44 protein-coding genes and 4 pseudogenes are annotated in these 57,671 nt (G+C 62.4%); 33 read left to right on the top strand and 15 right to left on the bottom strand.

The genetic code is table 11. The features are described from left to right. Window positions 1-170: 170 nt before the first annotated feature. From ribA to A3AC_RS0118585, 3 genes and pseudogenes are all read left to right on the top strand, one after another. Window positions 171-821, top strand: coding sequence for a GTP cyclohydrolase II (gene ribA / locus A3AC_RS0118600; protein WP_025600729.1), 651 nt, complete (start codon window positions 171-173; stop codon window positions 819-821). A 221-nt stretch (window positions 822-1,042) separates the two neighbouring features. Further along, window positions 1,043-1,916: pseudogene (locus A3AC_RS31315) on the top strand (tyrosine-type recombinase/integrase); the annotation flags it as partial. Between the two features lie 286 nt (window positions 1,917-2,202). Continuing rightward, a complete protein-coding gene (locus A3AC_RS0118585) occupies window positions 2,203-2,625 on the top strand; it encodes a nuclease-related domain-containing protein (RefSeq protein WP_025600725.1) in 423 nt (140 codons plus the stop codon). Window positions 2,626-4,220: 1,595 nt separating this feature from the next. On the opposite strand, the gene cysC is transcribed toward A3AC_RS0118585, so the two are convergent. Next, window positions 4,221-4,754 carry an adenylyl-sulfate kinase gene (gene cysC, locus A3AC_RS0118575; protein ID WP_232231963.1) on the bottom strand — a complete coding sequence of 178 codons (534 nt, stop codon included), beginning with the start codon at window positions 4,752-4,754 and terminating at the stop codon, window positions 4,221-4,223. On the opposite strand from cysC, the gene A3AC_RS31070 reads away from it, so the two are divergent. After that, on the top strand, window positions 4,662-4,922 hold the full coding sequence (locus A3AC_RS31070) for a hypothetical protein (RefSeq protein WP_232231966.1): 261 nt from the start codon (window positions 4,662-4,664) through the stop codon (window positions 4,920-4,922). The genes cysC and A3AC_RS31070 overlap by 93 nt on opposite strands. Window positions 4,923-5,142: 220 nt before the next feature. Here A3AC_RS31070 and A3AC_RS29325 read toward each other — a convergent pair. The 3 genes and pseudogenes from A3AC_RS29325 to A3AC_RS0118550 form a co-directional block, all read right to left on the bottom strand. Beyond that, window positions 5,143-6,569 (bottom strand): annotated as a pseudogene (locus tag A3AC_RS29325) (mannose-1-phosphate guanylyltransferase/mannose-6-phosphate isomerase). Window positions 6,570-6,769: 200 nt separating this feature from the next. Then, on the bottom strand, window positions 6,770-8,767 hold the full coding sequence (locus A3AC_RS0118555; RefSeq protein ID WP_025600717.1) for a capsular polysaccharide biosynthesis protein: 1,998 nt from the start codon (window positions 8,765-8,767) through the stop codon (window positions 6,770-6,772). Window position 8,768: 1 nt separating this feature from the next. Beyond that, window positions 8,769-9,920 carry a glycosyltransferase family 4 protein gene (locus tag A3AC_RS0118550; protein ID WP_025600716.1) on the bottom strand — a complete coding sequence of 384 codons (1,152 nt, stop codon included), beginning with the start codon at window positions 9,918-9,920 and terminating at the stop codon, window positions 8,769-8,771. 236 nt (window positions 9,921-10,156) lie between these two features. On the opposite strand from A3AC_RS0118550, the gene A3AC_RS0118545 reads away from it, so the two are divergent. From A3AC_RS0118545 to A3AC_RS0118500, 10 genes are all read left to right on the top strand, one after another. Next, window positions 10,157-11,314 (top strand): polysaccharide biosynthesis/export family protein, encoded by a 1,158-nt coding sequence (locus A3AC_RS0118545; RefSeq protein ID WP_025600715.1) that lies wholly within the window; start codon window positions 10,157-10,159, stop codon window positions 11,312-11,314. Between the two features lie 128 nt (window positions 11,315-11,442). Continuing rightward, the gene (locus tag A3AC_RS0118540; protein ID WP_025600714.1) at window positions 11,443-12,573 is read left to right on the top strand and encodes a capsule polysaccharide export protein; all 1,131 of its coding nucleotides are present in this window, start codon (window positions 11,443-11,445) and stop codon (window positions 12,571-12,573) included. Next, a complete protein-coding gene (locus tag A3AC_RS0118535) occupies window positions 12,566-13,369 on the top strand; it encodes an ABC transporter permease (RefSeq protein WP_025600712.1) in 804 nt (267 codons plus the stop codon). The genes A3AC_RS0118540 and A3AC_RS0118535 overlap by 8 nt, the downstream gene beginning before the upstream one ends. Then, window positions 13,366-14,010: an ABC transporter ATP-binding protein gene (locus A3AC_RS0118530; RefSeq protein WP_025600710.1), complete on the top strand. Its 645-nt coding sequence runs from the start codon at window positions 13,366-13,368 to the stop codon at window positions 14,008-14,010. Before A3AC_RS0118535 ends, A3AC_RS0118530 begins: the two co-directional genes overlap by 4 nt. Further along, window positions 14,007-15,092, top strand: coding sequence for a WavE lipopolysaccharide synthesis family protein (locus tag A3AC_RS0118525; protein ID WP_025600708.1), 1,086 nt, complete (start codon window positions 14,007-14,009; stop codon window positions 15,090-15,092). The genes A3AC_RS0118530 and A3AC_RS0118525 overlap by 4 nt, the downstream gene beginning before the upstream one ends. Next, window positions 15,085-15,843, top strand: coding sequence for a glycosyltransferase family 2 protein (locus tag A3AC_RS0118520; RefSeq protein WP_025600707.1), 759 nt, complete (start codon window positions 15,085-15,087; stop codon window positions 15,841-15,843). Before A3AC_RS0118525 ends, A3AC_RS0118520 begins: the two co-directional genes overlap by 8 nt. Next, the gene (locus A3AC_RS0118515; protein ID WP_025600705.1) at window positions 15,840-16,469 is read left to right on the top strand and encodes a hypothetical protein; all 630 of its coding nucleotides are present in this window, start codon (window positions 15,840-15,842) and stop codon (window positions 16,467-16,469) included. Before A3AC_RS0118520 ends, A3AC_RS0118515 begins: the two co-directional genes overlap by 4 nt. Before the next feature lie 14 nt (window positions 16,470-16,483). Then, a complete protein-coding gene (locus tag A3AC_RS0118510) occupies window positions 16,484-17,116 on the top strand; it encodes an HAD family hydrolase (protein ID WP_025600704.1) in 633 nt (210 codons plus the stop codon). After that, window positions 17,113-17,847 carry a glycosyltransferase family 2 protein gene (locus tag A3AC_RS0118505; RefSeq protein WP_025600703.1) on the top strand — a complete coding sequence of 245 codons (735 nt, stop codon included), beginning with the start codon at window positions 17,113-17,115 and terminating at the stop codon, window positions 17,845-17,847. The genes A3AC_RS0118510 and A3AC_RS0118505 overlap by 4 nt, the downstream gene beginning before the upstream one ends. After that, window positions 17,844-18,182, top strand: coding sequence for a cupin domain-containing protein (locus tag A3AC_RS0118500; RefSeq protein ID WP_025600702.1), 339 nt, complete (start codon window positions 17,844-17,846; stop codon window positions 18,180-18,182). The genes A3AC_RS0118505 and A3AC_RS0118500 overlap by 4 nt, the downstream gene beginning before the upstream one ends. A gap of 227 nt (window positions 18,183-18,409) precedes the next feature. Here A3AC_RS0118500 and A3AC_RS30460 read toward each other — a convergent pair whose 3' ends face one another. Next, the gene (locus A3AC_RS30460; protein ID WP_156924637.1) at window positions 18,410-18,865 is read right to left on the bottom strand and encodes a hypothetical protein; all 456 of its coding nucleotides are present in this window, start codon (window positions 18,863-18,865) and stop codon (window positions 18,410-18,412) included. A 6-nt stretch (window positions 18,866-18,871) separates the two neighbouring features. Here A3AC_RS30460 and A3AC_RS30455 point away from each other — a divergent pair, with 6 nt between their 5' ends. From A3AC_RS30455 to A3AC_RS0118445, 11 genes are all read left to right on the top strand, one after another. After that, window positions 18,872-19,954: a hypothetical protein gene (locus A3AC_RS30455; protein ID WP_156924636.1), complete on the top strand. Its 1,083-nt coding sequence runs from the start codon at window positions 18,872-18,874 to the stop codon at window positions 19,952-19,954. Between the two features lies 1 nt (window position 19,955). After that, window positions 19,956-20,591, top strand: coding sequence for a hypothetical protein (locus tag A3AC_RS0118490; RefSeq protein ID WP_025600700.1), 636 nt, complete (start codon window positions 19,956-19,958; stop codon window positions 20,589-20,591). A gap of 2 nt (window positions 20,592-20,593) precedes the next feature. Beyond that, window positions 20,594-21,811 carry a sulfotransferase family protein gene (locus A3AC_RS0118485; RefSeq protein ID WP_025600699.1) on the top strand — a complete coding sequence of 406 codons (1,218 nt, stop codon included), beginning with the start codon at window positions 20,594-20,596 and terminating at the stop codon, window positions 21,809-21,811. Next, window positions 21,811-23,109, top strand: coding sequence for a capsule biosynthesis protein (locus A3AC_RS0118480; RefSeq protein WP_232231960.1), 1,299 nt, complete (start codon window positions 21,811-21,813; stop codon window positions 23,107-23,109). Before A3AC_RS0118485 ends, A3AC_RS0118480 begins: the two co-directional genes overlap by 1 nt. After that, complete coding sequence (locus A3AC_RS0118475) at window positions 23,102-23,893, top strand: SDR family NAD(P)-dependent oxidoreductase (RefSeq protein WP_025600696.1); 792 nt, start codon at window positions 23,102-23,104, stop codon at window positions 23,891-23,893. Before A3AC_RS0118480 ends, A3AC_RS0118475 begins: the two co-directional genes overlap by 8 nt. Before the next feature lies 1 nt (window position 23,894). Then, window positions 23,895-25,433, top strand: a complete 1,539-nt coding sequence (locus A3AC_RS0118470) for an LTA synthase family protein (protein WP_035475389.1) — start codon at window positions 23,895-23,897, stop codon at window positions 25,431-25,433. After that, complete coding sequence (locus tag A3AC_RS0118465; protein WP_025600692.1) at window positions 25,430-33,109, top strand: type I polyketide synthase; 7,680 nt, start codon at window positions 25,430-25,432, stop codon at window positions 33,107-33,109. Before A3AC_RS0118470 ends, A3AC_RS0118465 begins: the two co-directional genes overlap by 4 nt. Then, window positions 33,106-34,068, top strand: coding sequence for a UDP-3-O-acyl N-acetylglycosamine deacetylase (locus A3AC_RS0118460; protein WP_025600691.1), 963 nt, complete (start codon window positions 33,106-33,108; stop codon window positions 34,066-34,068). Before A3AC_RS0118465 ends, A3AC_RS0118460 begins: the two co-directional genes overlap by 4 nt. A 36-nt stretch (window positions 34,069-34,104) precedes the next feature. After that, complete coding sequence (locus A3AC_RS0118455) at window positions 34,105-35,451, top strand: aminotransferase class I/II-fold pyridoxal phosphate-dependent enzyme (protein ID WP_025600689.1); 1,347 nt, start codon at window positions 34,105-34,107, stop codon at window positions 35,449-35,451. 6 nt (window positions 35,452-35,457) lie between these two features. Further along, window positions 35,458-36,174, top strand: a complete 717-nt coding sequence (locus A3AC_RS0118450; RefSeq protein ID WP_025600687.1) for a GNAT family N-acetyltransferase — start codon at window positions 35,458-35,460, stop codon at window positions 36,172-36,174. 785 nt (window positions 36,175-36,959) lie between these two features. Beyond that, a complete protein-coding gene (locus A3AC_RS0118445) occupies window positions 36,960-37,613 on the top strand; it encodes a hypothetical protein (protein WP_025600686.1) in 654 nt (217 codons plus the stop codon). 105 nt (window positions 37,614-37,718) lie between these two features. Here A3AC_RS0118445 and A3AC_RS31065 read toward each other — a convergent pair whose 3' ends face one another. The 3 genes and pseudogenes from A3AC_RS31065 to A3AC_RS29315 form a co-directional block, all read right to left on the bottom strand. Further along, entirely contained in the window at window positions 37,719-38,198 is a 480-nt protein-coding gene (locus tag A3AC_RS31065) for a tyrosine-type recombinase/integrase (protein ID WP_442856513.1), read from the bottom strand. Continuing rightward, window positions 38,180-38,449, bottom strand: coding sequence for an Arm DNA-binding domain-containing protein (locus A3AC_RS31060; RefSeq protein WP_025600684.1), 270 nt, complete (start codon window positions 38,447-38,449; stop codon window positions 38,180-38,182). Before A3AC_RS31060 ends, A3AC_RS31065 begins: the two co-directional genes overlap by 19 nt. Window positions 38,450-38,609: 160 nt before the next feature. Next, window positions 38,610-39,335, bottom strand: a pseudogene (locus A3AC_RS29315) (IS6 family transposase). A 42-nt stretch (window positions 39,336-39,377) separates the two neighbouring features. On the opposite strand from A3AC_RS29315, the pseudogene A3AC_RS0118425 reads away from it, so the two are divergent. Continuing rightward, window positions 39,378-40,193, top strand: a pseudogene (locus tag A3AC_RS0118425) (PDDEXK nuclease domain-containing protein); the annotation flags it as partial. A 492-nt stretch (window positions 40,194-40,685) separates the two neighbouring features. Here A3AC_RS0118425 and A3AC_RS0118420 read toward each other — a convergent pair. The 4 genes from A3AC_RS0118420 to A3AC_RS0118405 form a co-directional block, all read right to left on the bottom strand. Continuing rightward, a complete protein-coding gene (locus A3AC_RS0118420; RefSeq protein ID WP_025600681.1) occupies window positions 40,686-41,495 on the bottom strand; it encodes a DeoR/GlpR family DNA-binding transcription regulator in 810 nt (269 codons plus the stop codon). 77 nt (window positions 41,496-41,572) lie between these two features. After that, window positions 41,573-42,574: a 4-hydroxythreonine-4-phosphate dehydrogenase PdxA gene (pdxA, locus tag A3AC_RS0118415; protein WP_025600680.1), complete on the bottom strand. Its 1,002-nt coding sequence runs from the start codon at window positions 42,572-42,574 to the stop codon at window positions 41,573-41,575. Between the two features lie 68 nt (window positions 42,575-42,642). Continuing rightward, window positions 42,643-43,932 carry a four-carbon acid sugar kinase family protein gene (locus A3AC_RS0118410; protein WP_025600678.1) on the bottom strand — a complete coding sequence of 430 codons (1,290 nt, stop codon included), beginning with the start codon at window positions 43,930-43,932 and terminating at the stop codon, window positions 42,643-42,645. Next, entirely contained in the window at window positions 43,929-44,909 is a 981-nt protein-coding gene (locus tag A3AC_RS0118405) for a 2-keto-3-deoxygluconate permease (protein ID WP_025600676.1), read from the bottom strand. The genes A3AC_RS0118410 and A3AC_RS0118405 overlap by 4 nt, the downstream gene beginning before the upstream one ends. A gap of 283 nt (window positions 44,910-45,192) precedes the next feature. Here A3AC_RS0118405 and A3AC_RS0118400 point away from each other — a divergent pair, with 283 nt between their 5' ends. The 3 genes from A3AC_RS0118400 (at window position 45,193) to A3AC_RS0118390 (ending at window position 48,691) form a co-directional block, all read left to right on the top strand. Then, window positions 45,193-45,597, top strand: coding sequence for a nuclear transport factor 2 family protein (locus A3AC_RS0118400; RefSeq protein WP_025600675.1), 405 nt, complete (start codon window positions 45,193-45,195; stop codon window positions 45,595-45,597). Window positions 45,598-45,616: 19 nt separating this feature from the next. Further along, window positions 45,617-47,032 (top strand): NAD(P)/FAD-dependent oxidoreductase, encoded by a 1,416-nt coding sequence (locus tag A3AC_RS0118395; RefSeq protein WP_025600674.1) that lies wholly within the window; start codon window positions 45,617-45,619, stop codon window positions 47,030-47,032. A 228-nt stretch (window positions 47,033-47,260) separates the two neighbouring features. Then, window positions 47,261-48,691, top strand: coding sequence for an amino acid permease (locus A3AC_RS0118390; protein ID WP_025600673.1), 1,431 nt, complete (start codon window positions 47,261-47,263; stop codon window positions 48,689-48,691). Window positions 48,692-48,787: 96 nt separating this feature from the next. On the opposite strand, the gene A3AC_RS0118385 is transcribed toward A3AC_RS0118390, so the two are convergent. Next, the gene (locus A3AC_RS0118385) at window positions 48,788-49,612 is read right to left on the bottom strand and encodes an IclR family transcriptional regulator (RefSeq protein ID WP_025600672.1); all 825 of its coding nucleotides are present in this window, start codon (window positions 49,610-49,612) and stop codon (window positions 48,788-48,790) included. Between the two features lie 238 nt (window positions 49,613-49,850). Between A3AC_RS0118385 and A3AC_RS0118380 the strand changes: the two genes are divergently transcribed. The 4 genes from A3AC_RS0118380 (at window position 49,851) to A3AC_RS0118365 (ending at window position 55,757) form a co-directional block, all read left to right on the top strand. Continuing rightward, window positions 49,851-51,527: a GMC family oxidoreductase gene (locus A3AC_RS0118380; protein WP_025600670.1), complete on the top strand. Its 1,677-nt coding sequence runs from the start codon at window positions 49,851-49,853 to the stop codon at window positions 51,525-51,527. Window positions 51,528-51,692: 165 nt separating this feature from the next. Continuing rightward, the gene (locus tag A3AC_RS0118375) at window positions 51,693-52,997 is read left to right on the top strand and encodes an MFS transporter (RefSeq protein WP_025600668.1); all 1,305 of its coding nucleotides are present in this window, start codon (window positions 51,693-51,695) and stop codon (window positions 52,995-52,997) included. A 46-nt stretch (window positions 52,998-53,043) separates the two neighbouring features. After that, window positions 53,044-54,027 (top strand): AAA family ATPase, encoded by a 984-nt coding sequence (locus A3AC_RS0118370; RefSeq protein ID WP_198018011.1) that lies wholly within the window; start codon window positions 53,044-53,046, stop codon window positions 54,025-54,027. Further along, window positions 54,024-55,757: a cobaltochelatase CobT-related protein gene (locus tag A3AC_RS0118365; protein ID WP_025600666.1), complete on the top strand. Its 1,734-nt coding sequence runs from the start codon at window positions 54,024-54,026 to the stop codon at window positions 55,755-55,757. The genes A3AC_RS0118370 and A3AC_RS0118365 overlap by 4 nt, the downstream gene beginning before the upstream one ends. Window positions 55,758-55,773: 16 nt before the next feature. On the opposite strand, the gene A3AC_RS0118360 is transcribed toward A3AC_RS0118365, so the two are convergent. Together A3AC_RS0118360 and pta are read right to left on the bottom strand one after the other, a co-directional pair. Then, the gene (locus A3AC_RS0118360; protein ID WP_025600664.1) at window positions 55,774-56,535 is read right to left on the bottom strand and encodes a sulfite exporter TauE/SafE family protein; all 762 of its coding nucleotides are present in this window, start codon (window positions 56,533-56,535) and stop codon (window positions 55,774-55,776) included. Then, window positions 56,535-57,569 carry a phosphate acetyltransferase gene (gene pta, locus A3AC_RS0118355; RefSeq protein ID WP_025600663.1) on the bottom strand — a complete coding sequence of 345 codons (1,035 nt, stop codon included), beginning with the start codon at window positions 57,567-57,569 and terminating at the stop codon, window positions 56,535-56,537. Before pta ends, A3AC_RS0118360 begins: the two co-directional genes overlap by 1 nt. Window positions 57,570-57,671: the final 102 nt, after the last annotated feature.

Genomic DNA, 57,671 nt, shown 5'->3' with positions numbered 1-57,671 from the left:
GTAGCTCGCGCCTTCCGGTCTTTTTGCGGACGCGTCTCGCGCCCCGGCAGTGCATGATCCGGGCGCCACGCATGGGCATCCGGGTGTAGCGGGCCGATTAGCGGTAAACTCCTGTCCGTACCTTATCCCCGGTTTGATCGGGTTCATGTCCAGCACCACTGTCTAACGCCATGCTCACGTCTCACGATCCGTCGCCTGCGGCAGACGGCGCAATCAACGGCGAATGCGTCGTTCTCGACGCCACCGCCACGCTTCCCACGCGCTACGGCACGTTCACCTCTTACGTGTTTCGCGTGGTCGAAAGCGGCGCCGAACACCTCGCGCTCGTGATGGGCGATGTCGCCGACAAGTCCTCGGTATTGACGCGTTTGCACTCCGAATGCCTGACGGGCGACGTGCTCGGTTCTTATCGCTGCGATTGCGGCGAGCAACTCGATCTCGCGCTGCGCTATATCGCCGCCGAGGGCTGCGGCGTTCTGCTGTACCTGCGCGGCCATGAAGGCCGCGGTATAGGCCTGTCGAACAAGATTCGCGCGTATGCGCTGCAGGAGCAGGGGCGCGATACTGTCGAGGCAAATCTCGACCTCGGTCTACCGGACGATTCGCGCGAATACGACTCGGCGGCGGGCATTTTGCGCACGCTGAAAGTTACCTCGGTCCGCTTGATGAGCAACAATCCAGAGAAGTTCGACACGCTCTCGAAGCACGGCATTCCGGTGTGCGAGCGAGTGGCGCTCGCCATTCCGATGCGCGAGGAAAACGAGCGCTATATCCGCACGAAGCAGCTCAAGTTCGGGCATTACTTCGACGAAAACGAATAGCGGGAGTTCGGTACTTGTCCGCGGTGGCCTGCGGCGAGCCGAAATGATCCGCAAGTAGTTGAAAAGTAACGGTAAAACCGAGATATTCATCGCCAGAGTAGGCGCATCAACGCTTATCTCTGTGCGCTAATACTTGCGAGCTCGGCGTAGGTTTTTTGGCATTGCCAGCCAAACCTACGCCGCATATTCTTCCCTCAGAAAAAACCTACGCCGAGGGAAGAATGCGCTTTGATGCACGGGCCGCGGCCAAGCTGCCGAGCGGCGATCACATGACTTTCGAGGGGTTCCCGGGGCTGCGCCTGCAAGCCTCAACGAACCGTAAATCGTGGACGTATCGCTACAAGTCTCCCGTCGACAGCCGCATGCGACAGGTGAAGCTCGGTGAATGGCCGGCAATGTCGTTCGCCAATGCCATCGCTGCATGGGAAGAGCCGTGTCGAGCGAAACTCTGGAGCCGAGCTCTCGGCCCTGCGTCGACAGCCGAAGAAAGAGGCTACTCGCTCATCGCCGGACGATTACACCGTCAGACAGCTGTGCCGTGACTATCTGCAGGGGCATGTGGAAGTCAACCGGAAGACGAAGGGCGCAGTGGAGGTAGCACGCATGTTCAAGGCGATGCTAGGGCCTATCGCGGATATGCGTGCGGCTACCATCACGCGCGCCCAGGCTTTCGACCTGCTTGAATCCTATCGATCGACGCCGATGCTCGCGGCTCGCCTTCGCATGGAGCTTGGCGGCGCCTGGCATTACGCGCTCGATGCCGGTCGGCTTCCCGAAAACACCGCGAACTGGTGGAAGGAAGTTCTAAGAGGGCGACTGAAGAGTAAGGGGCGTAAGGTCGAAGGCCAATATATCGGGACACAAAAACGGGTGTTGTCCGTAGACGAACTTGGCATATTGATCCGGTGGTTGCCGAATTTCAGTTTGACTGTTGCTGATGCATTGACGCTCTATCTGTGGACGGGTACAAGGGGCGGCGAGATCGTCGCGATGGAGAGCACCGAGATCGCAGACGAAAGCGATGGTTTCTGGTGGACGATTCCCAAGCACAAGACCAAGGGGCTTCATAACGAGAAAGCAACGGATCTACGGGTGACCGGTAAGCGCGGACGCTCATGGTTCGACGCAATTTTGCAGTACGGTTGATGATAGTAGACGCCGTGCTGGATCACGGTCTGGTCCATCGCCGCCCCACGGGACGTGGGAAACAGGACAGTAACGACAGAGATCTGAAACGCCAGTTAGAGGGGTTGGGCGACGATGTGAAAATCTGGTTGGCACCGGCGCGTTCGATTGGGACGCCGATGGCCGCGTGGGCCAAGTTGACGTTCTCGGTCACGTAAGACGGGCCGACGCCGTTGCGTGTCTGCTGACGTTTCCTATGAACGAGAATTCAACGAACACCGAGATCTACGTTGGGGGGAAGATCGAGCATGCCTCAGAGCGCAAGTTCATTGCGTCCGCCCTGTCATGGTTGTGTGATCAGGGACTCCATGCGGTTGTTCTTGCCAATATCGAGATCGATGGTCGGCAAATAGATTGCATAGTCGCGACGAACAATTTTGTGTCCGTCGTGGAAATCAAGGCCAGTCAACTTCCCCTTCGCGGTGATCTGAATGGGGCTTGGTCGCGGTTGTCAGCTTCCGGCGAATGGACCGACTACACCAACGCTTACCAGCAGGCGGTTGGGGCAAAAAACCGCGTTCGCGACGCAATGCAGGCAATCAAGCCGGGGGGAGTTTTCACCCCGATCGACTCGTGGTGTTCACGGGTCACGTCGCATGTTTTCACGCGGTTCACGTGAGCTACGAGGCAAGCGGGTCACCTGTCTTCGGGCGAAAGCCGCGTGTATTGGTCTATCCCGCACTGGTGCTGCGTGGGGCGGACAACATGCTTCTGACGGTGCTCGAGGAATCTGAGGAGTCCTTGCTCGAATACACGAAGGACGAGACAACAGACGAAGTCTCTCTGGGTCCGCACGTCAACAAGCTTGCTGCCGGCGCCGCAGCGCTACTGGCGCGAACGGGAGAGCAGCTAGACCTTGAGCTTCGGCCCCGCCGATTGTCGATTTTCCTGGATTCCCGCGCGAGCCGATGCACAAACCGGCGGTCACACGGCCGCTGGCGCATTCGAATCCCAGAGAGCGCGATAACTGGGTCATTGTCACTGGCCAAGCGCCCCACTTTGTCAAAACTGGCCCGGACGTGGACTGCAGATTCCATAAATGGAGCGTCTGCAATGCCGCTCGCCTGGCGGCAGGACCATCTGCGATCTCTAGGCCTGTGTTGTCGGTACCGAGGGCTCTCTTCATCGACGAAACGTCTCACCACTGCGCACACCGTGACGTCATGGACCGCAGAGAGCCACGTTGTCAGATACACATGATCGATGCGAGCCTTTGTTGTCGCAGCTGCACCTTTGTCTCGGATTGTTGGCCCGGTAATATCCGCCCGCCGCTGCCGTGTGGCACATAACAGCCTGTTGAGATGGCGAGACTGCGGCCGCTCGTGAAGCGAGCAGGATGTGCGAGAAAGTCTCGCCTGCAAGTTCCGCGACATCCGGCGCACGTTCGACGTGTTGTTCGCGAATCTGCTGCGGACCTTCACGCGGCATGGGCGCTTTGCTGAGCGTCAATCACCGCGCCAGATAGAGGCCGAACGACTGGTACGCCCTCCCAGAGCGGACATCGCTTGGCGCCATCACGACGGCCACTTTTGGCCCGAACTCTGCCGGATATCTCTCGCCAATAGCGGTCTTACCTGCGTCAGCAAACGGCTCGCCTCCCTCAGCGTCGCGCAAAGCGACCAGCCAGACGCTCAACAATCTCGACCACCATCGTCCGGTCGTTACCGCTGAGCTTCGCCAGAAGCTGCTCCCTACGTGGCGGCCGAGTGTCGGTCGAGCCATCCGCCAAATCAACGTCCGCACGATTTCCCGCATCAAGGTCCGGCCCCGCATGCGTGGTAAGTATTTCGTCATGTAAATTTGGGATAGGAGAAGTATTGCGTGTCAACCGCAGGGCAACTTTTTCAAGGATGGCAGTGGCGGCGGGGGACGCTTACCACGTTGAAGGTATGCGGCGGATTGTTCGGACGTAGGCAGTTCACGGGAGATCAGCTTAAGAATCCACAACTGGTGGATCTTGAGCGCCTCGCAGGTCAGCCGGATTGTGATAAATCGGCCGGCCGCGTCAGGGACAAGAGCGTCGGCGAATGCGTCGACGTCGCGCGCTGGCCGATAATGCGCGCTCGGCTGAACACCATCACCGCCTCGGGGCGACTATTTCACGTTTGCCGTGCCGATCCCGGTCTGCGAGCCGGGCTCCGATATTCCGCTGACCGACGGCGATCTGGAGAGCTTTGGTGCGGGAGTTCGCGGGCGCGACAATCCGGCTGCGCGTTAAACCTGTTCGATCGGCAGCTTTTGCAGGATCGCGTCGACGCAGTCCTGCTTGCTCATTCGAGCGGTCTGCACATGAACTTCATGGAAGGCGGGCGGCTCGTAAGCGGAGCCAATCCCTGTGAACTGGCGGATCGTGCCCTGGCGGGCCAGCGCATAGAGGCCCTTAACGTCGCGTGCTTCTGCGACATCGAGCGGGGCATCGACGAACACTTCGATGAATTCGTTCTCGCCGAAGAGAGCCCGAGCGGATTCGCGGGCGGCACGGATCGGCGAAATCGTCGCTACGATCACCACGAGACCGGCATTGACCATCAGCTTCGCCACCTCGGCAGCGCGCCGGATGTTTTCGCCGCGGTCAGCATCCGAGAAACCGAGATCCTTGTTCAGTCCAAGACGCAGACTGTCGCCATCGAGCAGCGCGGTGTGCAGGCCGCGCGCGTGCAAGGTTTGTTCGAGCAAATTGGCGAGGGTGGACTTGCCGGCGCCGGATATTCCGGTCAACCAGATGGCGAACGCGCGTTGGCCCTTGATGCGCGCGCGGTCCGATGGCTGGATGCTCGTCAGGCTTTCAACGACGATTTGCGCTGGCTCTCGTTTCATATGGTCTTGTGGTTTGCGCGCTATAGCCGCCTGGCCGCGCGCGCAACTCGATATGCATTTTGTTGTGCTGGCAATGAACTCGAATCGATTCGAGAGTGACAGAGCCGGCGCTTACCCGTCTGGATTGGAAGCTTATTCCAGCGATGATTTTAGAGTCAGGTGTATGGTTTTGGAAACTATTCTTAAATAATTCCGGTATATGCGTTTACCGAGACGGCTTTGAAACGATAGCGGGGGTGAGGTGCTTTGGTTAGAAACAGACAGCCCGGTTACGCGTCGACGGAGAAAGGGGGGCGTCTATTAAACGCCCCGTTTGCGATTACGAGCCGGTGCGCCCGTAGTTGTCTTCGAAACGGACAATGTCGTCCTCGCCGAGATAAGCGCCGGATTGAACTTCAATCAGTTGGAGCGGAATCCTGCCGGGATTCGCGAGCCGGTGCGTCACACCTAGTGGAATATATGTGGATTGATTTTCGCTCAGCAAAATCTGTTGGTCGCCATTTGTCACAAGCGCGGTGCCCTTCACGACGATCCAGTGTTCGGCGCGGTGATGATGCATCTGCAGGCTCAATTGCGCGCCCGGATTCACGACGATGCGTTTGACCTGGAAACGCTCGCCCTGATCCACGCCTTCGTACGAACCCCAAGGGCGCACGACGCGCGGGTGCGTGACCGATTCGCCGCGCGTCGCCTTCGTCAGATGCTCGACGACCTTGCGCACATCCTGAGTGTGTCGCGATGAGCCACCAGTACCGCATCGGTAGTTTCGACGATGACGAGATCTTCCACGCCGATCGCAGCCACCAGACGATGCTCGGCGCGCACATAGCTGTTCGAGACTTCGTTGAGAAAGACGTCGCCCAGTGCCGCGTTGCCCGAGTCGTCCGCCTGTGCGAGTTCGGCCAGTGCGGACCATGAACCGATATCGCTCCGGCCTAGATCGTTTGCCGTAATCACCGCGGCGCGGTCGGTTTTTTCCATTACCGCATAGTCGACTGAAATGCTCGGGCAAGCCGTGAACGCAGCCTCATCGAGACGCAGGAAATCATGATCCGCGCGCGCGAGCTTCAGCGATTGCGCGGCCTGTTCCGCGACCCGCGGCTGATACCGGCGCAATTCCTCCATGAAGGTGGACGCCTTCAGCATGAACATGCCGCTGTTCCAGTGGTAGCCACCGTCAGCGAGAAAGGTCTGTGCCGTTTGCGCGTCGGGTTTCTCGACAAAAGCCTCGACGCGCCAGGCCGGCGCGTCCTAACCGAGCGATGCGCCGCGGCGGATATAGCCGTAACCGGTGTGCGGCACGGTTGGCGCGATGCCGAATGTGACGTGATACTGGTCGCTCGCGACATGCGCCGCGGCATGCACGGCCTGCGCAAAGGCCGCGTCATTGCGGATCGCGTGATCGGACGGCAACACGAGCAGCAGCGCCTCCGGCGACTGTTCGAGTGCAATCAGCGCCCCCACGGCGATGGCCGGCGCGGTATTGCGGCCGACCGGTTCGAGCACGATGGCGGCGGCCGTAACGTCGGCCTCGCGCAATTGCTCGGCGATCAGAAAGCGTTGATCGTTGTTCGCGATGACGATCGGCGCAGCCATGTGATCGACGTCGCGCGCGCGTAGCGCGGTTTGCTGAACGAGCGTGCGTTCGCCTGCAAGGCGCAGAAACTGTTTGGGATAGCCGCCGCGCGAGAGCGGCCATAGACGGGTACCGCTTCCGCCACAAAGAATTACCGGATGGATGGTCATTGTCGATTGAATCGCGGAGTGCGGCCGACGAAGTGGCGCCGTGGATATTCGTTCGTGGTGCGATGGATGAAGCTGCCGTCAGCACGAGTCCAGGTGACGGACAGCTTGTACTGCGCACGCCCGGAGCTCCCCGTTCCCAGCGTCGGACGTGTCGCCCCGCATTCTATCTGAACGGTTCGCGCGGCATTATACAGTCCGATTTAACCGTTGCGTCTTTGCCTGGCGCGCCAGGCCCAGTGCGTGAACGCGTTGCGGGACCAGCGTGCGGCTTTGAGCCAGACGCGCAAACGATCTCCTTGAACGCGCCGTAGCGCACGCGCGGCGCCAGGCGCGAGGCGGGCTGCAACAGCTTCCGGCGTCGTAAAGAGACCAAGTTGCCAATCCCAGTAGAGCGGGTAGCGCAACAAGGCGCCTGCCGTGAGCATATCCAGCGTGAGCGTGCGCTCGCGCCAAGGCAGCGGGGCCAGTGCATCGCGCGTGAGGCCCCAGCCGGCGTAGAAGGGCATCCCGTAGGCGTGCACTTCTTTGTCGCGCAGCAGTGCATCGAAACCGGCGAGCGAGGAAAGCGTGTGCACCTCGTCGCTCGCTTCGATCAGGGAGAGCACATCGGCTTCGGTATCGACGACGTCGGCGAGGCGCTGCGCATCGATCAGGCCGCTGCGGTTGCCCGACATCACGTCCGGATGTGGCTTGTAGACGATGAAGGCGTCCGGGCGGCGGGCGCGCACTTCCTTGAGCAGTTCGTCGGCCGTCGAAATGGCGCGTGTGCCGAGGCGGATCGACGCGTCGTCCGCGACCTGGCCGGGTACGAGGACGACGCGTTTGCCAGCAGGCGCGAGCCATGCCGGGCGGCGACGGCCGAGGTTGTATTTGGTGACGCCGCTGCGCACGATCTGCGCGCGCAGGCGCGCCGCGCGTTCGAGTTCTTGCTCGCTGAACAAAGTTTCGTTGAGGAGCACGGAAAGATCGCTCGGGCGGCTAGCGTCAAAATAGAGTCCGCGCGTGTCGATCACCTGGCTATGCGGCGCATTCATGTCCGAGCCGAGGCCGAGGGAATGAAGGAAGCCGTCTTCGATGCGGATGTGGCGCACGCCGTTGGGCAGACCGTCCGCGCTGCGGGCACCCCAGAGCGCAGCGCATTCGTGTGGATTCACGGCGGCGGTAGAGTCAGCCCAGCGTAGTGCATGGCCGCCCGCGCTCAGATAGGGCGTGGCGAACGGTCGCTTCCACCACTGGAATCGCACGCCGGCGACGTTGCCGAGTGCTTCGAAACGCGCGGCAATCTGGCGTTGTAATTCGAGGCTGTCAAGCAGTGCGTGAAGACTGCCCGGCGTGTGACTGGCGGGATCCAGATAGCGGCCGAAGCGCAGATACGCGATATCGAATAACGCCGCGAGCGATGGCCGAGTTTGTCGGGCGGGTTGTGCGCTCTCGTCGACCGTAATTCCCCAGCCAGCATACCAGGGCGTACCGAAGAGATGCAGCGGCACGTCGGCGAGTAATGCGTGCAGGCCTTCCGGCGCGCCTAGCGTATAAACGCAAGCGACATGGTCGATCGTTGCGCATGCCGAACTTCCGGCGTCCGCTACTTGTGTGTCTCGCGGCAACACGTGGCATGCCTCGGAAAGCCAGCGCCCTCTGCCGGCGGCGGACGACCGGACCATCCACAATTGCGCGTGGGGATGGGCGGCGCGCGCCGATTTCACCATCCGCCCGAACGCGGCGCGCCGCGAGTGCGCCCAGCGGGGGTCATGCGCGACCGATGCGCGCTCGTCTATGACAAGCACCCTATCGCTCGGCATCGAGGCGAGCATTGCTGGCGGGCAACGCGGCGTGCGATGCGCCGGGTCGAACGCATGGAGTGCGCGCACGCGCGCCATGAGCGCAGCAATGTCGGGCGCAATTCCGGCATTGGGATCGCGTGCGAGCGCGTCATCGATCAATTGGCCAAACGTCGCTGGCGACGCATTGGCATCGGGCACGCAAAACCAGGCGAGCGTCGTGCCGCTTCGACCCTGATGCACCCACAGGGGGCTCGGCCACGCCACTTCGCTGCGGCGGCCCATCAGTCGTGCGATTGCGAGTGCGATGCGTCCGGCAATGCTGTCGCGCCAGATAACGTTGGATCGCCCCGAAAGCCAGCCGAAAGTGCGCAGGCCGCGCTTGCTCATGACGGAAGCGGTTGCGGGGCTGCTCATGCTAGTTCAGCGAGGCGAGGAACGGGTCCAGCGCCTCGAAATGATCGGCCCATGTAGGCGCCCGAAACCGCTCGATACGCAGGAGTTGTGCTGCGCGCATGGCGCTGCCCGTGGCGGCGTAGGCTTCCACGCATGCCATCCAGCCTAGTCCGTCGAGCGGGTCGAGATAGTCGGGAATATCGTCAGCGATTTCGCGAAACACGCCGAGGTCGCTCGCGAGAACCGGCACATTTAGCGCGAGCGCTTCGACGAGCGGTATGCCGTAGCCTTCAACGAAAGACGGGAAGAGCAGTGCTTGCGAATGCTGTATCCAGGTGCGCAGATCTTCGTCGGAGCAGCCGTGCAGTTCTATAACGGCGTCTTCAAGCTGGCTGCAACGCTCAAGCATGTCGATTGCGTTTTCGCACTCCCAGCCGCGGCGGCCGATCACGACCAGTTTGGGCGCGGCGACACCATGCTTCTCCACGAGCCTGCGCCAGACCTGAAGCAGGAACCAGTGGTTCTTGCGCGGTTCAATCGTGCCCAGCACGACAAAATAAGGGCCGGCGATAGGCGGGGGATGCGCTGTGCGCTCAGTGATCGCTGGGGCGAGGCGCGCCACGACACTGGCAGGCATGGGCAACGCGGCGCGGTTGGCTTCCGCAGCGAGCATGTTCAGCGTGTCCTGCGAGTTGGCGATCAAGCCGTCGGCATGAGTGAGCGCAGTATGGATGCGCTTGCGATGCGCCACGTCCACACCGGGGCGGCAGAATTCAGCGTGAGTGAGCGGAATCAGGTCATGGACCATGCATACCGTGCGCAAACCGCGTTTTTTCATCGCGTTGTAATAACGATGAAACTCCATACCGTTATGGCTGGTGTGGAGGAGGACACCTTTGTCCCTGTTTTTTAACCGAGGGCCATTAATACAGGCGCGCGCAACGAGTTTGCGAATTGCAAAACGTTTGCGCGCGCCGGAAACAATCATTTCAAAGGCAAATTGTGAGTCTTTGCGCGAAAGGACTGTAGAGAAACCGCGCTCGCTTAGTACGGCGTCCGCATTCGCTCCGTAACGCTCGACATAGGCGATACCTACGCGGTCGACACCAGTGGGCAGCAAGCCGTCGTAGAGGCGCGTCAACAGCCGCGTGACGTCAATAGAAATCTTATGCACCGGGTAATCTTGGCTTCGTTTTAAGCTTTAAAGCACTACATCCTTCCTGACCCGGCTGGCTCTCGCACACCGCTCCTCAACGCTATTATCTTGCGCGATGCGAGTAACGAGCGTTGCTTACCAGAGTCAAGAACTTCTTTTCACGCGTAAGGCATTTTCCGCATAATTGTTACTATCTGCAACATCTTTTTACAAAAACATGCGAGAATGCCGCAAACTTTTTTACGAGAAGTCGGATGCGGGCGGTTAGACATCAATTGTTTTCAGCTGCAGTGTTGTTGCTGTGTGGTTGTTCAGCCATTCCGGCATCAGGGCCTAGCGGATCCCAGGTTGAGAAGGCGGCCGAGGTCTCAAATCCGGGGCGCATAGAATTGGTCGACGTCACTGACGACGTGGCGCGTCGACTATTCGCCAATCGCAGTCATACGGATTTCGCCTCGACGCTGGGTGGCGACAAGCCCTATCAACTCAAGCTAGGTAGCGGCGACGCTGTGGAAGTGTCGATCTGGGAAGCGCCGCCAGCCATGCTCTTTTCGAGCACCGGCACGGACTCGCTAAATTCGTCGTTGAGCGGTTCGCGTGTCACTACGCTCCCGGTGCAGGTGATCGACGCCAGTGGCGATATTCACGTGCCATTCGCAGGGACTATCCCCGCTTCGGGCAAATCGTTGCACGAACTGGAGCGCTCGATCGCCGCTGCGCTCAGCGGCAAAGCTCATGATCCGCAGGTAATCGTACGGCTCTCGAAGAATGCCAACGCCTATGTGACGGTGGTTGGCGACGTGGCCTCCAGCACAAGAATGGCGCTTACGCCTCGCCGCGAGCGTCTGCTCGACGCGCTTGCCACGGCTGGCGGCGTAAAGCAGCCGATAGGCAAGACGACAATTCAGGTCACACGCGGCAACACGGTAGAAACACTGCCCCTGCAAAGCGTCATCAAAGATCCGCGCCAGAACATCGCCTTGATGCCGGGCGACGTGGTAACGGCGTTGTTCCAGTCTTTGAGCTTTACGGCGCTGGGCGCGTCAGGCAAGAACGAAGAGATCAATTTCGAAGCGCAAGGCATCACGCTGGCTCAGGCCTTGGCGCGTTCCGGGGGATTGAATGACTCGCGCGCAGACGCGAAGAGCGTTTTCGTTTTCCGCTTTGAGAAGCCCGATGCGCTGTCGTGGCCACAACAACCGGTCGTGCAAACCGCGGATGGCCGCGTTCCCGTCGTGTATCGAGTCGATCTGAAAGATCCGCGCAGCTTTTTCGTGGCGCAGACATTCATGATGGATGACAAGGATCTGCTCTACGTCTCCAACGCGCCGATCGCCGAAATCCAGAAGTTCCTGAATGTTGTTTTCTCAATCACTTATCCGTTTGTGAATTCAATTCAAACATTCAAGTAGTCCTTCATGACTTTGCATTCCCCTTTCAATTCGCGTTGCGCGGGCTGATGACGGCATTTGTTCTGTGCTTCGGACGCCCGCAACTGCTTGCTTAGCAAAGAACTAGGGATCTTCAGAATTTTTAGTCGATGAAACACAACAACATTGAACGCGATGCGTTTGTGACGCGCGTGCGGGGAGCTGTACGTAGCCGCTTTTTCTGGATCGTCGTCGTGCCGACGACTATCGTCGCGTTGTACTTTGGCATCTTTGCCTCCGATATCTATGTATCGGAGAGCCGCTTCGTGGTGCGTTCCCCCGACAAGCAATCGCAAACCGGTCTGGGTGCATTGCTCCAAAGCTCGGCGTTGGGGCAGACGCAGGAAAACGTGTATGTCGTTCACGATTTCATTCAGTCGCGGGATGCGCTCGCGGAGTTGCAAAAGCGCCAGGATCTGGTGGGTCTTTTTGGATCGCACGGCGTCGACTTCGTAAGCCGCTTTGGCGTGTTTGGATTTCAGCGCAATTTCGAAGGTCTCTATCGATACTATGACCGCCGCGTGGACGTGGATATCGACTCGACCTCGGGCATCACGACCCTGCGTGTGAACGCGTTCACAGCCGCTAGCGCGTGGTCTATCAACCAGTCGCTGCTCGAATTGGCGGAGCAGCTCGTCAACAAGATGAATGCGCGTTCACAGGCAGACCTCGTGGACTCGGCGCATAAGGAAGAAATTGCGGCGGAGGATCGTGCGCAGGCTGCTGCTGCAGCGCTTTCACGCTATCGCACTGCGGAGCAGATTTTCGACCCCGAGCGGCAGTCGACCCTGCAATTGCAGCAAATCGCGCGTTTGCAGGACAGCGTGGTCGCGACCCAAACGCAAATCGCGCAACTGAGTGCGTTCGCGCCGGACAACCCGCAGCTTCAGACGCTCAAACAGCAACTCAAGGATCTGAAAAAGGAGTCGGAGAGCCAGATGCAGGGCGTGGCCGGCGGCAGTCAATCCCTGACCAAAAAGGCGGTTGAATACGAACGACTCAAGCTAGAGCAGTCATTTGCCGATAAGCAGTTGAACCTTGCCATGGCGACGCTCGAATCAGCGCGCAACGAAGCACTACGCAAGCAACTCTATCTCGATGTTGTCTCGACCCCAAATCGGCCCGATGTCGCAACCCGGCCTCGCCGCATTAAATCCATCCTTGTCGCATTCGTCGCGAGTCTCGTGACGTGGGGCATCGTGAGTCTTTTGATGGCCGGTGTTAGAGAGCACCATGACTGATTTTTCCAATATGGGGAATAGCCCGTCCCATTCAGTCGCGCTGCAAATTCGTTCTATTCGCGCACTGCTCATGCGCGAAGTGCTTACGCGATACGGGCGCCACAACGTGGGATTTCTCTGGCTATTTCTCGAGCCGATGCTGCTGACGCTTGGCGTGACGCTGCTCTGGCATTTCACGTTCAAGGAGCATGCGCGCAACCTGTCGATCACGGCATTCGCCGTCACGGGTTACTCGTCGGTGCAACTTTGGCGAACCACGGCTGGGCGCTGCATTCATGCAATCCAGCCAAATTTGAGTTTGCTCTACCACCGTAACATTCGCGTTCTCGATATTTATTTCTCGCGCATTCTGCTGGAGCTTTGCGGCGCCACCGCGGCGCTGGTCGCGATGTTGTGCGTATTCTCGGCGGTCAATTTGATCGCGCCGCCGGACGACCTGTTTCTTATGCTTGTCGGCTGGCTGCTGCTCGGCTGGTTCGGTGCGGCGTTGTCACTGGTACTGGGTGCGGGCAGCGAACTGACGGAACTGGTCGAGCGCTTCTGGCATCCGGTGTCCTATGTTCTGTTTCCGCTCTCTGGCGCGATCTTTCTCGTGCAATGGTTGCCGAGCGCTTATCGAAACGCCGTGCTCTGGATTCCGATGGTCACGCCTCTCGAACTGATCCGTGGCGGCTACTTCGGAGGTTCTGTGACGCCCCATTACGACATCCCCTACGTCGTGAGCGTAAACATGCTGCTCACGCTGGTTGGGCTCTATCTGTGCCGCCTGGCCGAAGCGCGGATCGAACACGAATGATCGAGCTCGACAAAGTCACCAAGTATTACCCCACGCGCAGTGGTCGGCGGCTCATTCTCGACGATGTCAACATTCGATTGTCGAAGGGCGAGCGCATCGGCATCCTGGGGCGAAACGGTTCGGGGAAGTCCACGCTTTTGCGGCTTTTGAGTGGCGTGGAGAAGCCCAGTTCGGGGTCCGTCACGAGGCGCATGAATGTGTCGTGGCCGCTCGCTTTTGGCGGAGCATTCCAGAGCAGTTTGACCGGGCTGGATAACCTGCGATTCATCTGCCGGGTCTATGGCGTGGCGTTTGACGATAAGGTTGAATTTGTCGAGCAGTTCGCCGAGCTTGGCGCGTATCTGCGCGAACCGGTTAAACGCTACTCCGCGGGTATGCGGGCGCGCTTGTCATTCGCGCTGTCGCTTGCGATCGATTTCGATTGCTACCTGATAGATGAAATCATCTCCGTTGGAGATTCGCGCTTCCACGAAAAGTGCCACTACGAGCTTTTTGAGCGCCGCGGTGATCGCGCGTATGTGCTGGTGTCGCACGATCCGGCAATGGTCGAGCGCTTCTGTCGACGTGCGGCAGTATTGAAGAGTGGACAGCTGCGCGAGTTCGGCAGCATCGGCGAAGCCTACGGCTTCTATCAAGAATGAACGCCATGAGTGCCGACCGAGCGCACGCATTGACGCCGATTACAGATGAGGACATTACGCTCGTATTTCAGGGCGCGTGGACGGCGGATGCGCGTCGCCATATCGAACGCTCGCGCGAAGCGATGCCGGGTGCGCGTGTTGTGGTCAGCACGTTCACGGAGGACGATGCGAGCCGGGCGGCAATGCCGGACGTCGAGTGGGTGGTGTCGGAGGATCCGGGACCGCTGCCGGCCTACAAGCGCGGTGCGCGCGCGCCACTCAATAACGTGAATCGTCAAATCGTCTCGTCGCGCGCCGGACTTGCGAAGGTCAAATCGAAGTACGCGGTGAAGATCCGTACGGACTGCGCATTGTCGTCACGTGCGTTCGCCGACATTTACGCACGCGTGACGCGCGATGAAATCGCGCCGCGCCGCGTGCTGGCAAGCAGTATCTACACGCTCCATCCAGATGGAATCGACGCGCTTCACTTCCATCTTTCGGACTGGTTTTTTTTTGGACCGACTGAGCGATTAAGCGCTTACTACGATATTCCGTTGATGGAGAACGAGGACGCAAAGTGGTTCGCCGACGATCGCAGGCATAGGCGCGGTAGCCACTATTTCGCACGACGGTATCGCGCGCGCTTCGCGCCGGAGCAATACTTGACCGTGGAATATGCAAAGCGGCTCGGTTACTCAACGCCGTCGTTTCTAAACGACACGAGCGATGCAATCAAGGAGTCCTACCTGCGGTTCCTCGGAGAGGAGTGCATCGTGAGCGAGCCACAGGCTCTCGGCCTGGAGTTCGAGAAGTACGCGCACGTCTCGCGTTCCCATTACCAGCACTTCAATTGTGTCTGGGGGCGCGACTGGTCTGAACTCTTTGACGCAGCCAAAGAAGCGACAAGGTTCACCGCGTCCGGCCTCACGCGAGCACCCGCACGACAGATGTCCGTATCGGCTCATCGACGCACCGTTGTGCGGGCGATGCGACGCATCGACTTCCTTTTACCCGTAATCGCCATAACGGGCCTTATGCCTCTAGTGGGCGACATGCTTGGCTTTTATCGAAAACTAATAGGATTCAAACTAGATGCTTAACATTGTGGTTCCGATGGCAGGCGCCGGAAGCCGTTTTGCGAAAGCAGGTTACCTGGACCCCAAGCCCCTGATTCCGGTAAACGGCGTGCCGATGATCCAGCTAGTCGTGCGCAATCTCGCGCCCTCCACGCCGCATCGCTTCATCTTCGTGTGTCAGCGTGCGCATATCGAGCAATATGGTCTGGTCGAGAAGCTTGAGCGTTGGGCGCCGGGCGCGGCAATCGTTGCGCTCGACGGCCTGACGGAAGGCGCGGCCTGCACGGTGCTGGCCGCCAAAGTCTACATCGACAATGACGACGCTCTCATGATCGCGAACAGCGATCAATACGTCGATATCGGCATCGATGCTTATCTGGCAGAGCTCGATAGTCAAAAGCTGGACGGCCTCATCATGACGATGTGGGCAGACGATCCGAAGTGGTCGTTCGTCGGTATGTCCGATACCGATCTCGTTACCCGCGTCGTGGAGAAGGAAGTGATCTCCAATGAGGCGACGGTCGGAATCTACAATTTCCGCAAAGGGCGCGAATTCGTGCGCGCTGCCGAGCGCATGATCGAGCGCAATCTGCGCGTGAACAACGAATTCTATGTCGCGCCCGTCTATAACGAGCTGATCGAGCAGGGGCAGCGCATTGGTATTCGCAGCATCGGACGGGAAGCCGATGGCATGTATGGTCTCGGCACGCCCGCGGACCTCGATCTGTTCCTGAATCTGCCGGTCTGCAAAAGGGCAACGGAGCTGAGCCTGTGAAGATCCTTTCGCATCGCGGCTACTGGCTCCAGAAGAGCGAGAAAAACACCGATACGGCGTTCCATCGTTCATTCGATCTGGGCTTCGGCACAGAGACGGACCTGCGCGACCGTCTGGGCGAGATCGTCATCTCTCACGATCCGGCGAATTCCGAATCGAAAGCATTCGACGATTACGTGTCGTTGCTGGGCGATCGCAATTTGACTCAAGCGTTCAATATCAAGGCCGATGGCCTTGCCGAACCGCTGCACGCCGCACTCGCGGGCAAACAACTGGACTGGTTTGTATTCGACATGTCCATTCCCGACATGCGCATGCACATCAAAGCCGGCAATCCGGTCTTTGCGCGGATGAGTGAAGTCGAACGGGATATTCCGTGGTCCGACGCCGTGAGCGGTGTCTGGCTGGATGCGTTCGACGCGAACTGGTACAGCGCGTCGACGATCGCCAACCTGCTCGGGCGCGGTCTGCGCGTTTGCGTCGTATCGCCCGAACTGCATGGGCGCGAGCACCTTGGCCTTTGGGAGAGCTTGCGAGGCTTCGTCAACGATGACCGCGTCCTCATCTGCACCGACTTCCCTGAAGACTGCCGCCGCTTTTACAGCCAGGCGTTTCCTAACCAATAAGAAGAGTGAAGAACATGATCAAGGCAGTAATCTTCGACATGGACGGCGTACTCATCGAAGCCAAGGACTGGCACTACGATGCGCTTAATCGCGCGCTGGAGCTGTTCGGTTACGCGATCAACCGCCTCGAACATCTGACGATGTACGACGGTTTGCCGACCAAGAAGAAGCTTGAGATGCTGTCGATTCAGAATGACCTTCCGCAGAATCTGCACGGATTCATCAACGAGATGAAGCAGATTTACACCACGGAACTCGTTCACGCGCATTGCAGACCGCGCTTTAACCACGAATTCGCGCTCTCGACGCTGAAGGCCAGAGGTTACAAGGTGGGCGTCGCATCGAATTCGATCCGTCACACGATTGAGCTGATGATGCAGAAGGCCGGACTGGCGCGATACCTCGACGTCGTCCTGTCGAATGAAGATGTCGTGCAGGCCAAGCCGCATCCGGAAATTTATCTGAAGGCCATGCAGGCGCTCGGTTGCGAACCCCACGAGTGCGTGATCGTCGAGGACAACGAGAACGGCGTGAAGGCAGCGCGCGCTTCGGGTGCTCATGTGCTCGTCGTCAAGGACGTGGAAGAAACGAATCTGGAAAACATCCTGGCGCGCATCCGTCACGCCGATGAAGGAGTTGCAGCATGAACATACTCATCCTTGGAGCCGGCGTTGCTCCCATCGAGGCAGCCGACGGTGGATATCCGCTGCTGCTAGCAGAAATTGACGGTGTACCGCTGATCCAGCGCGTGCTGGAAACCACCCGGACATTGTCGAACGGTCGAGTCATCGTGGCTCTGCGCAAGGCCGATATCACGCGCTTCCATCTCGGCAACGTAGTCAACATTCTGAACGCCGACGCAAAGGTGATTCCGGTGAACGATGGCGTAAAGGGTGCGGCGTGCACGGCCCTGCTTGCCGCGCCGTACCTCGACGCAGAAGAGGAACTGCTGATCCTCAATGCGAATCAGTTGCTTGACGTGAATTTGTCGGAAACGATCGAGTCTTTTCGCTCGCGTGGCCTGGACGCGGGACTCATCACGTTCACGTCGGTTCATCCGCGCTACTCATATGTTCGGGTCGGTGACGATGGACTGGTCACCGAAGCGGCCGAAAAGCGCCCGATCAGCCAGCATGCGTCGGCGGGGCTTTACTGGTTCGCCGACGGCCGGCAGTTCGTGAGCGCTGCGAAGTCGATGATTCGCAAGGACGCGCACGTCGAAGGCGACTTCTATGTGACTCCCGTGCTCAACGAACTCGTCCTCGATCAGCGTCGCATCGGCGTGCATCGTATCGACAATTCGAAATATCAGCCGATCAAGAGCGAGCGCCAGTTGAGCCATGTTGAAGCGCATTTCGACCATGGAGTCCACGCATGAAAGCATTCAAGCTCGACGACATGATCAAGGGCTGGTTCGTTGGTGGCTTTGAGCCGACGGCCTTTTCCACCGACGCTTGCGAAGTCGCAGTCAAGACTTACGCCGCTGGAACACGTGAAGAAGCGCATGTGCATCGCATTGCGTCCGAAATCACGGTCATCGTTTCGGGGCGTGTGCGCATGGTTGGCAAGGAGTGGACGGCAGGCGATATCGTTGTCCTCTCTCCTGGCGACGTCACCGACTTCGAGGCACTCACCGACACGGTGAACGTCGTCGTCAAGACGCCTGGCGCCCGCAACGACAAATATCTTGTTGACAGTGAGTCATGCCAGTAACGAAGCTCGTTCACTATAAGGCGCTCAGTTACACCCTCGTCAGCGCGAAGACTGCACCGGCACTTCCGGGGCACGTTCTGACGCTCGCTGACGGCGGCGCTCATGTCGTTACGTTCCGGTCTCTCAAGGGACGGAGCGCGGACAACGTCGTCAAGCGGGTACATGCCGCGCAGCGCTTTTCCTGGATCAGCGCGCCACACGTGGTCTTGTATGGCATCGCCGCAGATTCACCGCTCGCGCCGCTGATTTTCTGGGATGTCGCGCACGCGGCCGAAGTCGGCTCGACCATCAGCGTGATCGGCGATACATCGGACACGGCGTATTACCTGCGCGAGTACTTCAAGGAAGGCCTTGAGCTTACTGGGCAGACTGCAGAAGGCATGGTGTTCAGCAAGCGAGCGCCGCTGCCGGCGGAGCGTGACACGGGTCTGGACGCATGGACTTTCGGTATTCCCGTGGGTCCGGAAGACGCGACGCTCCTTAACAAGGTCGTAGAGCGCATTCTTGAGATCAAGCTGCCCAAGAAGGAAATTCTTCTGTGCGGCCGGCCGGGAAAGAATTTCGCCTATTTCGATCAGGTGCGCATCGTCGGGGAAGACATTCCGGCGCCGCCTGTGCAGATCAGCGCGAAAAAGAACCGCCTTGCTGAAGAAGCGTCGCATCCGAACCTGTGCATCATTCACGATCGTGTGTTCCTGCCCAGCGACTTCGGCGAAGTCGTGCGCGATTTCGGCGATCACTACTCGTTCACGACGTTGCAGAGCGTATTTTTCGACGACAAATACAACCTCGTGCCGCGCCGCTATTCCGACTTCGGGGTCTCGCACCGGGTCCGGGGGCAAACCGTTCGCGGCGTGATGCGCGATGACGCGATCGAAAATCCAAGCGAGTTCGCGCCCAGCGTGCATGCGCTGACGGAACTGCAGGGTTATCAGACCGCGAACGCATTGCGCCACGGCCAAGGCAACTATCCGACGGGCAGCATGTATCTGTGCAAGCGCGCAGTGTGGCTCGCCTGTCCTCAGAATGAAAACCTCTTCTGGGTTGAGTTCGAGGATCTGGAGCACGCCTATCGCGCTGCGGACCACGGCATTCCGAGTCGTGTGAATCCGTTCGGAATTACGCAGTCGCTCGTCGCCCGCCCGCTGCTGTCGAGCGTGGGCGGAACGATCATTGAGAATGCGCGGGGGCGGGGCACGCGGGAGCGGGCATGGACTGAGGCGCTGCCGATTTCACGAAAGCCGGCAGTCAAGGTTGCAGCGTCACGTGCGCTGGAAACCATGAATCAGTTTGCGCGCAAGTACGTACCAGAGACCATCCGGACCGAGTTGCCGATGGCAACGGTTCAGCGTTCGCAGCGGCGTATCTCGTGGATCATCGACACACTGGCGCGTGCGCGCGTTCCCGTGCGTCATGACAAGCTGCGCCAGTTCGTCGCCGATTTCGAAAAGCTTTTGGTGTTCGACCAATTGCCGGTTTCGTGGGTGGAGCGCGCACTGCATCGCTTCCTGGACGATCGCGTTGATCCGGTTCGGGCATTTGTGCTCGAGAACGGCATCTTGCAGAACCATCTCGCGCTGCGGCCGAAGGGTGAGTTCTTCTTCAACAGCCTCGACGACTATTTCCAGGCTCGCTCATTGCGGTTGTGGGCTGGGACGTTGCTTTCGGCGCTCTATCTCCATCGACGCCGACGTGACGTGATTTTTTTGCAGGGCGGTCCGCTGTTTTATTTCCGCGCGCTTTTGAAGACAACACCTTTTCTGAGTCGATAACATGCATACCGTTTGCCTCCCGGCCTCCTGCTGGTTTTCGGAGCGAGCGGCGAGCACGACGGTTATCCGTCGTGTTGCGAACCGTTCGTCCGCCGATCCCATCTCGCTCGTCGTCGATCATGAAACGGTCTTGCGTCAGGAGTCCGCAGTGCAGGACGGACGCGGCCTTATGGAGATTGCGTTCCGTGATTGGGTGAAGACGACAGCCGGTGACGGAGAGGTCATCGACGTCGAGGCCATCCGCGCGGCGTGCCGTGCGATGAAGGGCGACACTCTGGTCGTTCTGGAGGCGTCGGGCTTTCGTTCGGAGATCATCGTCGAAGCGCTTGCGCAGGCGCGCATCGGCCTCTATTCGCTCAATGCGTGGCCTGATGTTTTCGTGATCGTTGTCGACGATACCCAGAAGTTTCAGATTGCGCCCCTTCTGTCGACCGCATTCCACATCCAGCCGTCGATTCTTGCGCCAACTTCAGTCCAGCGCATTACACAGCAGCTGGCGGACGACGGGAAACTTCATCGTCTCTTTGGGCGCAACCTCGGCACGGCTGCCATTCACATGCGCAACTGGCTTAAACGCCGCCAGGCGAAAAAAGACAGTAAAGCGCTGCGAGGCGTGGGTTGGTTGTGGGAGGAGTGAACATGGAGTACCCGCAAGCCGAAGAACTGTTCTGGCTCGTTGTAGGCGGCGCGCCGCGCAGCGGCACGACAGCGCTGGGCGCCGCGTTGAACCAGAGCGGGGCGGTCGCGCTCTTTCACGAATACGCGTCCAAGAAGCTCTTCGACGCGCTCGATGTCCTCTTTAGCGAAGAGGCACGCATGCGCGCGTTTGCCGACTTCGACAATTTCGCTCACCTGATGCCCGTGCGCTCACGCGACGAGCAAGCCATCGTGCGCAGCGTCTTTCGCGCCGTGTTTGGCAAGGAAGCGCGCTTCTTCGGAACGAAGTTTCCAGGGCATCACGCATGGCCGCAACCGAACTATCCGCAATGGCTGGGTCTCAAGGAGATCCACATCACACGCGATCCGTTCGACGTGGTGTTGTCGATGCTAAAGAAGGATCACGGCGAGAGCGTGCGTCCGGAGGATGTCGAGAACGCCCTGTTTGGCTGGATCCACGCCTGGAACTATGCGGTTGGGCGCCACGGTGCCGGCGATTTCCTTAACGTGTTCTACGACGATCTCGTGCTGGACAACGCTCGTTGGCAGCAAAGCATTTCCGGCTTTCTCGGCGGTATCGACGACTTTTCTCTCGCGAGCTTTCGCAAGGTCAGCGAGCTTCCTGTGCACGACAAATTCGCGCGCGCCAACATGTCGGAGCATTTGCCGTTCATCGAATCGATAGCAGAGGTGAACGGCTGGGCGAGCGGTGCGTCGGCGTCGCTCGAAGCCGGACGCAAGATTGGTTTTCCGCTGCGCACGGATCAGGCAATCGACTTGCGCAACACCGGCAACGGCTCGCGGTATATCGATCACGGCTTTTATCCGGCTGAGCGCGACGGGGCGTGGACCCGTGGCACGCTCAACGACGTCCTGTTTACGCCCACGGAGGATTACGAGGGCGCGTTGGCAATGGCGCTCGACATCGTCTGGGTCGCGGAGTTGCATGGCAAAGGGCGCGACGTGATGATTTCGCTCGACGACCGTACCGTGTTTCACTCGCGCCTCTCGTTGGGTCAGCGCAACGGCACCGGCATGACGCTCAGCGTCGTGGTGCCTGACATGAGGCTCCAGCCGCGTCGCGCAATCAGCCTGAAGATTCAGGTTCTCGATCCCGTCAATCCTTGTCGCGAAGGTCTAAGCGGAGATGATCGAGAGCTTGGAGCCATGGTGCGGTCGATCACGTTTTCGAGGCTCTAATGTCGGCCAATCTTCGTGCGATGCGCGTGGCTACGAATACTCGCCAAGCCGACTTTCGGGATAACGTGCTGTTGAGCGGCGGTCCTTGCGCACGCCGTTCCTTTCTCGCGCTGCAGGGCACCGCTTCGCCATTCTTCGCCGAATTGGGGCGTGCTCTTGTTGCTCGCGGGCACGACTTCACGCGCGTGAACTTCTGCGGAGGAGACCTCGCTTACGCGAACGTCGGGCAGCAGGTGAATTTCGCTGGTCATGCGCAAGAGCTTCCAGGATGGTACGCGTCGGCAATTTCCCGGCATGGAGTGACCGACGTGGTGCTGTTCGGCGATTGCCGCGCAATTCATTGGCCCATGCACGCCGTGGCGCAAGCCGAAGGCTGCCGCGTTCACGTGTTCGAGGAAGGCTACGTGCGACCCTGGTGGGTAACGCTCGAGAGAACCGGCGTAAACGGGCGCTCCGAGATGCCGCGAGACGCGCAGTGGTATCTGGATCGTCGCGAGGAAACGCCGCCGTGCCCGACTGGCGTGCAGACGCCGTATAACCTTTTCGAGCGGGCATACCACGATATTCGCTATCGAGCGGCTAATGCGTTGTACGCGCGCCGCTTTCCGCACTATGCGTCTCACCGTCCGCGCAATGGACTGGTGGAGTATGCCGGACTGGCAAGACGTGCTGCCTTGTCACGCGTACACGCGCAGCATGCCAACAAGGTCATCAAGGATCTGCTCGCATCCGGAGACGACTATTACGTGTTTCCGCTGCAACTCAATTCCGATTCGCAGATTGTCGTCCATTCGCCATTCGAGGGCATTCGCGACGTGATCGATCGAGTGATGCGGTCCTTTGCGGCGCACGCACCTGCCAGGTCGATACTGGTTATCAAGAATCATCCGCTCGACACCGGCCTGATCGACTACCGGCGTATGGCACAACAGCTCGCTCGCGAGTTGGGGATAGAGAACCGCCTGCGCTTCATCGACTCGGGACACCTGCCGACCTTGCTCGACAACGCACGTGGTGCGGTGGTCGTGAACAGCACGGTTGGGCTATCCGCGCTTCATCACGCGTTGCCGCTCATGACGCTTGGTACGGCGATTTACTCGATGGCCGGGCTGACGTGGCAAGGCACGCTGGAAGCTTTCTGGCACGACGCTGCGCCGCCGGATATGGCGCTCTACCGCGCGTTCCTCGACTACGTCGTGCATCACACTCAAATCAACGGCGACTTTTATACCCGTACGGGCATCGACATGGCTACAACGGGCGCCGTTCGTCGGCTCGAGGCGGTTGCGCATGCGTAACGCAAGCGTTCGGTCGCGCCACGTCGCCATTACCGGAGCCAGCGCCGGCATTGGCTGCGCGCTCGCGCTTGCCTTTGCTGCGCCGGGTGTGACGCTCGGCCTGGTCGCCCGTAACTCCGAGCGCCTCGAAGCGTGTGCCCAAGCCTGCCGCGAAAAAGGCGCTCGGGTGCTCACGGCCTCGCTCGACGTTCGCGACGCCGCGGCCTTGGGCGACTGGCTGAACGCATTCGATACCGTTCACCCCATCGACCTCCTCATCGCCAACGCGGGCGTAGCGAGTACGCTTGCCCATGTCGACGACTGGGAAGGGCGGGAACGCACGGCGACGATTGTCGACACCAACTTCTACGGCGCGCTCAACGCCGCGCTGCCCGTCATAGAACGGATGCGCGTGCGCCGTCGCGGCCACATCGCCTTGATCAGCTCCATCGCCGCGCTGCGCGGCATGGCAATTTCCCCCGCCTATTGCGCCAGCAAGGCCGCGCTGAAAGCCTGGGGCGACTCGGTGCGCCCCGTGCTCGCACGCGACAACATTCGCGTCTCGGTCGTCCTGCCGGGCTTCGTAAAAACGGCGATGAGCGACGTCTTCCCCGGTGAAAAGCCGTTCCTCTGGTCGGCCGACAAAGCCGCCCGGCATATTCAGACCAAACTCGCAATAGGCCGCGCAGAAATCGCTTTTCCGAACGTCCTCGCCTTCGGCATGCGCCTGCTCCCACTTCTGCCAGCCACACTGGCCGACGCCATTCTCGGCCGTCTGTCCTATCTACCGCGCGAGGAGCGATAGCGTGGTGTGTTCGATCGCGATCACTTTCGCGACGGTCATCGTGCTGTCGTTTGCCGCGGACGCGATCGCGCTCCCGAGGGCGGCCTTGCGCCGTCCAATGCTGGCCTGCGCGCTGCACATCGCCAGCGTGATTTTTCTCGCCAGCTTGTTTCTCGCGCTCACGCGCCGCCCGCATTTTTCGGCGTTCATGGCGCTGGCGCTAGTCGCGCTCATGAGCACCGTGAGCAATGCCAAATACGCCTCGCTGCGCGAGCCGTTCGTCTTCACCGATTTGAGCCTTTTCAGCCAGCTCTTTGCGCATCCGCGTCTCTATCTGCCGTTCCTGAGCGGTGGCGAGGTTGCGGCCATCGTAGCGGGCGTTGCTGCCGTCGCCGCCGGTTTCTATTTCGATTCCGTTGCGCCCACGCACATCACCGTTGGCGCGGCGGCTGTGGCGGCGTTCTGTCTCGCGCTCGGCTATGCGTTCGCCGCACGCTTTCCGCTCACGCTCGAACCGCTCGACGACCAGCGCCGCCATGGCTTTTTCGCCGTGTTCGTCGCGTATCTACTCAACGGCTTGCGGCGCGCTACGTTCCACAGACTCGAGCGCGCACTGGCGGCCAGCCCGTTCTTCGACGCACCCGAACCGCACTCGCGCCCCGACGTCATTGTGATCCAGAGCGAGTCCTTTTTCGACGCACGCCATTCGAACGCGAAATTCGACGCTTCGATCTACACACAATACGACGCGGCACTGCGAGAATCGACGGCGCACGGCGAACTGGATGTCCCCGCGTGGGGCGCCAATACGATGCGATCGGAGTTTGCACTACTCTCCGGCGTGCCCTCGGCCGCGCTCGGCTACGCCCGCTTCTATCCTTACGCTTTTGTGCGTCGCGCGTGCTCATCGCTAGCGGGCTGGTTCCGCCGCGCCGGATATGCAACAGCTGCAATTCACCCGTATTACGCCGACTTCTTCGGCCGCGACCGCGTCTTCCCGCACCTGGGTTTCGATCGCTTCCTCGACATTCGCGCTTTCGCAAACGCCCGCCGCGCCGGTCCGTATATTTCGGATGAAAGCGTGTTCGAGTGCATCGTCAAGGAACTCGACGCATCGCGCTCGCAGCCCGCGTTCATCTTCGCGATGACGATGGAAAATCACGGCCCGTTGCATCTGGAAACTGTCGAAGCAGGCGAATCGAGCCGTTATCACGACCTTGGGGAAGATCCCGCGTTTCACGATCTGACGGCATATTTGCGGCATATCGCAAACGCGGACGCCATGATCGGCCGGTTGCTCGCGCATCTACGCGCGCGCCGGCGCGATACCGTGCTGTGTTTCTACGGCGATCACGTGCCCGCGTTACCGCACATATTCGAACGGCTCGGCAGCGTACCGAGCCGCAGTCATTACTTCATCTGGCGGAATTTCGGAGATCGGGCCGCCAGGAAGCAAGACAGAGCCGTCGAGGACCTCGGCGCCGCGCTGCTCCAGGCGATGGAGACGGCGGGCCGGCGCGAGGCCGCGACAGGTGTGTCCGAGAGAACGGAGCAGCCATGAAGAACAGCAAGATCGCAATCGTCGGTATGTCGTGCCGTTTTCCCGGCGGGGTCACCGGGCCGGACGAATTCTGGAGTCTGCTCGAAAACGAGAAAGACGCCGTCACACAAATTCCCGCCGAGCGTTTCGGCACGGAGTTCTATCAGCATCCGTCGAAGCGCGAGCCCGGCAAGAGCTATACATTTGCGGCGGGCGTGCTCGAGGACGTCGCGGGTTTCGACGCGGCCTTCTTCGGCATTTCGCCGCGCGAGGCAACGCAGATGGACCCGCAGCAGCGCTTGCTGCTCGAACTCACATGGGAAGCCTTCGAAGATGCCGGCGTGCGTCCCGAGGCGCTACGCGGCAGCGATTGCGCGGTCTATGTCGGTGTCGCTGGCACGGACTATTGCAACCGCAACATGGATGACCTGAACACGGTCGATCCGTACTCGGCCACGGGCAACACGCTGAGCATCGCCTCGAACCGCATTTCCTGGGTGTACGACTTGCGCGGCCCGAGCATGTCGATCGATACGGCGTGCTCGTCGTCGCTCGTCGCGCTGCATCAGGCGGTCAAGGCGCTGCAAACCCGCGACGCCAGCATGGCGCTCGCAGGGGGCGTCAATCTGCTGCTGCATCCGTTTGGTTTCGTCGGCTTCTCGAAGGCGTCGATGCTGTCGCCGCGCGGGCGTTGCCGTGCGTTCGACGCAACCGGCGACGGCTATGTGCGCGCCGAAGGCGGCGCGGTCGTGGTGCTGAAAACGCTCGAGCGTGCGCTCGCGGACGGCGACACGATCCACGCGGTCATCGCGGGCAGCGGCGTCAATTCCGACGGTTTCACGCAAGGCGGCATCAGTGTGCCGGGCACGCCTACGCAGGCCGCGCTGCTGCGCGAAGTCTATGCACGAGCGCAAATCGATCCGCGCACGGTCGACTATCTGGAAGCGCACGGCACGGGCACGGCGGTCGGCGACCCGATCGAAACGCGTGCGCTCTCCGACGTGATCGGTGCAGGCCGCGACGCGCACACGCCGCTGCTGATCGGCTCGGTCAAGACAAATATCGGCCACCTGGAAACGGGTTCGGGCATGGCGGGGCTGCTCAAGGCGGTGCTGTGTCTCAAGCATCGCGCTGTGCCGCGTTCGCTCCACTTCGAAAAGCCGAATCCCAATATCGATTTCGCCGGCGGTCATCTGCGTGTGGTCGAGCGCATGACGCCGATCGGCGCGCATGGCCGCGATCTGGTGGTGGGCGTCAATTCGTTCGGCTTCGGCGGAACCAACGCCCACGTCGTGCTGACCGAGGCGCCTACACCGCAGGCCGAAGCCGCGATACCGGCAGCAGCGCCGCGGGGCTTCGCGCCGCTCGTGCTAACCGCGCGTTCTGAGCGCGCGCTGGCGGCGCTCGCCGCGCGCTATCTGGCGCGCCTCGACGCGGGCGAGGCGTGGGACGCGCTGGCCGCTGCGGCCGCGCATCGCCGTCAGTGGCTCGAACATCGCGCGATCGTTGCGCCCGCCACGTCCGACGAGGCCTACGCGGCGCTCGCAGCTGTGGCGCATCCGGATAACGTTGCCACTCAAGGTGAGATCGCACCCGCTGCGCTCGTGCACGCGCAGGTCGTCGCCGCCGATGCGCCCGTCGCGCTGGTGTTCTCGGGTAACGGCTCACAATGGGCGGGCATGGGCAAGCAACTGCTCGCTGAAGACGCGGTGTTCCGCGCGGGAGTGGAAGAGGTGGACGCGCTCTGGTGTGCCGACGGCAGCCCGTCGCTGCACGCCATGCTCGCAGCCAGCGCCGAAGCCGAAACGCTCGCCGCCACCGAGCATGCACAGCCGCTGCTGTTCGCGATACAGGTGGGCATCGTGCGCGCGATCGAGGCGAGCGGCGTAGCCTACGACGCGTGCGTTGGCCATAGCGTTGGCGAAGTTGCGGCCGCCTGGGCTTCGGGGGCGCTCACGCTCGCCGACGCCGTGCAGGTCGTGAAAATCCGCAGCCGCGCCCAGGCGCTCACGCGCGGCACGGGCCGCATGGCCGCCGCCGGCATTGGCGAGGCCGAGGCGCGCGAACTGGTTCTCCAGCAAGGCCTGATCGGCGATATCGAAGTTGCCGGCATCAATAGCGCGCAGTCGGTCACGCTGGCCGGTTCGCTCGCGGGCCTCGAAGTGCTGGGTACTGCGCTCAAGGCCAACGGGCGCTTCTTCCAGTTGCTCGACCTCGACTATGCGTTCCACAGCCGCCACATGAACGGCATCGAAGCGCCGGTGCGCGAGGGCCTCGCCAATATCGCGCCGCGCACGGCGACCCATCGTTACGTTTCGACCGTGACGGGCGGCCCGCTCGACGGCAGCGCGCTCGACGCGCAGTACTGGTGGCGCAATATCCGCGAGCCCGTGCGTTTCGGTGACGCCATTGCGCATCTGGTGGGCGAGGGCGTGCGCCTCTTCGTCGAAGTCGGCCCGCACTCGATTCTGCGCACCTATGTGAAGCAGACGCTCGCCGCGCTCAAGGAAACGGGTGCGCCGCTGCCCACGCTCAAGCGTCAGCACGACAGCGCCGCGACGCTGCATCGCGCGGTGCTCGCGGCCGTTGCGCATGGTGCGCGCGTCGACCGCGAGCGTCTCGTGCCGCGTGCGCCGCTCCTGACTCAGGCGTTGCCCAGCTATCCGTGGCAGCACGAGCACTACTGGGTCATGCCGACGATCGAGGGCTATGGCCTCGCGAACCGCCGCCGCGAGCATCCGCTGCTCGGCTACCGGCTGCACGAGCACGCGTTCGGTTGGGAAAACCAGATCGATCCGGCGCGCCTGCCGTATCTGGCCGATCACCTCGTCGATGGCGGCGTGACGTTCCCGGCAGCCGGTTTCGTGGAAATGGCGCTGGCTGCTGCGCGCGTGTTCTTCGCAACGGAAACCTGCGCGCTGGAAAACGTCGAGATCCGTCAGCCTGTGGTGTTCCAGGCGAATCACGCCAAGCTGTTCCGTCTCGTCATCGACGTGCGCACGGCGGCGTTCACGATCGAAACGCGCGAGCGCATGAGCGACGACGCGTGGGCGGTCAACGTGGTCGGCCGCTTGCTCGCGAGCGGCAACACGCTCGACGCCGGCAGCACGATTGACGCGCGCCTGCTGCAAAGCGTGTCGGCGCAACTGGCCATCGACGCGCCTACGCTCTACGCCGCGACCGAGTTGATCGGCCTGACCTATGGCCCCGCGTTTCGCCGCGTGCAGTGTGTACGCGCCTCGGGCGACGCGGTGCTGGCCGAACTGGCTGCGCCCCAACTCGCCGACGACGCCGATCTCGCGCGCTACAGCCTGCATCCGTCGTTGCTCGATGCGGGCTTTCATCCGCTTTTCGCGCTCACGGGCGCAAGTCATGGGGGCAACTCAGGCGACCGCGCCGCCTGGCTGCCGGTGCAGTTCGGCCGTATCGACTACCTGCGCGGCGACACGATTCGCCAGGTGCTGGCCGTGGTCGAGCGCCGCAGTCCGCACTCGGTCGTGGTGTCGTTTCATTTCCTTGACGGAGCCGCGCGTGTGGTCGCGCGTCTTGCAGAATGCCGCTTCCGGCGCGTCGATCTGCAGGCGCGTCGTCATGCTGCGCCGTCGCGCTATATGTACCAGCTCGAAGCACGTCCGCTGGCGGGCGGCTTCGACGCTTGCGAGCTGCCCGCACCCGCCGCGCTGCTCGAAGAAGCACAGCGCGTGCTCGCTGGTCATGGCGGCCAGGACGCACAGAAGCGCCGCGCGATGCACCTGACCGAAGTGCTGCCGCTCATCGACGTGCTCGCGAGCGGGTACGCACTGCGGGCGTTCGAGAAGATCGGCGCGTTCCGCACGCCGGGCCTGGCGTCTGGCCTAGCGACAGGCCCGCTGCCGGAACTGGCGGCGCGACTTGCCGCCATGCTCGTCGAAGACGGCCTCGCGCGCCGCGACGGCGATGTGCTCGTGCGCGAGCATGAGGCCTGCGAGGCGCTGCCGCCCGTGGACGAGCTCTGGAACAGCCTGCTCGAACAATCGCCCGCGCATGTCGCCGAGCTCACGCTGCTCGCGCACTGCGGCGCAGCGCTGCCTGCCTTGCTCGCGGGCGAGATGGCGCCCGAAAAGCTGATGTCGCCGACCAGCAAGAGCCTCGTTGAGCACTTTTTCGAAGCGTCGCCTACGTGGTCGCACGCGCGCGCGCTGATCGGCGCGTTCGCCTCGCGCGCGGTGGCTGCGTGGTCGTCGCCGCGCCGTTTGCGCGTGCTGGAAATCGGCCGCACCGATGTAGACGTACCGCGTCCGCTTGAAGTCGCGTTGCCGGCTGCGCGCTGCGATTACGCGATTGCGTGCACCGCGCCGCAACAGGCCGCGCTCGCAGCCGAAGGCGGCCACGAGGCGCGCCTCGTCACACTGGTTGCGGGCGATCGCCTCGCGCTGCAAAGCGAAGACGACGCACCGTACGATATGGTCATCGCCAACTGCCTGCTGGCGGCTCAGCAAGATCCGCTCGCGGCAGTGACCGCGCTGCGCGGCTGGCTGGCGCCGGGCGCGTTCGTCGCGCTTGCGGAGCCGCGCCGCGGCCGTTTCGCCGATATCGTCCTCGGGCCGACGGGCGCCGAAGCGGGCGCGCCGCACAGCGCCGCGGAACTCGTGCGTCTGCTGGAGGCGGCGGGATTCACCGACGTTGTGTCGTTCGCGGAGCAGGGCTACGAGATCGAGGGCACGCCCGCACTGATCGTTGCGCGTGCACCGATCCGCGCGGCGGCGCAAGCGGCGGATGTCGCTTCTGCAACGACCGCGACGGCAACCGTGCCTTGGATCATCGTGCATGCCGATGATGCAGTGGACACGCGCGCAGCCGGTCTCGCCGACGCCCTGCGCACACGCGGTGGCGACGTCGAATGCCTGGCGCAATCCGAAGTGGCGGCAGCCCTGCATACGGTGTGCGCTGCCTGCGATGGCGCGCCACTGCGTCTCGTGTTCGTCGCGCCTGACGCCGCACTAACCGCCGGCGCGGATGGCGTGGAGCTTATGCAGGCGCAGCGTGCGACCTCAGTGGCGCTCGCGGGTCTCGTGCGCGAACTGGATGCCTCGAGGCTACCGGTGCAACTGAGCATCGTGACGCAGGACGGCACGCCGTTTGCACTCGCGGAGCACGACGCTCAAGCGCCGCGCCGCGTCGAACAGGCTACGCTCTGGGGCCTCGGGCGCGTGCTCGCGAACGAGCATCCCGAACTGGGCTGCCGTCTGATCGACGTCTCGGCAGCGTGTGAAAACGCCTTCGACGCGCTCGCTCAGGAACTGCTGGCGGCCGACGTCGAAGAAGAAGTGCTGCTCACGGCGCGCGGCCGTTTCGTGCCACGTATGCTCGACGCAGCGCAGTCGCAGCGCCGTGCGGCGAGCAACGGCACGAGCGATGCACAAGGCTCCGTGCTCGCCTTCGATACGCCTGGGTCGCTGCGCAACCTCGAATGGTTCGCGCAAGCCCCGCGCGCGCTCGACGCTGGCGAGGTCGAGATCGAGCCGGTCGCCACTGGCCTCAATTTCCGCGACGTCATGTACGCGATGGGCCTGCTTTCCGACGAAGCCGTCGAAACGGGCTTCGCGGGAGCGACCGTCGGCATGGAACTGTCAGGCCGCGTGACGCGCGTGGGTGCGGGTATCACCACCGTGAAACCCGGCGACGCCGTACTCGGTTTCGCGCCGGCCTCGTTTGCCACGCGCGTCGTCACGCGCGCGGGAGCGCTCACGCGCAAGCCGGCCTCGATGACGTTCGAGGAAGCCGCCACGGTGCCGACCACGTTCTTCACGGCCTGGTACGCGCTGGTCGAACTGGCGCGCGTGCGCGAGGGCGAGCGCGTGCTCGTGCACGGCGGCGCGGGCGGCGTGGGCATTGCCGCGATCCAGCTCGCGCGCCTGCTGGGAGCGGAGGTCTATGCCACCGCCGGCAGCGGCGAGAAGCGCGAGTTCGTGCGTTTGCTCGGCGTCGATCGCGTGTTCGATTCGCGCAGCCTCGCATTCACCGACCAGGTGCGCGACGCCACGGGCGGTGCGGGCGTGGACGTCGTGCTCAATTCGCTTGCGGGCGAGGCGATGGTGCGCAGCATCGACACGTTGCGCCCGTTCGGCCGCTTCCTCGAACTCGGCAAGCGCGACTTCTATGAGAACAGCCGCATCGGTCTGCGGCCGTTCCGCAACAACATCAGCTATTTCGGCATCGACGTCGACCAGCTCATGGGCGCGCTGCCCGAGCTGACGACGCGTTTGTTCGAAGCCGTCATGCAGCGTTTTGCCGACGGCGTGCTGCATCCGCTGCCTTACCGCCTGTTCCCGGCGGCGCGCGTGGAAGAGGCGTTCCGCTACATGCAGCAGGCGCGCCAGATCGGCAAGGTGCTGGTCGGCTATCCGGCGGGCACGCCCGCGCCGACGCGCGGCGCAATGCAGGCAGGTCACACCGGCGCGTTGCGCCTCGAGGCAACCGGCGCGTATCTCGTGATCGGCGGCACTGGCGGCCTCGGATTCGCGACTGCACGCTGGATGGTCGAGCGCGGGGCGCGGCACGTGACGCTTGCGAGCCGAAGCGGCGCGCTGAACGGCACACTGAGCGGTGCGGCACGCGAGGAAATCGAACGCTGGCGCGCGGCGCACGGCGTGCAGGTCCACCTGGCCGCCTGCGACGTGACCGAGGCGGCTGCGGTTGAAGCGCTCGTTGGCCAGATCGCCGCGCGCGGCACGCCGCTCAAGGGCGTGCTGCATTCGGCCATGCATATCGACGATGGCCTCGTGCGCAATCTCGACGACGCGCGCTTCGAAGCCGTGCTCGCGCCGAAGGTTGCGGGCGCATGGAATCTACATCGTGCGACACAGGCATGCGCGCTCGACTTCTTCGTGGTCTATTCGTCGGCAACTACCGCGCTCGGCAATCCGGGCCAGTCGAGCTACGTGGCGGCCAACAGCTTCCTCGAAGCGCTGATCGAAATGCGCCGCGCAGCGAACCTGGCCGGCACGTATATGGCGTGGGGTCCGCTCGACGACGTCGGCTTCCTCGCGCGCAACGAAAAGACGCGCGAGGCGTTGCAGTCGCGCATTGGCGGCGCGTCGATCTCGTCGGATGAGGCGCTGGCCGCACTCGAACGCGTGCTGGTCGCGCGTGGTGCGGGCGAGGCCGTGGTGCGGCTCGACTGGCAGGCGCTCTCACGCGGCATGCCGGCGGCGGGCGCACGCCGTTACGCGGCGCTGCGCACGCGCAACGCGCGCGAGCCTGCGAGCGACGGCGGCCAGCCGCTGCGCTCACGCGTCGCTGCGCTGCCGCGCACCGAAGCGCTCGCGCTAGTGGAAGAGACCCTGCGCGCGCAGATCGCGCGCATCCTGCATCTCGCGCCTGAAAAGATCGAGCTGGAGCGTTCCGTGCTCGACATGGGCATGGACTCGCTGATGGGCATGGAACTCGGCATGGCGGTCGAAGAGGCCTTCGAGGTCAAGCTTTCGGTCATGGCCATCGCCGAGGGGGCAACCGTGCGTTCGCTCGCGGTGCGCATCGTCGAATCGATCGAGGCAGACGCGGAATCTGACGATTCGCCGCTCGACGCGCAGAGCGCCGCGCAAGCCGAAACGGCGGCGATCGCGGCCGATCTCGCGCGCAAGCATGCGCTTGACGTCAACGCCAAAGAGGCGACGCCCGCCATTGCGGGCGAGCGCGCCGAGGAACTGGTCGAATGAGGGCGCCCGAAGGCTGGCGCGACACGCAAGGCACGCTCGCGCGCGAACTGACGCTCACGGGCCACGGCCTGCATACGGGCCGGCGCGTGAATGTGCGCATCCTGCCAGTGCGGGACGCATCGGTTGGCCCCGGCATCGTGTTCCGCCGGCTCGAAGCAGGCCGCGAAGTAGCCACGCTGCGCGCTCATCCCGCTTTGCGCGAGGCTCAGCCGCTTTGCACGATGCTGATCGCGCGCGCGGGTGCTGGCGAAGGCATTGGCGTGCGCACGGTCGAGCATCTGCTCGCCTCGCTGCTCGCGTGCGGCATCGATCACGCGGTCGTGGAACTCGACGCCGAAGAGGTGCCGATTCTCGACGGCAGCGCCGCGCCTTGGATCGAAGCGATTGAGGCTTGCGGGCGCATGGCGCTCGTGCGGCCCCAGCGCTTTATCCGCGTGAAAAAGCCTGTCGTGGTGAGCGACGGGGCAGGCGCGCAGCGCCGCGAAATGCGCATCGAACCCTGTGCGCGCTACGAGATCAGCGTGCGCAACGACCTCAAGGGTTTCGGCGACATGCATTGGGTAGGCGCGCTCACGCCCGACGTGTTCGCGCGCGAGATCGCGCCGTCGCGCTCGTATGGGCGCCTGAAGTGGGCGCTGCCCGCCATTGTTGCCGGCTACGTGAAGCGCACGCCGATTCTGCGCGGCGCGCGGCTTTCATGTACAGCGTCGATCGTCGGCAATCGCGTGATTGGCGGCATGCGCCTGCCCGACGAATTCGTGCGCCACCGCGTGCTCGACCTCGTCGGCGACCTCGCGCTCGCGGGCGCGCCGTTGCTCGGGCGCGTGAGTGCGCTGAGGCCGAGCCATGAAATGAACTACCGGCTCCTCGCCGCGCTGCTCGCCGAGCGCGACGCGTGGGAATGGGCCGAATGCGCCGTCAAAGAAGCCGGCGCTCAAAGCACAACAAGCGCGGACTGAAGTTGCGCGCCAGACCGTACAGGGAACAGGCAACAGATGAGAATCGGCGATCAGATCCGTAAGCAGCTCGCGGCAGGGGCGCTCAAGCGCCAGCTCGAGCGCGTCTCGGGCGAGGCGCAGGCGCAGCTCGATGGCGCCTGCGCGCCTGCTGGTGCGCGTGCCGGCGCGCAGCCTTCGTCGTGGGACGCTCGTGAGCGCTTCGAAGCGATGCCGCTCTACCAGCAGGTCAAGCTCCTCAAGCAGATGGGCGAGACGCTGAACGTGGCGTCGCCGTTCTTTCGCGTGCATGAAGGCATGGCTGGCGCCACAACGACGATCGGCGCGCGCGAGTACATCAACTACGCGAACTACAACTACCTCGGCTTTGCCTCCGAACCCGCTGTGATGGCGGCCGCGCAGCACGCGATCGATCGCTACGGCACCTCGGTTTCGGCAAGCCGCATGGTGGCGGGCGAGCGGCCCGTGCAGCGCGAACTCGAACGCGCGCTCGCGGCGTTCTACGAAGCCGACGACTGCGTGGCGTTCGTGAGCGGCCACGCGACCAACGTCACGGTGATCGGCGCGCTGTTCGGCCGTGGCGACCTGATCGTGCACGACGCGCTCGCCCACAACAGCATCGTGCAAGGCGCCCAGCTAAGCGGTGCAAAACGTCTGGCCTTCGCGCACAACGACTGGCGCGAACTCGATGCGCTGCTTGCGCGCGTGCGCGGCGAGTATCGCAACGTGCTGGTGGTCATCGAGGGCCTCTACAGCATGGATGGCGACTATCCACAACTTGAGCGCTTCGTCGAGATTCGCCGCCGCCATGGTGTGTTTCTGATGGTCGACGAAGCCCATTCGTTCGGTGTGCTTGGCGAAACGGGCCACGGCATTCGCGAGCACTGCGATGTGCCGTCGAGCGAAGTCGATCTCTGGATGGGCACGATGAGCAAGACGCTGGCGGGCTGCGGCGGTTTTATCGCGGGTTGCCAACCGCTCATCGACATGCTGCGCCATCTCGCGCCCGGTTTCCTCTATAGCGTCGGCCTCGCGCCCGCGCTCGCCGCCGCGTCGCTTGCTGCGCTCGAAACGCTGAAGGCGCAGCCCGAGCGCGTCGCGGCGCTGAAGGCGCGCGGCCATCAGTTCCTGCAGGGCGCGCGCGCTGCGGGCCTCGACACCGGCACGAGCGCAGGCTACGCCGTGGTGCCGGTCATCACGCGCAGTTCGCTGAAGGCCGCGCAATGGGCCAATGCGCTTTTCGAAGAAGGCATCAACGTGCAGCCCATTTTCTATCCGGCAGTGGAGGAACGGGCCGCGCGGCTGCGCTTTTTCATTTGCTCGACGCATGAACCCGAGCAGATCACGCGCACGGTTGCGGCGCTCGCTCGCATTGTGAAAGGGTGAGGGCGCATGTCGACGGTAACCGCCACGCCTTTCGCCTTCGCTGCGCCTGATGCGCAAGCGCCTTCGCCTGCGCTCACGTTCCGTGCCGCGCGCGCAAGTGACGCGGCGGCCTGCGCACCGCTCGTGTTCGCCTCGGGCGCGCACGAGTTCGTGTTCTTTCTCGGCGTGCCAGCCGCGCAATGCATTGCGTTTCTAGCTTTTGCGTTCGCGCTTTCGGGCGGTCGCTTTTCATGGCGCCGCCATGAAGTGGCCGTCGATGCACGCGGCGAGATCGTCGCGGTGCTCGCGGCACACGATGGGCGCCGCATTCTCGCCGACGATCCGCACGTCGTGTGGACGCTCGCACGTTACTTCGGCATCCTGCGTACTGTGCCGATGCTGCTGCGCGGCCTCGTGCTCGAGACGGAATTGCCGAAGCCGAAGCGCGCGCAAACGCTCATCGCCCACTGCGCCACGCGCACTGACGCGCGCGGCACGGGCGTTTTCTCGGCGCTGTTCGAGCGTGCGCTGCGTGGCGAAGTCGCAAGCGCGCGCGGACTCGACGCCAACGGTGAGGCTGCCCGAGAGATCGTGCTCGACGTGCTCGTGAGCAACACGCGCGCGGCGGCGCTCTATAGGCGGCTGGGTCTCGTCGCGCTGCAGCGGCGCAAGCCCCGCTCGGCGCGTCTGCCAGCGGCGCTCGAATCGGTGCGGATGCGTTACGAGCCTCGCGCCGAACGCTGACGCGGGCGTCGCTGTGGCTCGCGTCAGGTTCCGGTAAGCTTCCGCGCATGGCGCGCCTCGCTGCTTGGCCGGAAGAAGCCACTGCCTCCGGCTCTCGACAGAATTGAACTTCGCGATAGGAAATTCATTGTCGCTGCCGACGCGCTCAACGTATGCGACGATTTGTATATCGATCGAGGCGATTGCTTTGCCGGGAATCAGCTTACTCCTCATTGCGCGGGTCTCCGTGGGAGACGCGCCATGATAGCGGGGCTGCTGGTGTGTTGTGCCATGAACGTGTTCGCTTCTTTTGGAAACACGATGCTGTACCTAGAATGGAGGAAGGCCCTTCGACGTCGGCGTGCAGGCACACGCTTCAAACAGCCCTAAGCTGCTTCAGTCGGAAACGCTGAGGTGATGAACGTTACGGTTAAATGGCGTGATCAAACACGTCATGTATGGATAAGAGAGACGAACGCAAGTGAACCATCGATGACTCTGGATTTGCCCCCATACTCGTGCATTGCTCAACGCACAAGCAGAGACAGTTCGGGCGGTGTCAGCCCAGCAAGCCACGTTGACTGCGCAATTGAAACACGCGCAAGAGGTAGCGCAAGCACAGCAGCTACGAATCGATAAGATGGAGGCCGATAACCGCTCGGCGGTCTACCAAAACACAGTGCTACGGTGCTCAACATGTTGGGGATGGTGTTAGGCATCATAGGCGGTACGTTGCTGACGGGGCACAGCTGACCTCTCGGCAGGAGAGAATCTCGACGCTTCGGCAGTTGCCCACAATCGTGGACATGGCGACTCGCAATACGCAATACGAGCCGGGTCTCAACTTCTTTGCGATCTCGGGGAGTATTACGCTCTCAGTCGGGTTCGTCGTGCAACTCGTCGGGACGCTAATCGCCTCGCCGTTACCGATGGCGGCCATGGTCGCCATCGGCTCGATCGCGATCTCAACGTGGATTCTGTGGTTCTTCTTGGGGCAAACGCACGGCCAGACGCGAGGTGAAAAGCTGTCTACGATGCGACAGAACATCAGGAAAAAGATTCTCCAGCCTATCACCCAACAACTCGTTGGGCGAGGATCTGCCACTTGTGAAGTGTGTTGCCGAAAACTTTCGACCAGCGATGCGGAGTTGTGCTGGATAGCCGAGACGAACTCGCCCGAACACCCATACCTTCATCCGCCGTACGCCCTTCACGGGCATAATGCTTGCGTGCCGCAATGCGAAGACTATGCCTTGTACTACGCGCAGCCACACCGCTACACGAGCCACACGTTCCATCGGGAGAGCGCCGAGGCGTTTATCCGGGATGTAGCGCCCGAGCAGCGGATTTGGTACAAGGCGCATCGAGAGTATTGGGCCAAGGAGTCTAACGTTAAAGATCTGGAAACGCCATACGGCGCGCATCTTGCTCGTGTGGAGCGCGCATTTCCTCAACGTTAATCTGGGCAAGATTAGGTGCTCGAGCCAGTGACTGACGGTTGGACCGGGCGCGTTCACATTGCGTTGCACCTACGCGAATAACCCGAGGTCGGATAGGTAGTCAGCCTAATGCTGCATCATCTCTCGTCTCTGCTTTAGGTAAGCAGCTTCGTTGTAGGTTCCTGCGACCTTGTTTTTCTGCACGTGTGCTAGTTGTCGCTCGACATGGTTTTCTTCGAAGTCTTCCTCGTGGAGATACGTCGAGGCGGTGCCTCGCGCGCCGTGGGCAGTAAAACCGATACCGTTTGAGCCCGCGAAGCCCATGTATTCCAGCGCACGGTTGATCGTAGTGGCGCTCATGTAGCGTGTTTCGTCGCGACGGTTCGGAAATAGCCACGTCCTGTTTTCCGTCAGTTTGTTTCCCGTCAGTTGTTCCAACTCCTTGAGTAATTTGATTGCCTGCGACGAAAGCGGAACGATGTGTGTTAGGCGACGCTTCATCCGTTCGGCTGGGATTGTCCAAAGTCCGTTTTCCAAATCGAATTCGTCCCACGCTGCTGCGCGGAGTTCGATCGTGCGCACGAAGGTCAGTAGGAGAAGTTTGATTGCGATGACGGTGGTTCGGTTGCCTTAGGATGGATTCCCGCCTTTACAAGCTTTTCCGCCGCAGCCCTCCGTTCGCGCGCCTCAGCGAGCCCAACGTCCGGCCAGCGACCGATCTGGTAAGTGCAGTCTTTGCCATCAAGGCGGTAGGCCCAAGACCAGCTTTTGGTCCCGACCTTGCTGACGTGAAGCGAGAGACGATTCAGGTCGCCAAGCTTATACGGCCTGTCCTTCGGATTGGCGGCGTTGATCATTGAGGCCGTGAGGCCTTGCTCGTTCTCATGGGGTGAACTCCCGGATATTTCACCCCATTTTACTGAACAGGATTGGATGGCGATAGCTTGGATTGACGTGTGACGCCCTAGCTGCAACGGTTCTTGAATGTCAAAGAATCCCGTTGGATGCCTATGCTAGTTATCGATCGACACCAGACGGGTCAGCGAACGTCCACTGGAACCAGCTGGCCAGGCGTGCCCGCAGTTGTGCGCGATGGTCACCCGCACTCATCCTGTGCCGGGGCAGCGCGAAGTGCTGACGGATCGGGCCGAAGTTCGACAGAAACCGCTGCGTGCGCTGCGGGTCACGGAAACCCTGCATCTGACGCTCGCGCCGGCGCGTCGGCTGGTGGCTGTTCTCCGCGCGGTTATTGACCCGGGCCGAGGCCTTCACGAAGACGTGCTTCACGCCGGCCAGCTGCGGCACCTCGGATCTTGCCGCCGGATAGCTGCGCAGCTGGTCGGTGACGATCTTCCGGGGCACCGGGCGCAGCATCTTTTTGAAGAACCGCGTTGCCGCAGTCTTGTCACGGAGCTTTTATAGCAGCACGTCGAGTTCGACGCCGCGCTCATCCACCGCACGCCACAGCACGTAGGGCTTACCGCGCAGTTTCACGAACAGCTCATCGAGATGCCACGTCGTTCCGGGCCGCGGCCGGGCCGCTTTCACCTGGCAGGCAAACACCGCGCCGAATCGGTCGCACCAGTTGCGCACCGACTCATAGCTGACCACGACGCCGCGCTCGAGCAGCAATTCCGCTATGTCGCGCAGGCTCAGGTTGAAACGGTGGTACCAGCGCACCGCGCAACTGATAACTGCGGCCGGAAAACGGAAGCCGTGATACGGCGAGGTATTCTTCTTCATCTCCCCATTCTACCCAGCGCGGCATTCAAGTTGACATTGCCCTGGCCCGACGCGGAATTTGTGCAGCAGCCTGCTGCACAATTGCCTTGGTTCCATGTCTGTACCTTACTGGACAAGGTCAAGGATCCCGAACAACGAAGCTGGTATGCCGACAAGACGCTCGAGCACGGTTGGTCGCGGCAGGTGCTGACGATGCAGATCGAGACAGCGGCCTACACGCGAACCGGCAGCGCCGTGACCAATTTCAGGGAAACGTTACCCCCGCCGCAGTCCGACCTTGCCCGGGAAGCGATAAAGGGTCCCTACGTTTTCGACTTTCTCGACATCTCAGAAGATGCACAGGAACGTGACATTGAGCAGGCGCTCACCCGTCACATCACCCGGTTCCTTCTTGAATTGGGAGCGGGATTCGCGTTTGTCGGGCGGCAATACCGGCTGGATGTCGGCGGCGACGAATTTTTCATTGATCTCCTGTCCTACCATCTGAAGCTGCGCTGCTACGTGGTCGTTGAACTGAAAACGACCCCGTTCCGTCGCGAGTACGCGGGCCAGCTTAACTTCTACATTTCCGCGATCGATGCGCAGGTGAAGGCGCCGGATGATCAACCCACAATCGGTTTGCTTTTGTGCAAGGAAAAAAACCGGCTGGTCGCGGAATATGCGCTGCGAGGCGTCGCCAAGCCGATGGGCGTGGCCGAGTATCAGTTGCTTCGGCAGGTGCCCGAATCCCTCGAAACAAAGCCGCCGTCGATTGACCAGATCGAAGCCGAGCTTCGGCCGATTTTCCCGACGCCTAACAAACGCATCTGCCGGTGCATGAGTACCGCAATACTTCAGTTTAAACTTGACATAAATTAAATTGTCGTAGGCGGAATGGGATCGGTGCGAGAGGCTGCGGGCAACAAGCAGCTACTTACCAAGTAGCACTTGCCGGTTCATCAGCAATGCGCTCGATGGCCCTAATGCAGATATCGTCGCCAAACGACCGGGCGAAAACGCTGTCTCGACGAGGGCCGCCTCGCGATTGACAATTCAGTGACGCACTGGATCGTGCCCCAATGCGTTGCCCGCCAGGAACTGCTTGCGAGGTCATGCAGCAGCGGCTTAGCGTTTCATTCCTCTGTTGCCAAAACGCGACATTAGTTGGCTAAAAAACTCCGATTCGATCCGGCGTAGGTCGTGGCGTAGGTCGGCCGTCAGACGCCCGCCGTGCAGCAGATCTTCACTTCTTCGACGAAAACGAATAGCAAGCGTCTCGACCTGTCTGCGGTCTCCCCTAAGAAGAGAGCCAAAAATAATCCGCGGGACTGCCGCGAGTCGTTGACGCGAGGCTCGCAAGAAGCCCGGGCTTCAGCCTGCTTCGCGGGGCGTCGCCGCAGGCGGCGCATTGTCGATATCCGCAGTTTCTACGACGACGCGTTCTAACGCCCGGAAAGGGGCCAAGCGCGCCTCATCCGCGACGCTCGACGTGATGAGCCGCCAGTCGCGTTCGAGCGGCGTCCAATGCTGCTGCCGCGAGCGGCCGAGCTTGTCGGCATCGGCCAGCACGATGACCTGCGCCGCGCGCCGGATGATGCAGTCTTTCAGATACGCCTGCTGCGCGCTCGCCTCGCAAAGCCCGAATTCGGCGACGACGCCGTCGGCGCCGAGAAACGCCTTGTCCACGCTCAAACGGCTCAGCGAAAGTTCGGCGAGCGGGCCGAGCGTACTCATGCTCGAATTGCGCAGATCGCCGCCGATCAGCGTTAGATGCACGCCCGGCGCGTTAGCCAGCGTCATCACGGCAAGCAGGTTGTTCGTGACCACATGAAGATCTACCCGCGAGCCAAGATGCCGCGCGAGCGCGGCGCAGGTCGTGCCGCCGTCGAGCAGCACGGTATCGCCGTCGTGGACGTGCGCGGCAGCCGCGCGTGCAATGGCTTCCTTCTGTTCGCGCTGCGTGGCCTTGCGTTCTTCGAGCGACGCCTCCGGTTCATGTGAGCCGATCAGTGCCGTCGCGCCGCCATAGGTGCGCACGAGACGACGCTGGTTGGCGAGCGTCGTGAGGTCGCGCCGGACCGTTGCCTCCGATACGCCGAGCGCGGCGCTCAATTGTTCGACGTTGGCGTCGCCGGTCAGGACGAGATCGAGAATCGCGCGATGGCGCTCGGACGCTTTCATGGCTGTCATCTGCAATAAAGAGGTTGCCGATGTTACACCACGGCCCGCGCGCCATCTGTCGCGTTCATTGAGCGTGCTCAGCCGCGCCGCGTGGCGAGTTCGGCGCCCTGGCGCAGTGCCTCGAGCAGGCTGCGCTCGTCGGCGATGCCCTTGCCCGCGATGTCGAATGCAGTGCCGTGATCGACCGATGTGCGGATCACTTCGAGGCCCACGGTCACGTTCACGCCGGCTTCGAGGCCGAGCACCTTCACCGGACCATGACCCTGGTCGTGATACATCGCGACCACGAGGTCGAAGTCGCCGCGGCCCGCGCGGAAAAAGAGCGTGTCGGCGGGCAGAGGGCCGGTCACGTCGAGGCCGCGTTCCTGCAGCACCTTCACGGCCGGAACGATCTTTTCTTCTTCCTCGCCGTAACCGAACAGGCCATTTTCGCCGGCGTGCGGATTGATGCCGCACACGCCGATGCGCGGCTTCGCGATGCCGGCCTTCACCAGCGTGGCGTTGCCGCGCTCGATCGTGCGTTGCACGAGACCCGGCTCGATCTTGCGGATCGCGTCGATGATGCCGATGTGCGTCGTCACGTGAATCACGCGCAGTTGAGGCGCGACCAGCATCATCGACACTTCATCGACGCCCGTCAGGTACGCGAGCATTTCGGTGTGGCCGGGAAACTTGTGGCCGCCCGCATGCAGCGCTTCCTTGTTCAGCGGCGCAGTGCAGATCGCGTCGATCTGCTTCGCTTCTGCAAGCTCGACCGCGCGCGCGATGAACTGATATGCGGCGTCGCCCGCGACTGCTGACAACTGGCCGAACGGCAGATCGGCGGGAATCAGGTCGAGGTCGATGCAGTCGATCGTGCCTGGCTCGTAGCGCGCTTCGGCCGCTTCCTTGATGCGGCGAATCTTCGCCGCGCCGCCCACGATCTGATTCGCGCGTTCAAGCCGGCGCGCATCGCCGATCACGAGTGGACGGCACTGTTTGTAGACGATGTCGTGCGCAAGGCTCTTGACGACGATCTCCGGGCCAACGCCCGCTGCGTCGCCCATCGTGATGCCGATTACGGGAAGGTAGTTGCTCATGATGTTTTGCCTGGTCCTGAATGTCTGCCTGTGCTGCCCACCTGATCGCGCCGAGGTTGCGCTCAGGCTCAATGGTGTAAGCCGGTTCCAGCGGATGCCGCTGCCGGCGCTTCATGCAGATAACGCCACGCGGCGAACAGCGCGTGATCGGTGCCGAAGGCGCCCGCCTTCGTGACGATACGCAAATGCGGCTGCAAGGCGCTCGCTTCGACGGGCTTGCCGACGGCCACGCCCGCTTCGATTTCCGCGATCAATTCGACGCTGCCGATCCCGACGGCGCTCAGCATCGCGCGCGCGGTTTCGCCGCCCGTCGCAATCAGACCGCCGAGCGCCGCGAAGTGCGGCTTGACGAGAGCGGCAAGCGCCGCCGACAGCAATGCGCCTTCAGCTGGGTCGAACGCGTTGTCGCGGCCAATGCGCAGCAGCAGATCGGCGCGCGTTGCGAGCGCCGCGCCGATCCGCGCCTGCCATGCCGGCCAGTCCGCGTGACGTTCGCATTCGCGCAGCACGGCCGGTGGCACCGTCAGTTCCGCCATGCCCGCGCGGTCGCGCAGCATCGCGCACTGCCGCTCGGACACCGCCGACAGACTACCCACCAGAACCAGTACCGGCGCCGGTTCGGGCGGGCTTTGCGAGGCAGAGCCAGCCTTTGCCGTCTCGCGCGCTTCAAACAGATCTTCGAGGCTCGCGATCTCGCGCGCGAGTCCGCCAGAACCGACCCAGAACAGCGCGTCATCCATCTGCGTGGTGACCTGTGCGAGCGTCAGCAGGTCGCTCCCTGTCTCAGCATCGACGACCAGTGCCTGCGTGCCGCTCGCGGCCACCGCCGCGATCCGCGCCACGAGCGCCTCGCCGCCTTCGCGCAACGCATCGACGTCGAGTTGCGCCGTCGAGAGGCCGGCTTCGGCCAGCATTGCATGGAGGTCGGCTGCGCGGCCGGCGTTTTCGAGCTTCCACGTATCGGTCGCTTCGAGCGGCTCGCCCTGCACGAACACGCGGCCGCCGCGCAGCGTGCGGCCGGTCGCAGGGAATGCGGGGGCGACGATCGCGAGACCCGCGAGCGGCTGCAACGCGGCGACTTCGGCCGCCCAGTTGCCGCGCAACGTCGAGTCGATTTTCTTGTACAGGCGCCGGCCCGGCGCACGCAATGCCTGCCACGCCGCGGCGGTGCGCTGAGCGGCTGCGGCGGGCGTAAGGCGGCGCGTGTCGGTGTCGGCGGCAATCACGTCGGCCGTGTGCGCGTCGAGTCCGTGCGCCGGTACGTCCAGCGTGACGACCGTGCGGTGCCCGGCGCTCGCGAAACCGATTGCGCAGTCGGCGGCGCCGGACAGATCGTCCGCGATGATCAGCATGCTCATCGCGCCAGTTCCGCTGCTTCGCGGCGTACCTGCACGCGTTTGGCGACGGCTGCCGTGAGCAGCGGCGAAAGGATCGCGGTCACCACCACGCAGGAGGCGACCAGCAGCGTCGCGCTTTTCGCGGCTTCCGCGTAGACCGGGTTCGCCGCGGCGATCAACGCCGGCACGGCAGCTGCATTGCCCGCCGTATTCGCCGCGGCGGCGCCTGCGACTCCGGTGCCGCCCGTCAGGCGGTCAGCGAAATAAAGGGGAATGCCGGTAATGATCACGACTGCGATACCCAGTCCGATGCCGAGAATGCCGGCCTGCCACACCTTGTGCAGATCAAGACTCGCGCCGAGCGCCAGCGCGAAGAACGGAATCATCACCGGTACTGCTTTGCCGAGGAACGCGCGCATTTCGCGGTCCAGGTTGCCGAGCAGCATGCCGAAAACCAGCGGCAGAATGCTGCCGACCAGCGTGGGCCACGGAAAGGCGGACAGACCCGCAACGCCCAGCGTCACCATGGTTAGAAACGGTCCCGATTCGAGCGACATGATGGTATAGGCGCCCACGTCTTCCGAGCGGCCGTACTGGCCCATCAACGCCATATAGAGCCCGCCGTTGGTGTCGTTCATCGCCGCGACGACGGCGAGGGTCGACAGGCCGGTAAAGAGTCCCGACGAAATCGGCTGCTCCCCGAGGAAATGTCCGAGCACCACGCCGACGACGATCGCCGCGCCCACCTTGGTGGCGAACAGCGCGCCGCCCTTTTTCAGCAGATAGGGCGTTGCCTTGACGTCGATGCTCGCACCCATGCAGACGTAGAAGACCGCGAGAATCGGCAGCGCGCCGGTGAAAAGCGCATTGGTGAATGAGCCGAAGAACTTCGGCATGCCCGGCAGAAAGGTCGCGACGAGCGCGCCTAGCAGCAGCGGGACGATCATCATGCCGCCGGGTACGCGCTCGATGCCGCGCTTGATGTGTATTTGGGCCATGCCAGTCTCCATTTTGATCGGACCTTGATTGGATCGGTCACTGATTTGATTGAAACGATCAGTTTTGAGTGTATCTGGTCGGGGCAATTTGCGCAAATCGATCAATTTGTTGATTGATGTGATCAGCGGTGGCTCGCGCGATCCGGACTCATCATGCTGCACCAGGCGAAAGCGGCGCACTGGCCCTACCGGGGAGGGATCGCAAAATCTAGACTTTGCTCGAAAGGACGCCGCTCGGGCGACGTCACAAGACCGCCACAAAATCATTGAGCAGGAGACAGGCATGACCGCAATACAAACGTCCGCCCCTATGGTTACCGCGCAGACGCTCGCTGCATTTTCCGACGCATTCAACCGCCACGACGCCGACGCGCTAATGAATTTCATGACCGAAGACTGCGTGTTCGATGCCGCCGGCGGAAGCGAAGTACATGGCACGCGCTTCGTCGGCCGTGATGCGGTACGCGCAGCATTCGAAGGGGTGTTCAAGACCTTCCCGGATGCGCATTGGGGCAAAGGTCGCCACTATGTCGCCGGCGAGCGCGGTGTCTCGGAGTGGGTGTTCACCGGCACGCATGCGGAAGGCTGGCGCATCGAGGCGGAAGGTTGCGATCTCTTCGAGTTTCGCGATGGGCTGATCGCGGTCAAGCGCGCTTTTCGCAAGGAACGTCCGAAGCAGAACGTTTGATACTGACGAGGAGCTTCGCATGGAACACAGTGTCATTACACGGGTCGGCGACGGCTTGTCTGCGGGACGGGACAGCGCCACACAATATGACCCGACCTACGACCCGCTGGTGTCGCCAGGACCCGGGCACGGCAGACAGTACGCGCCGACCTACTGGGTGGCGACCGCCGGTACTCCGCCGCCGGACGATGGGCCCATCACCAAAGATATCGACGTGGACGTGGCGATCATCGGCGCAGGCTATACCGGCCTCGCCACGGCGCTGTGCCTCGCACGCGAGCACGGCATCAAGGCCGTCGTTCTGGAGGCCAACAAAACCAGTTGGGGCTGCAGCAGCCGCAATGGCGGGCAAGGCCAGAATGCGTCGGGACGCCTGTCGCGCTCACAATGGATCGAGCGCTGGGGCAAAGACGTCGCGCTGAAGATGCATGACGAGATTCAGGAGGGGTTCCACAATTTCAAGGCGCTGGTCGCGGAAATCGATTGCGATCCGCAGCCGGGCGGGCACTTTCTGATCGCGCACCGCCCGCGCATCATGGCGAAACTCGCCGCTGAAGCCAAAGTCTGGAAAGACGTGTTCGGTTACCCGTCCGAGCTTTACGATCAGGCCACGTTTCGCCGCGAGTTCGTCAACGATTCCGAAGCCGCCGGCGCGCTCCATGAACCCGAGGGCATCGGAATCCATGCGCTGAAGCTCGCGTTCGGTTATCTGCGGCTGGCACGCGAAGCAGGCGCCAAAGTGCATCCATCGAGCCCGGTGATCGGCTGGGAAACGATTAACGGCGTTCATCATCTGCGTACGCCCGGTGGCATCGTGCGGGCCCGGGCTGTAGGCATCGCAACCGGCGCTTATACGGCCCAGAACCTGCATCCTTCGCTGACTAGCCGCGTGATGCCGATCCTGTCCAATTCGATGGTGACGCGCCCGCTCACGCAGCAGGAAATCGCCGCGTGCAACTTTCGCACGACGCAGGTTCTAACCGACACTCGCACGTTGCGGTTCTACTATCGCTTCTTGCCGGATAACCGGTTGCAGATCGGCAGCCGCAGCGCGATTACCGGTGCGGATGCGCCGCACGCCCGCCATCACGAACTGCTGGTGGAGGGAATGTGCCGTAAGTTCCCGGCATTGCGCGGTGTGACGATCGACTATTCATGGTGGGGCTGGGTGGATGTGAGCCACGACATGATGCCGCGCGTTTTCCAGCCCGATCCCAGGCAGTCCGTATATTACGCACTGGGCTATGGCGGCAACGGCGTGTCGTATTCGCAGCAGGCGGGCCGCCGGCTCGCTGAACGCATAGCCGGAAAAGGCGCGAAGCAGACGCTGCCGATTTTTACCTCACCTTTGCCGGGCCACCCATTTGCTCCGTTCCGTCGAATCGGGCAACGGATGCTCTATCAACTGTACTTCCGGCGCGACGAGAAGCCGTGAGCGCAATGTGCGTGCCGCGCCGTACGCGGTATGCAACCGGGAACTGAACGCAAGACGCACCTCGTATCGTGAAGACAGGCCAGCGCACACGTTCAGTAATCCGAAGATACAACATGAAGCGAAGCGTGCAAGCGCATTCGCTCTATCCGGATTGACGGCGCTCGAGTGCAGCCACGCCACACGCAAAACGCACGGACGGCGCCTGAGTAAACAGGATATGGAGGTGACATGCAAACATCGATAAACAAAAGTGAACTGAAGACCGGGCTCAAGCAGCGCCACATGACGATGATTGCGCTAGGCGGCGTGATCGGCGCGGGGCTCTTTGTCGGCAGTGGCGTCGTGGTTCAGCAGGCTGGTCCGGCTGCAGTGTTGTCGTTTCTGATTACCGGCGGCCTGATTGTGCTGGTCATGCGCATGCTCGGAGAAATGGCGTGTGCGATGCCCGCAGTAGGCTCGTTTTACGAATACGCGCGCCTCGCGTTCGCCGGCAGGCGCGGACCCGGCAAGCTTGCAGGATTCCTCACCGGCTGGATGTACTGGTATTTCTGGGTGATCGTCGTTGCGGTAGAGGCGGTGGCCGGCGCGAAACTCGTGCAGTTCTGGCTGCCGGATACGCCTGCATGGGTGATCAGTCTGGTGCTGCTGGTAGTGTTGACCGCGACCAATCTGATCTCGGTAGGCAGCTACGGGGAATTCGAATTCTGGTTTGCCTCCATCAAGGTTGCCGCGATCATCGTGTTTCTGTTTCTTGGCGGGCTGTATGTGCTGGGCCTCTGGCCTGCGTCGATGCACACGACGGCTGTGATTCCCACCTTGCTGTCGCACGGCGGGCTCATGCCGAAAGGGATCGGCCCGGTATTGAGCGGTGCCGTCGCTGCGACCGGGTTTTACTTCGGTGCGGAGATCGTCACCATCGCGGCAGCCGAAGCCCATGAGCCGCTCAAGGCGGTGGCCAAAGCCACCAATTCGGTGATTACGCGGGTCCTGTTTTTCTACGTGGGTTCGATCCTTCTCGTAGTTGCGCTCGTACCGTGGGACTCTCCGAAAATGGCCACGCCGTATGTCAGCGCGCTCGACGCGATGGGCATTCCTGCCGCCGCAAACGTCATGAACGCGATCGTGCTGACGGCGGTGCTGTCGGCACTCAACTCGGGCCTCTATGCAGCTTCGCGGATGATTTTCGCGCTCACGCGCCACGGCGACGCGCCTGCGATCCTCGCAAAGGTCAACCGTCGCGGCGTACCTGTTCGGGCCATTCTGATCGGCACCTTGTTCGGATATGTATCGGTCGTCATGTCGTATGTGTCGCCGGACACGGTCTTCGCCTTCCTCGTCAATTCATATGGCACGGTGGCCATCTTCGTCTATGTGCTGATCGCGCTGTCGCAACTGAAGCTGCGCGCCCGGCTCGAGCGCGAAGCGCCGGAAAAACTGAAAGTCCGGATGTGGTGCTACCCGTATCTGACATGGTTTGCGATCGTCGGCATGGTCGGCATTCTGGTCGCGATGGCGTTCATTCCGGATCAACGCACGCCGCTGTGGCTTGGCGTCGTGAGCCTTGGCGTGCTACTCGTGGCGTACGCATGGCGAGCACGTACGCGCCGCAAGAACGTTGCTGAAACAGAACTCGTGGAATACACCGCTCATCTCCGGTGAAGTCCGTGTAGTGCATCCGGTTCGCGGTGCAGCGGTGCTCGCAAGCGTCTTCTAAAAACGAGCGCTTGTTGCAACGGAGGTCCGCTGCACACGTCGCTACTTTTGCTCTGTCCTTCTGGACTGCAGCAGGGGGCCGATGCGAACCGCTGTTTCCTTTAACTTCGGCACCGCTTTGAGCAGATCCTCCAGATTCGCACGCGCGGTGGGGGCATGCACTGCGAGGGCTGCGAGCACGTGGCCGTCTTCTGCGTTGCGCACCGGAACGGCCACGGCGACCATGCCGCGCACGAACTCCTCGTTGTCGACGCCGATGCCGCGCGTCGCGAGGCGGTCGAGTTCGGCTTCCAGCAGATCGGGATCGGTCAATGTGCGATAGGTCATCGACTTGAGCTGCAAGCGCCTGATGGTCGGCCCACGCTCGGCCGGCGCCATGTGCGACAGAAAGAGCTTGCCGCTGGCGGTGCAGTGCAGCGGTACGCGCGTGCCCGGCTGCATGTGCAACCGTAATGGCTCGCTGGTCTCGACGCGCTCTACATAGAGCACCGTATCGCCGTCGAGAACGGTGAGGTTGCAGGTCTCGCCGAGTGCATCCACGAGCGTGCGCAGCAGCGAGCGGCACGCCCGCGTAAACGTGTTGTTTGCGAGCGTGGCGAGCGCGAGTTGCGCAGCGCGTGGACCGAGTGCGATCCCGCGATCGGCGCCGCGCGAGTCCGGCATGTGCGTGACATAACCCCTTGCTTCGAGCGATTCGATCAGGCGCATCAGCGTCGCTTTGGGAATCTGCAGACGAGAGGACAACTGGGACAGCGAGAACGGCTGTCCCGCAGCCGCGAGTTGTTCCAGCACGTTCAAAGCGCGCAACACGCGCGTGTCGTCGCCGGAACCAGGGGAAAGGGAGCGGGGGCGCGGGGTGTCTCTCATGGTCTTTGTTGCGACGGATGAAGGTGAGCGCATCGCCAGCGGGATCGGTAGCAACCCGAATGGGCGTCTGCGGCTCGCGGCGAAAGTGAAACAAAAAAACTGGTTTTCGTACCGGATTGCTCAATCCTAACCGGAATGCCTTGAAGCGCAAACGGGGCTCCAATAAATTAGGACGAAACCTACCGGTTTTTATATCCGCACAAGCAGAGTAAAACGCATTCACGACGGAACATCACCCATGACACAGAGCTTCGACTACGTCATCGTCGGCGCGGGATCGGCCGGCTGTGTGCTTGCCAACCGCCTCTCCGAAGGCGGACGCTACTCTGTGTGTCTGCTCGAAGCCGGGCCGCCTGACCGTTACCTTTGGATCCATATTCCGATCGGTTACGGCAAGACCATGTTCCATCCGGTCTACAACTGGCGCTTTTATACCGAGCCCGACCCGAACATGCTCGGTCGCAAGCTTTATTGGCCACGCGGGCGCACGCTCGGAGGGTGCAGTGCTATCAACGGACTCATCTACGTTCGCGGGCAGAAGGAGGACTACGACCACTGGGCCGCACTTGGCAATCGCGGCTGGAGCTGGAAGGAGTGCTTGCCATATTTCCGGCGGCTCGAACACAACGAGCTCGGTGCGTCGCCGACACGCGGCGTTGGCGGGCCGCTCTGGGCGTCCACGATCAAGCAGCGGCACGAACTCGTCGATGCGTTCATTGCGGCGTCAAATCGCCTGGGTGTGCCAATCGTCGACGACTTCAATCAGGGCGATCAGGAAGGCGTCGGCTATTACCAGTTGACGACCCGGCACGGTTGGCGCTGTTCGACGGCCGCGGCTTATCTGAAGCCCGCGCGCCGCCGCTCTAATCTTTGTGTTGAAACGGATGCGCTGGCCGCGAAAATCCTGTTCGAGGGCACGCGTGCGACCGGCGTGCGCTACGTGCAGCACGGCGAGGTGAGGGAAGTGCGCGCGAATCGCGAGGTAGTGCTTACCGCGGGCGCGCTGCAGTCGCCGCAATTGCTGCAGGTCTCGGGCGTGGGGCCCGCGGATCTGCTCACTGCGCTCGGTATTTCCGTGGTCGCTGACCGCCCAGGTGTCGGGGAAAACCTGCAGGACCATCTGCAAGTACGCCTGACTTATGAGGTGACGCGCCCGATTACAACCAACGATCTGCTGCACTCGTGGACCGGGCGCGCGAAGATGGGCCTTCAATGGGCGCTGTTTCGCGAAGGACCGCTTGCGGTCGGCATCAACCAGGGGGGCATGTTCTGCCGCGCATTGCCGGACGAAGCGAAAACGCCGGACATCCAGTTTCACTTCTCGACACTTTCAGCCGACACCGCCGGCGGCGATGTCCACGACTTTCCTGGCTGCACGTATTCGATCTGCCAGTTGCGGCCTGAATCGCGCGGCGTCGTGCGGATTCGCAGCGGCGACATGCGCGATGCGCCATCCATCCAGCCGAACTATCTCGCGACCGATCTCGATCGCCGCACGACGGTTGCCGGTGTGCGTTTCGCGCGCCGGGTGGCGGCCATGGAACCCATTGCATCGCTGATGAAGCGCGAGGTCCGTCCGGGCGCGGACGCGCAAACCGACGACGAACTGCTGCATTTTTGCCGCCAATACGGCCAGACGATCTTTCATCCATCCGGCACCGCGAAGATGGGTGTGGCGAGCGACCCGCGCGCTGTGGTCGACGAACGATTGCGCGTGTATGGCACGCAGCGGCTGCGCGTGGTCGACTGCTCGATCATGCCGACGCTCGTTTCGGGCAATACCAACGTGCCGATTGTGATGGTCGCTGAAAAAGCTTCCGCGATGATTCTCGAGGACGCTCTCGCGGATGATCGACGGGTCTCGGATGTGCGCCCGACAGGCGTCGCGGCTAGTGCCGTAGCGGAAAACCAATGAAGGGCATTGACGGCGGTAAGTGAAAACGGCGTTGCCTCGTTAGCCGCATTAGCAGTCGGTAAAAGCGGCGGCAGGCGGCGAAATTCGCGCCCCGGAGGAGACAGACAGGGGCTTCGGACGCGTGGCGTGTGGGACGCCGCACGGCCATCCATGGATGGAGGATCTATGGCAATCGATAAGCGGGTCGTACGTCGCGTTGCATTTGCGAGTGTGATTGGAGCGACGGTCGAGTGGTACGACTTTTTCCTGTACGGCGTGGTTGCGGGCATTGTGTTCAACAAACTCTATTTCCCCGCGCATGACCCGCTCGTCTCGACAATGCTCGCGTACGGCACATTCGCCGTCGGCTTTATCACGCGACCGCTGGGCGGGGTGATCTTTGGTCACTTCGGAGACAAGGTCGGACGCAAGTCCGCGCTGATCTGCACGCTGGTGATCATGGGGATCTCGACAGCAGGCGTGGCTTTCGTCCCGACCTTCGCGCAGATCGGCATCTGGGCGCCGATTCTGCTGCTCACGCTGCGCGTGCTTCAGGGGATCGGACTCGGCGGCGAATGGGGCGGCGCGGTGTTGATGGCATACGAATATGCGCCCGCCAACCGGCGCGGACTCTACGCGAGCCTGCCGCAGATTGGCCTCTCGATTGGTTTGTGTCTCGCCTCGGGAATAGTGGCCGGCATTTCGCGAATCTTGCCTGAAGCGGCGTTTCTCGCGTGGGGCTGGCGCCTTGCGTTCGCGGCCTCGCTTCTGCTCGTGCTGATCGGCCTCTACATCCGCCTCAAGGTCATGGAGACGCCCGAATTTCTTGCGCTCAAGCGTAGCCGCCGCGATGTGAAGATTCCGTTCGTCGACATGATTACGCGGTATCGAAGCTCGGTCCTGCTCGGCATGGGCGCGCGGTGGATCGACGGCGTGTTCTTCAACATCTTCGCCGTGTTCATGATCGGCTACCTCACGCAACGTCTCTCGATGAGCCGTACAGAGGCGCTCACCGGCGTCATGATCGCCGCCATGGTGATGTGCCTGTTCATTCCGCTCTTTGGCCGCATGTCGGACCTGATGGGGCGTGCACGCGTGTACCGCTGGGGCTCGCTGATCTGCGGCCTTTCAGTGCTGCCGGCGTTCTGGCTGATGAATGCTCAAGCGGGCAATACGATCGCCATATGGCTTGCCATTGTGATTCCGTTCGGCGTTTTCTATGCGATGGTCTATGGGCCCGAGGCGGCGCTTTTCGCCGAGCTCTTCGATCCGGAAGTGCGCTACACCGGCATCTCGTTCGTGTATCAGTTCTCCGGCATCTTCGCGAGCGGCCTTACGCCGATCATCGCCACGGCGCTCTTGCGGATGAACGGGGGCAAGCCGTGGTTCGTTTGTGTCTACGTCGTTTTGTCGGCGCTGCTGTCGGCATGGTCGGCGCGAGCGATGGAACGGCGCACGAAAACCTTCGGCGCCGTGGCCGCCGTGCGGTGACGGCGCAGGGGATCAACGCGACGCGGAGGATGAGCAGGTGACAGATATGGTGATTGGCAAGCCGGACAGCATGGTCGCTGTGCGCAGCGCTTTTGGCATCGATTCCGGGCTGATGGTGCCCGCCTTCAGTGAGCGCGACGACCACGTTCCCGAGATCGACGAGGCTTATCGCTTCAACCCTGAGGTGACTCTGGCCATTCTGGCCGGCTTCAGCCACAACCGCCGGGTGATGGTGCAGGGCATGCACGGTACAGGCAAGTCCACGCACGTCGAGCAGGTGGCCGCGAGGCTCAACTGGCCGTGCGTGCGCGTGAATCTCGATGGCCATATAAGCCGTCTGGATCTCGTCGGCAAGGACGCGATCGTGGTGCGGGACGATCTGCAGGTGACGGAGTTCCAGGAGGGCATCGTGCCGTGGGCATTGCAACGCCCGGTTGCGCTCATCTTCGACGAATACGACGCGGGGCGGCCCGATGTGATGTTCGTGATCCAGCGCATTCTGGAGCGTGACGGGAAGTTCACGCTGCTCGACCAGAACCGGGTCATCCACCCGCATCCGTACTTCCGCATGTTCGCGACCACCAATACGGTGGGGCTCGGTAATCTGAACGGCCTCTATCACGGCACCCAGGTTTTGAATCACGCCCAGATGGACCGCTGGAATGTGGTGGCCACGCTCAATTACCTGCCGCGCGCCGAAGAAGCCGGCATCGTTCTCGCGCGTGTACCCGCGCTCGCCGACGAGGCGGGCCGGGCGCTGATCGAGTCGATGGTGAGCGTCGCCGAACTCACGCGCAAGGGCTTCGCGAGCGGCGACCTGTCGACGCTGATGTCGCCGCGCACGGTCATCAACTGGGCGGAAAATTGCCAGATCTTCCGCGACCCCGGCATGGCGTTTCGCCTGACCTTTTTCAACAAGTGCGACGAGGCCGAGCGCCCCATCGTGGCCGAGTATTTCCAGCGCTGCTTCGGCACAGAGCTTGAGGCCGGAGGCGGCCGCGAAGCGCACGCGCTGGCCTCGCACGGATGAGCGCCGACCGCCAGGCCGCGCGCCGCGCGCAGCAGCGCGAGGCCTTGTGCGCCGCGGCAGTGCGCGCGCTGACCGGCGACGCCGCACTGCATTACCGCGACGGCCGTTTATGCCGCGACCTGCGGCCGCTGCGCTTGCACGCGCCGCATTTGCGCACCGATCGCGAGACGGACGATTTCGCAGCGCTGCGCGGTGCCGCCGATGGCGCGGCTTTGCGCGTGATCCACTCTGACGCGCAACTGCATGGTCGGCTCTGTCCCGCGGATCGGCTCGAGCGGACGGTGTTCGAACTGCTCGAGCAATTGCGTTGCGAAACGCAATTGCCGCCCGGCATGCCGGGCCTCGCGCAGAATGTCCGCGAGCGCTTCGAGCAATGGTCGCGGGCTTTCTATCGCTCAGGACTCGTCGAAGATCATCTGGGCATTCTGCTATACACCGTGGCGCAGATTGCATGGTCGCGTCTCACAGGTTGGCCCGTGCTGGAGGAGACCGAAGACCTGATCGAAGCCACGCGCGCGGCCATTGTGCCCGCCCTTGGTGTGTCGCTGGCGGGCTTGCGACGGCATCGCGCGGAGCAGGGCGCCTTTGCTGTTCACGCGCTGGAGATGGCGCGGCTGATCGGCGAGATGATCCGCACCGCACGTGCCGAGCGCGCCGAGGACGATCCGCCCGAGACGGAGGACGACAAAGCGCGCACGGCGTTTTCGCTCTGGTTCGACTTCGACGATGACGAGCAACGCGACATGGCCGTGGCGCTCACAGGCGACAGCCGCGTCCTCGAGGCGTCGGACCAGGGCTATCGGGTCTTTACCACACGCTATGACGTCGAGGTGTGCCCCGGCGCGATGGTTCGCAAGGCGTTGCTTGCCGAGTTCCGGCAGCGACTCGACGAGCGCATCGCCGGTCTGGGCATCAATGTGACGCGATTGGCGCATGCGTTAAAGGCAGCGCTTGCAATTGCCCAATGCGACGGCTGGTCGTTCGGCGAAGAGCACGGCCGCATCGACGGGCGACGCCTCGCGCAACTGGTCAGTTCGCCGGCAGAGCGGCGCCTGTTCCGGCTGGAACGTTACACGCCGTTGGCCGACTGCGCGGTGAGCTTTCTGATCGACTGCTCGGGCTCGATGAAAGCGCATATCGAGCCGGTGGCCATGATGGTGGACATTCTCACGCGCGCGCTCGACGAGGCTGGCGTGACTACCGAGGTGCTGGGATTTACAACCGGCGCCTGGAATGGCGGGCGGGCGCGCCTCGACTGGCTGGCGCAAGGGCGGCCCCGTCATCCTGGGCGGCTCAACGAAACCTGCCACATGGTCTTCAAGGACGCGACGAAGCGCTGGCGGCGCGCCCGTTCGGATATTGCCGCGCTCCTGAAGGCCGACCTGTTTCGTGAAGGCGTGGACGGCGAGGCCGTCGACTGGGCCTGTTCGCGGCTCGTCGCCGGCGGCAAGGCGAGACGGATACTGATCGTGGTTTCGGACGGCAGTCCCATGGATAGTGCGACCGCTCAAGCCAACGACGCATACTATCTCGACAATCATCTGAAAGAAGTAGTAGCGCGTCACGAAGCCTTGCGCGACGTGGAAGTCCTGGGGCTCGGTGTCGGACTGGATCTCAGCCCGTATTACCGCCGGTGTCTGGCTGTGGACCTTTCCGCGCCGCCGGATATGAAGCTTTTTGCCGAGATTGTCGGATGGATCGGCGGGGGCAGGCGGCCCGGCGTTCGCTAGTTCACGCCGCGCGGCTTTAACCTGATAGCTGGTGCACGGCACACAGCATGAGGGAGCAGCCGATCACCACGAGCACGCCGAACGCGACACGGCGTGTGGCCACGGCAGAAAGCGGCGGCGGATAGTGTCGGGCCGCGACCGTCGCGAGCGCCACCACGGGCACGGCTAGCGCGGCCTGCATCCACGTGTCCGCGCCTAGTTGCCCGTTGTATGCGCTAAACAGCGTGCGGGTCGTCGCGGTGGCGGTGAAGACAAGAATCAGCGCATAGCGGATCTGCACCACCGACAACGGCTGACGATAGAACTGAAAAATCAGAGGTGGCCCGGACACGCCGAACATGCCGCTAAGCAGGCCGCCGAACACGCCGCTGACGAAAAAGCTTCGGTCACCCGAGCGTACGCGCAGCGGGGCCGGGCGCAGGGTGGCGCTCAAGCCTCCATAGAGCACCACCGCGCCCAACAGCAGTTGCAGAAAGCCGGAGGCCTCGCCGCTCAGGTAATCGAGCAGCAGCACACCCGCGACGACGGAAGGCAGGATGCCCAGCGTGGCGGCGCCGACCGCCCGCCAGTCGATGTGATGCAGCTTACCGGGCAGTGCAACGGCGCTATTGGCGAGCGAGACGAGGCTCACCAGCGCCGCAACGCTGGCCACAGGTGCGAGCTTTGCGCCGCTCGCCACGCCCATCACGATCATGCCGAGACCGAAGCCGGTGACGGTCTGGAAATAACTCGCGGCCGCCATCAGGGCGAGCAGCAGCACTACTTTTTCCATCGGCATCACGCCAGGTGAGCCGTCTGTGGGTTCATGCGCGCTGCCGCGGTTTGCGCCTGTACACAGGTCACTGCGATCACATAGTAGATGTCGGCGGCGCTGCAACCGCGCGAGAGGTCGTTGGCCGGCTTATTCAGGCCTTGCAACAACGGGCCGATGGCCTTGGCGCCGCCAATGCGCTCGGCCAGCTTATAGCCGATATTGCCGGCTTCCAGGCTGGGAAAAACCAGCACGTTCGCGTGGCCGTGCACCTGCGAATGCTCGACTTTGCGCAGCGCGATTTCCGACACGATCGCAGCGTCGAGCTGCACGTCGCCATCAATCGCCAGGTGCGGCCGCGATGCCCGCACCTGGCGTGTCGCTTCCACCACCTTGTCGACTGCCGCATGGTGGGCGCTGCCACTCGTCGAGAATGACAGCATCGCGACGCGCGGTTCTTCCATCAGCAGGCTCTGCGCGCTGTCGGCTGCCGCCATCGCAATTTGCGCGAGCTGGCCGGCATCGGGGTCCACGACGAGCCCGCAGTCGGAAAAAATCAATCCGCCCTTGAGCGTGTGGAAGGGCTCGCACAGCATCATCAGAAAGAAGCTCGACACCAGCTTGAACGACGGATGAATGCCGATGATCTGAATGGCGCTGCGGACCACGTCGGCGGTCGTGTAGACAGAGCCGGCCACGGAGCCTTCTGCGTGACCGAGCCGCACCATCAGGTTGGCGAAACAAAGCGGCTTGAGGACTTCGCGTTTCGCTTCGTCGAGCGTCATGCCTTTCTGGCTGCGAAGCGCAAACAGCGTCTCGGCGAACGGTGCCGTCAGCGCTGAGGTGGCAGGGTCGATCAGCTCCATGCCTTCCAGATCGACGCCCTCGCGCGCGGCGGCCTGATGGATGGCGGTCGCGGAACCCACCAGTACTATGCGGGCAATGCCTTCGCGCGTGGCCCGCTGCGCCGCCTGCAGCACGCGCGGCTCTTCCGCCTCGCAGAGCACGATGCGCCGCGGCGAGGAGCGGGCGCTTTCGATAATGCGGTTGATTGCTTTCATGGTGAGGGTGCGGCCACGGTTGCGAAATAGTTGCCAGGAAGTTGCCAGAAAGGGATTGCCGGAAAAGCGAACGAAAAAGGCCGGAAACGGTGGGGAGGCCCC

Source organism: Burkholderia sp. WSM2230, from assembly GCF_000472445.1.
GTDB lineage: Bacteria > Pseudomonadota > Gammaproteobacteria > Burkholderiales > Burkholderiaceae > Paraburkholderia.
The sequence above is the reverse complement of the archived record's forward strand: the minus strand, read 5'-3'. Positions and strand labels throughout refer to the sequence as shown.

Bases quoted from the DNA above. Each gene is read 5' to 3' on its own strand.
- A3AC_RS0118455 (WP_025600689.1), top strand. From the start codon at position 34,105: ATGAGAATCGGCGATCAGATCCGTAAGCAGCTCGCGGCAGGGGCGCTC.
- A3AC_RS0118545 (WP_025600715.1), top strand. From the start codon at position 10,157: ATGCGGGCGGTTAGACATCAATTGTTTTCAGCTGCAGTGTTGTTGCTG.
- A3AC_RS0118395 (WP_025600674.1), top strand. From the start codon at position 45,617: ATGGAACACAGTGTCATTACACGGGTCGGCGACGGCTTGTCTGCGGGA.
- A3AC_RS0118535 (WP_025600712.1), top strand. From the start codon at position 12,566: ATGACTGATTTTTCCAATATGGGGAATAGCCCGTCCCATTCAGTCGCG.
- A3AC_RS0118485 (WP_025600699.1), top strand. From the start codon at position 20,594: ATGGAGTACCCGCAAGCCGAAGAACTGTTCTGGCTCGTTGTAGGCGGC.
- A3AC_RS0118360 (WP_025600664.1), bottom strand. From the start codon at position 56,535: ATGCCGATGGAAAAAGTAGTGCTGCTGCTCGCCCTGATGGCGGCCGCG.
- A3AC_RS0118475 (WP_025600696.1), top strand. From the start codon at position 23,102: ATGCGTAACGCAAGCGTTCGGTCGCGCCACGTCGCCATTACCGGAGCC.
- A3AC_RS0118465 (WP_025600692.1), top strand. From the start codon at position 25,430: ATGAAGAACAGCAAGATCGCAATCGTCGGTATGTCGTGCCGTTTTCCC.
- A3AC_RS0118385 (WP_025600672.1), bottom strand. From the start codon at position 49,612: ATGAGAGACACCCCGCGCCCCCGCTCCCTTTCCCCTGGTTCCGGCGAC.
- A3AC_RS0118460 (WP_025600691.1), top strand. From the start codon at position 33,106: ATGAGGGCGCCCGAAGGCTGGCGCGACACGCAAGGCACGCTCGCGCGC.
- A3AC_RS0118510 (WP_025600704.1), top strand. From the start codon at position 16,484: ATGATCAAGGCAGTAATCTTCGACATGGACGGCGTACTCATCGAAGCC.
- A3AC_RS0118390 (WP_025600673.1), top strand. From the start codon at position 47,261: ATGCAAACATCGATAAACAAAAGTGAACTGAAGACCGGGCTCAAGCAG.
- A3AC_RS0118445 (WP_025600686.1), top strand. From the start codon at position 36,960: ATGGCGACTCGCAATACGCAATACGAGCCGGGTCTCAACTTCTTTGCG.
- A3AC_RS0118490 (WP_025600700.1), top strand. From the start codon at position 19,956: ATGCATACCGTTTGCCTCCCGGCCTCCTGCTGGTTTTCGGAGCGAGCG.
- A3AC_RS0118380 (WP_025600670.1), top strand. From the start codon at position 49,851: ATGACACAGAGCTTCGACTACGTCATCGTCGGCGCGGGATCGGCCGGC.
- A3AC_RS0118365 (WP_025600666.1), top strand. From the start codon at position 54,024: ATGAGCGCCGACCGCCAGGCCGCGCGCCGCGCGCAGCAGCGCGAGGCC.
- A3AC_RS0118505 (WP_025600703.1), top strand. From the start codon at position 17,113: ATGAACATACTCATCCTTGGAGCCGGCGTTGCTCCCATCGAGGCAGCC.
- A3AC_RS0118405 (WP_025600676.1), bottom strand. From the start codon at position 44,909: ATGGCCCAAATACACATCAAGCGCGGCATCGAGCGCGTACCCGGCGGC.
- A3AC_RS0118420 (WP_025600681.1), bottom strand. From the start codon at position 41,495: ATGAAAGCGTCCGAGCGCCATCGCGCGATTCTCGATCTCGTCCTGACC.
- pdxA (WP_025600680.1), bottom strand. From the start codon at position 42,574: ATGAGCAACTACCTTCCCGTAATCGGCATCACGATGGGCGACGCAGCG.
- A3AC_RS0118500 (WP_025600702.1), top strand. From the start codon at position 17,844: ATGAAAGCATTCAAGCTCGACGACATGATCAAGGGCTGGTTCGTTGGT.
- A3AC_RS0118540 (WP_025600714.1), top strand. From the start codon at position 11,443: ATGAAACACAACAACATTGAACGCGATGCGTTTGTGACGCGCGTGCGG.
- A3AC_RS0118555 (WP_025600717.1), bottom strand. From the start codon at position 8,767: ATGAGCAGCCCCGCAACCGCTTCCGTCATGAGCAAGCGCGGCCTGCGC.
- ribA (WP_025600729.1), top strand. From the start codon at position 171: ATGCTCACGTCTCACGATCCGTCGCCTGCGGCAGACGGCGCAATCAAC.
- A3AC_RS0118375 (WP_025600668.1), top strand. From the start codon at position 51,693: ATGGCAATCGATAAGCGGGTCGTACGTCGCGTTGCATTTGCGAGTGTG.
- A3AC_RS0118585 (WP_025600725.1), top strand. From the start codon at position 2,203: ATGAACGAGAATTCAACGAACACCGAGATCTACGTTGGGGGGAAGATC.
- A3AC_RS0118520 (WP_025600707.1), top strand. From the start codon at position 15,085: ATGCTTAACATTGTGGTTCCGATGGCAGGCGCCGGAAGCCGTTTTGCG.
- A3AC_RS0118370 (WP_198018011.1), top strand. From the start codon at position 53,044: ATGGTGATTGGCAAGCCGGACAGCATGGTCGCTGTGCGCAGCGCTTTT.
- pta (WP_025600663.1), bottom strand. From the start codon at position 57,569: ATGAAAGCAATCAACCGCATTATCGAAAGCGCCCGCTCCTCGCCGCGG.
- A3AC_RS0118410 (WP_025600678.1), bottom strand. From the start codon at position 43,932: ATGAGCATGCTGATCATCGCGGACGATCTGTCCGGCGCCGCCGACTGC.
- A3AC_RS0118450 (WP_025600687.1), top strand. From the start codon at position 35,458: ATGTCGACGGTAACCGCCACGCCTTTCGCCTTCGCTGCGCCTGATGCG.
- A3AC_RS0118530 (WP_025600710.1), top strand. From the start codon at position 13,366: ATGATCGAGCTCGACAAAGTCACCAAGTATTACCCCACGCGCAGTGGT.
- A3AC_RS0118525 (WP_025600708.1), top strand. From the start codon at position 14,007: ATGAACGCCATGAGTGCCGACCGAGCGCACGCATTGACGCCGATTACA.
- A3AC_RS0118400 (WP_025600675.1), top strand. From the start codon at position 45,193: ATGACCGCAATACAAACGTCCGCCCCTATGGTTACCGCGCAGACGCTC.
- A3AC_RS0118480 (WP_232231960.1), top strand. From the start codon at position 21,811: ATGTCGGCCAATCTTCGTGCGATGCGCGTGGCTACGAATACTCGCCAA.
- A3AC_RS31060 (WP_025600684.1), bottom strand. From the start codon at position 38,449: ATGATCAACGCCGCCAATCCGAAGGACAGGCCGTATAAGCTTGGCGAC.